General features: G+C 68.7%; 48 protein-coding genes and 1 pseudogene (2 of these 49 cut by a window edge). 30 read left to right on the top strand and 19 right to left on the bottom strand.

Annotation, left to right across the window (positions count from 1 at the left end):
• Together VRZ77_RS01760 and VRZ77_RS01755 are read left to right on the top strand one after the other, a co-directional pair.
• Positions 1-135: the 3' end of an ABC transporter permease gene (locus tag VRZ77_RS01760; RefSeq protein WP_414590993.1), read on the top strand. The gene continues 1,491 nt to the left of window position 1, outside the view; only the last 135 of its 1,626 coding nucleotides appear in the window; the start codon falls outside the window, past its left edge; its stop codon occupies positions 133-135.
• Positions 132-1,172, top strand: coding sequence for an ABC transporter ATP-binding protein (locus VRZ77_RS01755; RefSeq protein ID WP_414590992.1), 1,041 nt, complete (start codon positions 132-134; stop codon positions 1,170-1,172). The genes VRZ77_RS01760 and VRZ77_RS01755 overlap by 4 nt, the downstream gene beginning before the upstream one ends.
• Before the next feature lie 48 nt (positions 1,173-1,220).
• Here VRZ77_RS01755 and VRZ77_RS01750 read toward each other — a convergent pair whose 3' ends face one another.
• Entirely contained in the window at positions 1,221-2,027 is an 807-nt protein-coding gene (locus VRZ77_RS01750; RefSeq protein ID WP_414590991.1) for a hypothetical protein, read from the bottom strand.
• 28 nt (positions 2,028-2,055) lie between these two features.
• Complete coding sequence (locus tag VRZ77_RS01745) at positions 2,056-2,835, bottom strand: DeoR/GlpR family DNA-binding transcription regulator (RefSeq protein ID WP_414590990.1); 780 nt, start codon at positions 2,833-2,835, stop codon at positions 2,056-2,058.
• Positions 2,836-3,283: 448 nt separating this feature from the next.
• On the opposite strand from VRZ77_RS01745, the gene VRZ77_RS01740 reads away from it, so the two are divergent.
• The 15 genes and pseudogenes from VRZ77_RS01740 (at position 3,284) to VRZ77_RS01670 (ending at position 22,366) form a co-directional block, all read left to right on the top strand.
• The gene (locus VRZ77_RS01740; protein ID WP_414591102.1) at positions 3,284-3,829 is read left to right on the top strand and encodes a TRAP transporter small permease subunit; all 546 of its coding nucleotides are present in this window, start codon (positions 3,284-3,286) and stop codon (positions 3,827-3,829) included.
• Positions 3,826-5,163, top strand: coding sequence for a TRAP transporter large permease (locus tag VRZ77_RS01735; protein WP_414590989.1), 1,338 nt, complete (start codon positions 3,826-3,828; stop codon positions 5,161-5,163). The genes VRZ77_RS01740 and VRZ77_RS01735 overlap by 4 nt, the downstream gene beginning before the upstream one ends.
• 49 nt (positions 5,164-5,212) lie before the next feature.
• Positions 5,213-6,322, top strand: coding sequence for a C4-dicarboxylate ABC transporter (locus VRZ77_RS01730; RefSeq protein ID WP_414590988.1), 1,110 nt, complete (start codon positions 5,213-5,215; stop codon positions 6,320-6,322).
• 139 nt (positions 6,323-6,461) lie between these two features.
• Complete coding sequence (locus tag VRZ77_RS01725; RefSeq protein WP_414590987.1) at positions 6,462-7,880, top strand: NAD(P)/FAD-dependent oxidoreductase; 1,419 nt, start codon at positions 6,462-6,464, stop codon at positions 7,878-7,880.
• Positions 7,877-9,103, top strand: a complete 1,227-nt coding sequence (locus tag VRZ77_RS01720; protein ID WP_414590986.1) for an NAD(P)/FAD-dependent oxidoreductase — start codon at positions 7,877-7,879, stop codon at positions 9,101-9,103. The genes VRZ77_RS01725 and VRZ77_RS01720 overlap by 4 nt, the downstream gene beginning before the upstream one ends.
• Positions 9,103-10,497 (top strand): FGGY family carbohydrate kinase, encoded by a 1,395-nt coding sequence (locus tag VRZ77_RS01715; protein ID WP_414591101.1) that lies wholly within the window; start codon positions 9,103-9,105, stop codon positions 10,495-10,497. Before VRZ77_RS01720 ends, VRZ77_RS01715 begins: the two co-directional genes overlap by 1 nt.
• 284 nt (positions 10,498-10,781) lie before the next feature.
• A pseudogene (locus VRZ77_RS01710) lies at positions 10,782-10,985 on the top strand (chemotaxis protein CheW); the annotation flags it as partial.
• A 98-nt stretch (positions 10,986-11,083) separates the two neighbouring features.
• A complete protein-coding gene (locus VRZ77_RS01705; protein ID WP_414590985.1) occupies positions 11,084-11,275 on the top strand; it encodes a hypothetical protein in 192 nt (63 codons plus the stop codon).
• Entirely contained in the window at positions 11,275-12,723 is a 1,449-nt protein-coding gene (locus tag VRZ77_RS01700; protein ID WP_414590984.1) for a CheR family methyltransferase, read from the top strand. Before VRZ77_RS01705 ends, VRZ77_RS01700 begins: the two co-directional genes overlap by 1 nt.
• Positions 12,716-13,330 carry a chemotaxis protein CheW gene (locus VRZ77_RS01695; protein WP_414590983.1) on the top strand — a complete coding sequence of 205 codons (615 nt, stop codon included), beginning with the start codon at positions 12,716-12,718 and terminating at the stop codon, positions 13,328-13,330. Before VRZ77_RS01700 ends, VRZ77_RS01695 begins: the two co-directional genes overlap by 8 nt.
• A gap of 32 nt (positions 13,331-13,362) precedes the next feature.
• Complete coding sequence (locus VRZ77_RS01690; protein WP_414590982.1) at positions 13,363-15,456, top strand: methyl-accepting chemotaxis protein; 2,094 nt, start codon at positions 13,363-13,365, stop codon at positions 15,454-15,456.
• A gap of 14 nt (positions 15,457-15,470) precedes the next feature.
• A complete protein-coding gene (locus VRZ77_RS01685; RefSeq protein WP_414590981.1) occupies positions 15,471-17,558 on the top strand; it encodes a response regulator in 2,088 nt (695 codons plus the stop codon).
• Positions 17,555-18,631, top strand: a complete 1,077-nt coding sequence (gene cheB / locus VRZ77_RS01680) for a chemotaxis-specific protein-glutamate methyltransferase CheB (protein WP_414590980.1) — start codon at positions 17,555-17,557, stop codon at positions 18,629-18,631. The genes VRZ77_RS01685 and cheB overlap by 4 nt, the downstream gene beginning before the upstream one ends.
• Complete coding sequence (locus tag VRZ77_RS01675) at positions 18,628-21,177, top strand: response regulator (RefSeq protein ID WP_414590979.1); 2,550 nt, start codon at positions 18,628-18,630, stop codon at positions 21,175-21,177. The genes cheB and VRZ77_RS01675 overlap by 4 nt, the downstream gene beginning before the upstream one ends.
• On the top strand, positions 21,170-22,366 hold the full coding sequence (locus VRZ77_RS01670) for an EAL domain-containing protein (RefSeq protein WP_414590978.1): 1,197 nt from the start codon (positions 21,170-21,172) through the stop codon (positions 22,364-22,366). Before VRZ77_RS01675 ends, VRZ77_RS01670 begins: the two co-directional genes overlap by 8 nt.
• Positions 22,367-22,391: 25 nt before the next feature.
• Here the strand turns inward: VRZ77_RS01670 and VRZ77_RS01665 are convergent, their stop codons facing one another.
• On the bottom strand, positions 22,392-22,871 hold the full coding sequence (locus VRZ77_RS01665) for a DUF1348 family protein (protein ID WP_414590977.1): 480 nt from the start codon (positions 22,869-22,871) through the stop codon (positions 22,392-22,394).
• A 234-nt stretch (positions 22,872-23,105) separates the two neighbouring features.
• Here VRZ77_RS01665 and VRZ77_RS01660 point away from each other — a divergent pair, with 234 nt between their 5' ends.
• Positions 23,106-23,975 carry an oxidoreductase gene (locus VRZ77_RS01660; protein ID WP_414590976.1) on the top strand — a complete coding sequence of 290 codons (870 nt, stop codon included), beginning with the start codon at positions 23,106-23,108 and terminating at the stop codon, positions 23,973-23,975.
• 21 nt (positions 23,976-23,996) lie between these two features.
• Here VRZ77_RS01660 and VRZ77_RS01655 read toward each other — a convergent pair whose 3' ends face one another.
• Positions 23,997-24,929 (bottom strand): LysR family transcriptional regulator, encoded by a 933-nt coding sequence (locus VRZ77_RS01655; protein ID WP_414590975.1) that lies wholly within the window; start codon positions 24,927-24,929, stop codon positions 23,997-23,999.
• Positions 24,930-25,205: 276 nt separating this feature from the next.
• On the opposite strand from VRZ77_RS01655, the gene VRZ77_RS01650 reads away from it, so the two are divergent.
• Positions 25,206-26,270 (top strand): NAD(P)-dependent alcohol dehydrogenase, encoded by a 1,065-nt coding sequence (locus tag VRZ77_RS01650; protein ID WP_414590974.1) that lies wholly within the window; start codon positions 25,206-25,208, stop codon positions 26,268-26,270.
• Positions 26,271-26,461: 191 nt separating this feature from the next.
• The gene (locus VRZ77_RS01645; RefSeq protein WP_414590973.1) at positions 26,462-28,327 is read left to right on the top strand and encodes a monovalent cation:proton antiporter-2 (CPA2) family protein; all 1,866 of its coding nucleotides are present in this window, start codon (positions 26,462-26,464) and stop codon (positions 28,325-28,327) included.
• Between the two features lie 19 nt (positions 28,328-28,346).
• Here VRZ77_RS01645 and VRZ77_RS01640 read toward each other — a convergent pair whose 3' ends face one another.
• Positions 28,347-29,231 (bottom strand): NAD(P)-dependent oxidoreductase, encoded by an 885-nt coding sequence (locus VRZ77_RS01640; protein WP_414590972.1) that lies wholly within the window; start codon positions 29,229-29,231, stop codon positions 28,347-28,349.
• Positions 29,232-29,532: 301 nt separating this feature from the next.
• Here VRZ77_RS01640 and VRZ77_RS01635 point away from each other — a divergent pair, with 301 nt between their 5' ends.
• From VRZ77_RS01635 to VRZ77_RS01595, 9 genes are all read left to right on the top strand, one after another.
• Entirely contained in the window at positions 29,533-30,375 is an 843-nt protein-coding gene (locus VRZ77_RS01635; RefSeq protein WP_414590971.1) for an SDR family NAD(P)-dependent oxidoreductase, read from the top strand.
• Positions 30,376-30,511: 136 nt separating this feature from the next.
• On the top strand, positions 30,512-31,201 hold the full coding sequence (locus tag VRZ77_RS01630; protein ID WP_414590970.1) for a GntR family transcriptional regulator: 690 nt from the start codon (positions 30,512-30,514) through the stop codon (positions 31,199-31,201).
• 45 nt (positions 31,202-31,246) lie between these two features.
• The gene (locus tag VRZ77_RS01625) at positions 31,247-32,221 is read left to right on the top strand and encodes a TRAP transporter substrate-binding protein (protein WP_414590969.1); all 975 of its coding nucleotides are present in this window, start codon (positions 31,247-31,249) and stop codon (positions 32,219-32,221) included.
• Between the two features lie 61 nt (positions 32,222-32,282).
• On the top strand, positions 32,283-32,783 hold the full coding sequence (locus VRZ77_RS01620; RefSeq protein WP_414590968.1) for a TRAP transporter small permease: 501 nt from the start codon (positions 32,283-32,285) through the stop codon (positions 32,781-32,783).
• Positions 32,783-34,060 carry a TRAP transporter large permease gene (locus tag VRZ77_RS01615; protein WP_414590967.1) on the top strand — a complete coding sequence of 426 codons (1,278 nt, stop codon included), beginning with the start codon at positions 32,783-32,785 and terminating at the stop codon, positions 34,058-34,060. Before VRZ77_RS01620 ends, VRZ77_RS01615 begins: the two co-directional genes overlap by 1 nt.
• Positions 34,061-34,070: 10 nt before the next feature.
• The gene (locus VRZ77_RS01610) at positions 34,071-35,141 is read left to right on the top strand and encodes an L-idonate 5-dehydrogenase (RefSeq protein ID WP_414590966.1); all 1,071 of its coding nucleotides are present in this window, start codon (positions 34,071-34,073) and stop codon (positions 35,139-35,141) included.
• A 38-nt stretch (positions 35,142-35,179) separates the two neighbouring features.
• On the top strand, positions 35,180-36,397 hold the full coding sequence (gene uxuA, locus VRZ77_RS01605; RefSeq protein WP_414590965.1) for a mannonate dehydratase: 1,218 nt from the start codon (positions 35,180-35,182) through the stop codon (positions 36,395-36,397).
• Positions 36,394-37,863, top strand: a complete 1,470-nt coding sequence (locus VRZ77_RS01600) for a mannitol dehydrogenase family protein (RefSeq protein ID WP_414590964.1) — start codon at positions 36,394-36,396, stop codon at positions 37,861-37,863. The genes uxuA and VRZ77_RS01600 overlap by 4 nt, the downstream gene beginning before the upstream one ends.
• A gap of 4 nt (positions 37,864-37,867) precedes the next feature.
• Positions 37,868-38,746, top strand: coding sequence for a sugar kinase (locus tag VRZ77_RS01595; RefSeq protein ID WP_414590963.1), 879 nt, complete (start codon positions 37,868-37,870; stop codon positions 38,744-38,746).
• Here the strand turns inward: VRZ77_RS01595 and VRZ77_RS01590 are convergent.
• The 6 genes from VRZ77_RS01590 to VRZ77_RS01565 form a co-directional block, all read right to left on the bottom strand.
• Complete coding sequence (locus tag VRZ77_RS01590; RefSeq protein ID WP_414590962.1) at positions 38,743-41,388, bottom strand: DNA-binding protein; 2,646 nt, start codon at positions 41,386-41,388, stop codon at positions 38,743-38,745. The two genes, VRZ77_RS01595 and VRZ77_RS01590, sit on opposite strands and share 4 nt — an antisense overlap.
• A complete protein-coding gene (locus VRZ77_RS01585) occupies positions 41,385-42,509 on the bottom strand; it encodes a metallophosphoesterase family protein (RefSeq protein ID WP_414590961.1) in 1,125 nt (374 codons plus the stop codon). Before VRZ77_RS01585 ends, VRZ77_RS01590 begins: the two co-directional genes overlap by 4 nt.
• Before the next feature lie 133 nt (positions 42,510-42,642).
• Positions 42,643-44,850, bottom strand: a complete 2,208-nt coding sequence (locus tag VRZ77_RS01580; protein ID WP_414590960.1) for a molybdopterin cofactor-binding domain-containing protein — start codon at positions 44,848-44,850, stop codon at positions 42,643-42,645.
• A 5-nt stretch (positions 44,851-44,855) separates the two neighbouring features.
• Positions 44,856-45,314, bottom strand: a complete 459-nt coding sequence (locus tag VRZ77_RS01575; protein WP_414590959.1) for a (2Fe-2S)-binding protein — start codon at positions 45,312-45,314, stop codon at positions 44,856-44,858.
• A 288-nt stretch (positions 45,315-45,602) separates the two neighbouring features.
• Positions 45,603-46,643 carry a 4-hydroxythreonine-4-phosphate dehydrogenase PdxA gene (locus VRZ77_RS01570; RefSeq protein ID WP_414590958.1) on the bottom strand — a complete coding sequence of 347 codons (1,041 nt, stop codon included), beginning with the start codon at positions 46,641-46,643 and terminating at the stop codon, positions 45,603-45,605.
• Positions 46,640-48,061, bottom strand: coding sequence for an NAD(P)H-dependent oxidoreductase (locus VRZ77_RS01565; RefSeq protein WP_414590957.1), 1,422 nt, complete (start codon positions 48,059-48,061; stop codon positions 46,640-46,642). Before VRZ77_RS01565 ends, VRZ77_RS01570 begins: the two co-directional genes overlap by 4 nt.
• 186 nt (positions 48,062-48,247) lie before the next feature.
• Here VRZ77_RS01565 and VRZ77_RS01560 point away from each other — a divergent pair, with 186 nt between their 5' ends.
• A complete protein-coding gene (locus tag VRZ77_RS01560; protein WP_414590956.1) occupies positions 48,248-48,961 on the top strand; it encodes a GntR family transcriptional regulator in 714 nt (237 codons plus the stop codon).
• A gap of 29 nt (positions 48,962-48,990) precedes the next feature.
• Here the strand turns inward: VRZ77_RS01560 and VRZ77_RS01555 are convergent, their stop codons facing one another.
• The 8 genes from VRZ77_RS01555 to VRZ77_RS01520 form a co-directional block, all read right to left on the bottom strand.
• Positions 48,991-49,773, bottom strand: coding sequence for an enoyl-CoA hydratase (locus VRZ77_RS01555; RefSeq protein WP_414591100.1), 783 nt, complete (start codon positions 49,771-49,773; stop codon positions 48,991-48,993).
• Entirely contained in the window at positions 49,773-50,960 is a 1,188-nt protein-coding gene (locus VRZ77_RS01550; RefSeq protein ID WP_414590955.1) for a CaiB/BaiF CoA transferase family protein, read from the bottom strand. Before VRZ77_RS01550 ends, VRZ77_RS01555 begins: the two co-directional genes overlap by 1 nt.
• A gap of 227 nt (positions 50,961-51,187) precedes the next feature.
• Positions 51,188-51,973, bottom strand: coding sequence for a GntR family transcriptional regulator (locus tag VRZ77_RS01545; RefSeq protein ID WP_414590954.1), 786 nt, complete (start codon positions 51,971-51,973; stop codon positions 51,188-51,190).
• A 103-nt stretch (positions 51,974-52,076) separates the two neighbouring features.
• A complete protein-coding gene (locus VRZ77_RS01540; RefSeq protein WP_414590953.1) occupies positions 52,077-53,591 on the bottom strand; it encodes an NAD-dependent succinate-semialdehyde dehydrogenase in 1,515 nt (504 codons plus the stop codon).
• Positions 53,592-53,611: 20 nt separating this feature from the next.
• Positions 53,612-54,835 (bottom strand): iron-containing alcohol dehydrogenase, encoded by a 1,224-nt coding sequence (locus VRZ77_RS01535; RefSeq protein ID WP_414590952.1) that lies wholly within the window; start codon positions 54,833-54,835, stop codon positions 53,612-53,614.
• A gap of 76 nt (positions 54,836-54,911) precedes the next feature.
• A complete protein-coding gene (locus VRZ77_RS01530) occupies positions 54,912-56,456 on the bottom strand; it encodes a tripartite tricarboxylate transporter permease (protein WP_414590951.1) in 1,545 nt (514 codons plus the stop codon).
• A gap of 32 nt (positions 56,457-56,488) precedes the next feature.
• A complete protein-coding gene (locus VRZ77_RS01525; RefSeq protein WP_414591099.1) occupies positions 56,489-56,992 on the bottom strand; it encodes a tripartite tricarboxylate transporter TctB family protein in 504 nt (167 codons plus the stop codon).
• Positions 56,993-57,063: 71 nt separating this feature from the next.
• On the bottom strand, positions 57,064-57,671 hold the 3' portion of the coding sequence (locus VRZ77_RS01520; protein WP_414590950.1) for a Bug family tripartite tricarboxylate transporter substrate binding protein. Its footprint extends 415 nt past the window's final position; 608 of the gene's 1,023 nt are visible here — the last part of the coding sequence; the start codon falls outside the window, past its right edge; it ends in the stop codon at positions 57,064-57,066.

The raw sequence follows: 57,671 nt of genomic DNA, 5'->3' as shown, positions 1-57,671 counted from the left end.
GCCATGGCGTTCTGGTCGCTGAGCGGCGAGATCGACTATGCCGGCGCCGCGCCCTATGCGCTGTTCATGGTGGTGCTGTCGCTGCCGGTGACGTGGCTGCTCTATGTCCAGTCGCGGCGGAGTGCCGGCCGATGAGCTTCCTGCAACTGCGTGCGGTCCACAAACGCTATGGCGCGGTGGCGGCGCTCGCCGGCATCGACCTCGCCGTCGGCGCCGGCAGCCGCACCGCCATCGTCGGCCCGTCGGGCTCGGGGAAGACCACGCTGCTGCGCCTCATTGCCGGCTTCGAGGCCCCGGACGAGGGGCAGGTGCTGCTCGACGGCGAGGTGCTGGCCGACCGCGACAGCTCGGTGCCGGCCTATCGTCGCGGCATCGGCGTGGTCTCGCAGGATGGCGCGCTATTCCCGCATCTGAGCGTCGCCGACAATATCGGTTTCGCGCTGGCGAAGGGCGACCCGGCGCGGGCCGAAACCATCGCCCGGCTGGCCGACATGGTGGAGCTGAGCGCCGCCATGCTGGCGCGCAGGCCGGACGAGCTTTCGGGCGGGCAGCAGCAGCGCGTGGCCCTTGCCCGCGCGCTCGCCATCCAGCCGCGCATGGTGCTGCTCGACGAGCCGTTTTCGGCGCTCGACACCGGGCTGCGCGTCAGCACCCGCAAGGCGGTGGCAAGGCTGCTCGGCGTGGCGGGCATCACCGCGATCCTGGTGACCCACGACCAGGAGGAGGCGCTGTCCTTCGCCGATCAGGTGGTGGTGATGGACAAGGGGCAATTGCTGCAGGCGGGATCGCCGCGCGAGCTCTATTCCCGGCCGGCAAGCCCTGTTGTCGCCGGCTTTCTTGGCGAGGCCATCTTCCTGCCGGCCGAGGTCGGCGACGGCTGGGCGCACTGCGCCCTCGGCCGGGTTCCCGTGAAGGATCGCGGGTTTCGCGGCGCCGCGCAGGTGATGCTGCGGCCCGAGCAGGTGTCGCTGGCGCGCGCGGACATGCACGACGCGGCGGCGCGCGGCGAGGTGATCGAGATCGAGTTCGCCGGCTCCTGCTTTGCTGTTTGCCTCAGGCTGCTGCCGGGCGAGGACGACATCCGCCTGCGCCTTCCGCTCGCCGACCCGCCGCAGCCCGGTGAGGTGCTGCGCATCGACATTAACGGCCCGGTGCATTTTTTCGCCCGCTGAGCGTGTACACGGCCGGCGCGGCGCTCGACGTCCCCGAAGCGATGCCCGCTACTCCAGCGTGCCGGTGATCGCCAGCACCGAGGCCAGCGCCTCGTCCGCCTTCAGCAATTGCCGGCGGATGCGGGCATGGTCGCGCTCGGCGTGCTTCTGCGCGAGGCGGATCGCCGCCCGCGCGAGCTTCACCGAGCGCAGCCGCTTCGACAGCCGCACCAGCAGATGCACACCCGCCGCCGGGCAGCTCGTCAGCAGACCGTCCTCCAGCGAGAGAACGGCGATCACCACGCCGGGATCGCCCTGCCTCGCGGTGCGCCCGGCGAGCTGGCGGTCGACCCGCGCGGAATCGTGGCGCTCGGTCATCACCACCAGCAGCCCGCCGCGCGTCTCGACGCCCGGCCCGAGCGAAATATCTGTGCCGCGGCCCGCCATGTTGGTGGCGATGGTGACATGGCCGGCGAGGCCGGCCTTTTCCACGATCGCCGCCTCCGACGCCTCGTCGATGGCATTGAGCACCTGGTGACGGATGCCGGCCCGCGTCAGGTAGCCGCTCGCCTCCAGTGAGGCGGAGACCGAGCGGGTGCCGATCAGGATAGGTACGCCCTGCGACTGGAAGCGCTGCGCGATGCGCGTCACCATGGCCCAGCGCTCCGGCGCGGTGGCGACGATCACGTCGGGAATGATGCGCCGGCGTGGCGGGCGGTGGGTCGGAATCCGCGCCACGCGCAGCCGGTAGACCTCCCACAATTCGCCCGCCACCTCCTCCACCGTCCCGGACATGCCGCACAGATGCCGGTAGCGCCGGAACACGCGCTGGTAGGTCATGCGCGCCAGCGTGCGGCGGCGCGGCGAGAGCGGCACCTCTTCCTTGATCTCGACGAGCTGACCTTCAGCCCTGCCCGGCGATCACAAGGTCGATGCCTGCCGTCGCGATCGCGCGGGCCATCTTCTCCCCGGGGGCCAAGTCGGTGACCAGCGTGTGGATGCGCGACAGCGGCGCGACCTCGAACACCGCGCGGCGGTCGAACTTGGAATGGTCGGCCAGCACGGTGACGAAATCGGCGCGCTCGATCATCGCCTTGGCGACCTCGGCCTCCTGAAGGTCGAAATCCATCACGCAGGCCTGGTCGATCGCGCCGACGGTCAGCACCGCGTGGCGCACACGGAACTTGGCGATCTGCTCCAGCGACAGCGGGCCGAGGCTCTCGCCGGCATCCACCCCATAGGCGCCGCCTATCAGGAACACCTTGTGGGTGTGGTCGCCCGCCAGCGTCGCGGCGATGCGCGGGGAGTTGGTGACGATCACCAGCGAATGGCGCGAGGTCAGCGCCTCGGCGAAGGCGATGGTGGTGCTGCCCGTGTCGATGAACAGCGAATCCTCGGGCTGAAACCGCCGGCTGGCCGCGACCGCGATGGCGCGCTTGGCCGCCGCGTTCTGCGCCATGCGCTGGGCGAACGGCCATTCGGTCTCCAGCGCCGCGCCCGGCTGGGCGAGCGCGCGGGCGCCGCCGTGACGGCGCTTGATCCGTCCGGCGGCGTCGAGGCGGGCAAGATCGCGCCGCACGGTCTCGCGCGACACGCCGAGCCGCTCGGCAATGGCTTCCACGCTCATTTCGCCCGATCGGGTGAGCAGGGCGACGATCTCGTCATGTCGCGAGCTGGGGGCCACGCGTCGTCCTCGCTGGACCGGGAGCCCGAGGCCCGACCGGTCCGGTTAAGTCAGCGGTCTCACGCCGTCACTCGCGCGGCGGAAGCCGACGGCGCCCGTTCGCCTACTCCTTTCGGCGCAGACGGCCAAGCCCGGCGGCCGGCCGGCATGCCATTTGCACGATCGGACAAGGATCAAGGCATGACAACGGCACTTCTGCCACGAATTGCCCGTTCGGGCAAGAATATGCGGGAGATTGAGCCCGTTTTCTATTTCAAACGGTCACTGGACCGTTGAAATGGTCAAATTTGTCAAAAAACGGACTTCTCTTTCGATCGAGCTTCGGTAAAGTGCGTGCTGTGCGAACAAATTCGGCAGGCTCAATTGCCATGCAGGCGCGGCAGGATAGCACCAGGGATGGGCGGTCGCGCATGCGGCGGGCGGCAGGACAGGGAGCAAGGGCTTGAACGTGGATGGAACGGCCGAACCCAGTCGATCGGGCGCCTGGCGCTGGATCGCCGGCTATGTACGTATCATCGACCGGATCTCGGACTATGTCGGCTACCTCGCCGCCTCGCTCATCTTCATGATGGGCGGCGTGCTGATGTTCGATGCCGTCACCCGCAACCTGCTCAAGATGCCGGTGCACTGGGCGGTGGAACTGACCCAGTTCACCCTCGCCGCCTATTATTTCATGGGCGGGCCCTTCACCCTGCGCAACAACGAGCATGTGCGCATGGACCTCTGGTATTCGACGCTGTCGGTCCGGGGTAAGGCGAAGATCGACCTCGCGACGGTCTGGTGCCTGATTTTCTACCTGGTGGTCATGCTGATCGGCTCGATCTCCAGCCTGCAATACGCCATCGCCACCAATGAGAAGCGTTTCTCGATCTGGAATCCGTCGGTGATTCCGATCAAGGCGCTGTTGATGGTCTGCCTTGTTCTGATGCTGCTTCAGGCCTTCTCGCTCGTCTTCAAGCACATCGCCACGCTGCGTGGGGAGACGCTGGCATGAGCTATGAAATGATCGCGCTGCTGATGTTCGCCTCCATGGTGGTGGCGCTCATCAGCGGGCAGCTTGTGTTCGCCGCCATCGGCTTCGTCGCCTCTGCCGCCGCGCTGCTGCTCTATGGCCCGGGCGCCATGGACCTGCCGTTCAACCAGGTGTTCAAGCTCTTCAACTGGTACGCCATGCTGACGCTGCCCATGTTCATCTACATGGGCTACATCCTGGCGGAATCCGGGATCGCGGAGGATTTGTACCGCGCACTGCATGTCTGGTTCGGGCGGTTCACCGGCGGCCTCGCCATCGGCACCATCTTCCTGATGGTCATCATCTCGGCGATGAACGGCCTTTCGGTCGCCGGCATGGCGATCGGCGCCACCATCGCGCTGCCGGAGATGATCCGCCGCGGCTATGACAAGGTGCTGATCTCCGGCGTGGTGCAGGGCGGCTCCTCGCTCGGCATCCTGATTCCGCCGTCTGTCGTGCTGGTGCTCTACGGCATGATCGCGCGCCAGCCGGTCTCCAAGCTGTGGTTCGCCGGCGTGTTTCCCGGCCTGCTGATGGCCGTGCTGTTCATTCTCTACATCTACATCCGGGTGAAGCTGAATCCGAAGCTCGCGCCCGCGCTGACGGATGAAGAACTGAACATGCCGCTGCGCGAGAAGCTGGCGCTGGCGCGTGCGGGCATCATCCCCTTCGCCATCTTCTTCTTTATGACCGGCCTGTTCGTGTTCGGCGTCACCAGCCTCGTGGAAAGCTCGGCGGTCGGTGCCACGACGGCGACGCTCGCGGCCATCGCCAAGGGGCGGTTCAGCTGGCCGGTGGTGCGCGATTCCTCGATCAAGACGCTGAACGTGTCCTGCATGTTCATGTGGCTGATCCTCGCCGCGCTGGCCTTCGGAACCGTGTTCGACGGCCTCGGTGCGGTGAAGGCGATCGAGTTCCTGTTCGTGAAGCAGTGGGACCTCAGTCCCTGGACCATCATCATCATGATGCAGCTCAGCTTCCTGGTGATGGGGATGTTCCTCGACGACACCGCGATGCTGGTCATCGTCGCGCCGCTCTACATCCCGCTGGTCAAGGCGCTCGATCTCGGCTTCGACAACCAGCTCATATGGTATGGAATCCTGTACACGATTACCTGCCAGATCGCCTACATCACCCCACCCTTCGGCTACAACCTCTTCCTGATGCGCTCGCTGGCGCCGAAGGAAATCACGCTGGTCGACATCTACAAGTCGATCTGGCCCTTCGCCGCGATCATGGCATTCACCATCATCATCCTGATGGTTTTCCCGCAGATCGCGCTCTGGCTGCCGGCCCACATGAACGTCAAGGGCTGAAGGCGCACCCGCTTTCCCGACCTTTCCATAAAAACCAGAGGAGAGACCAATGACCGATACCAAGAAGCCGGTTCCGAAAAAGGTGGATCCCGCCGCCGACAAGATCCTCGCCACTCGCCGTAACTTCCTGAGCAAGGCGGGCCTCGGCGCGGGCGCGGCGCTGGCGAGCACCACGCTCGCTGCCCCGGCGGTGATCGCGCAGGCCGGCCCGATCAAGTGGCGGCTCCAGACCTATTCCGGCGCCCCGCTCGGCGCCCATGTCATCAAGCCGCAGATCGACGCCTTCAACGCCGCCGCCAATGGCGAGATGGTGATCGAGCTCTATTACGCCGACCAGCTCGTCCCGACCTCCGACCTGTTCCGCGCGCTCCAGTCCGGCACGCTCGACGCGGTGCAGTCGGACGAGGCGACCATGGCCTCCCCGGTCGACATCGCGGTGTTCGGCGGCTACTTCCCGTTCGCGACCCGCTACAGCCTCGATGTGCCGGCGCTGTTCCGCTATTACGGCCTCAAGGAAATCTGGGAAGAAGCCTATAAGGACGTGCCGAACGTCACCTGGCTCTCCACCGGCGCCTGGGACCCGCTGCACATCTTCACCGTCAACAAGCCGATCAAGAGCCTTGCCGACATGAACGGCCTGCGCGTGTTCGGCGTGCCGACCGCCGGCAAGTTCCTCTCGAAGTACGGCCTCGTGCCGGTGACGATCCCGTGGGACAACGTGGAAGTGGCACTGCAGACCGGCGAACTCGACGGCGTCGCCTGGTGCGGCTTCACCGAGGCCTATGAGGTCGGCTGGGCGGATGTGTGCAACTACGCGCTCTCCAACTCGGTCACCGGCGCGTGGTTCGGCAGCTACTTCGCCAATTCGCCGAGCTGGGCCAAGGTGCCGCCGCACCTCAAGGAACTGTTCCTGATGAGCATCGACCAGTCGCATTATTACCGCGACGTCTGGTACTGGGGCGGCGAGGCCAAGCTGCGCGTCGAAGGCCAGAAGATGGAGCTGACCCAGCTTCCCCCCGAGGAGTGGACGAAGGTGGTCGCCGATTCCAAGGGCTTCTGGGATGAGGTCGCCGCCTCCAGCCCGCGCGCCGGCCGCGTGGTCGAAGCCTTCAAGAAATACGACGAGACCATGCAGAAGGCCGGCTACCCCTATCGCTGAGCCCTGCCCTCCGGCATCCGGCCTCGCCACTTCACGGCGGCGGGGCCATTCCTGAAGGTCCGGCCGCGCGCCGGGCCCGAGCCCTGTGCCGTGGCCGGTACGCCGGCCGCGTGAGACGACCAATGGAAAGGAGCGATCGATGCTCCACGCACCTGCCCCCGATAGCCGAGACCTGTTCGACGTCGCCGTGATCGGCGCGGGCGTGGTCGGCTGCGCGGTCGCGCGCCGCTTCGCGCTGGCCGGGGCGAAGGTCGCGGTGATCGAGAAGGGCAGCGACCTGCTGTCCGGCGCTTCCAAGGCCAACAGCGCCATCCTCCATACCGGCTTCGATGCACCGCCCGGCAGCCTGGAGCTGGAGCTGATCAAGGCCGGCCGTGCCGAATATCTCGACATCCATGCCGGCCTCGGCCTGTCGCTGGTGGAAACCGGCGCGCTGGTCTGTGCATGGAACGATCTGGAAGCGGGCAAGCTTGAGGACATCGCCGCGCAGGGCCGCGCGAACGGCATCGCCGAACTGCGGCTCGTCTCCGGCGCGGAAGCCCGCCGCTCCATGCCGGGCCTGTCCGGCCAGCTCGTCGCCGCCATCGAGGTGATGGGCGAGCACATCATCGACCCGTGGTCGGCCCCCCTCGCCTATCTCACCCAGGCGGTGGCGCTCGGCGCGGTCTTCGCGCGCGACACCGAGGTGCTGGCAGGCCGCTTCGATGGCGACTGGACGCTGGCCACCACGAGAGGCGACATTCGCGCCCGCGCCGTGGTCAACGCCGCCGGGCTCTATGGGGATCTCGTCGATGAGCGGCTCGGCTTCGCGCCGGAATTCACGATCCGCCCGCGCAAGGGCCAGTTCGTGGTGCTCGACAAGGCGGCCTGTCCCCACGTCCCGCGCATCGTGCTGCCGGTACCGACCGAGATCACCAAGGGCGTGGTGGTCTGCCCCACCGCCTTCGGCAACGTGCTGGTCGGCCCCACAGCCGAGGAACAGGACGACCGGGTGCGGGCGACGGTGGAGACCGACACGCTGAAGGCGCTGCTCGCGCGCGGCGCCGAGATCGTGCCGGCGCTGGCCGGCATTCCGGTCACCGCGGTCTATGCCGGGCTGCGGCCGGCGAGCGACAGCAAGGCCTACCGCATCTTTGCGCGACCCGAGATGCGCGCCATCACGCTCGGCGGCATCCGCTCCACCGGGCTTTCCGCCGCGCTCGGGCTCGCCCAGCACGCGCTCAAGCTCCATGCCGGCTTCGGCCTGCCCGCCACCCCGGCGCCCGAGGCTCCGCGCCTCGCCATGCCGAACCTCACCGAGACCCGCGAGCGCGACTGGCAGCGCCCGGACCATGGCGAGATCGTCTGCCATTGCGAACTGGTGACCCGCCGCGAGATCGAGGCCGCGCTTGAGAGCCCCATTCCGCCCGGCGATTTCGGCGGGTTGAAGCGGCGCACCCGCGCCGGCATGGGCCGCTGCCAGGGCTTCTACTGCAACGCCCGCCTCGCCGACATGACGCGCGGGCGGCTCAGCGAGCCGCTCGCCGTCAACGGGATCGAGGAGCCCGAGGACGCATGAGCACGCGCGCGGACGTGATCATCATCGGCGGCGGGCCGTCCGGGGTTGCGGCGGCGGTGGAGTTGCGCAGGCAGGGCGTCGCCCGCGTCGTGCTGCTGGAGCGCGAACCGCATCTGGGCGGAGCGACCCGCCATTGCAGCCACTCGCCCTTCGGCATGCGCGAATTCGGCCGGGTCTATCTCGGCGCCGCCTATGGAAGGCGGCTCGCACGCGAGGCCGAGGCGGCTGGGGTCGAGCTGAGATTAGGCCATTCGGTCACGCAGATCGGGGCGGATGGCGAGATCGCGGTAACCTCCGCGCATGGCATCGAGATGCTGAGCGCCCGGCGCGTGCTCATCGCCACCGGCGCGCGCGAGATGCCGCGCTCGGCCCGGCTGATTTCCGGCGACCGCCCGCTGGGCGTCGTCACCACCGGCACGCTGCAATCCTATGTCGCCTTCCACGGCCTGATGCCGTTCCAACGGCCGCTGATCGTCGGTTCGGAGCTGGTGAGCCTGTCGGCCGTCTTCACCTGCCTGACCCATGGCGCCCGGCCGGTCGCGATGATCGAGAGCGCGCCCGCCCCGCTCGCCCGCGCCCCGTTCAGCTGGTTCCCGGCCCTCGTCGGCGTGCCGTTCCATCGCGGGGCGGAGATCGTGGATATTCGCGGCGTCCGGCGCGTCGAGGAGGTCAGCTTCCGCCGCGCCGATAGCGGGGTCGAGACCGTGGCCTGCGACGGGGTGCTGCTCACCGGGCGCTTCGTGCCGGAATCCGCGCTGTGCCGACAGTCCGAAGTGGGTGTCGATGCCGGCAGCGGCGGCCCGGCCATCGATCAGGACGGGCGCTGCGCCAACCCGTTGTTCTTCGCCAGCGGCAATGTGCTGCGCGCGGTGGAGACCGGCGGCTGGGCGTTCCGCGAGGGGCGTGCGGTCGGCCGCACCATCGCGCGGGACCTCGCCCGCGACACGCCGGCGCGCGCGGCGGTGCCGGTCGGCTTCGATCCGCCGGTCAAGCTCGCCGTGCCGAGCCTGCTGCGCCGGCCGTTGGATGGCCCGCCGGCCTTCCCTGATTTTCAGCTGCGCTTCACCCGGCACGCGACGGGCCGGCTAACGCTGGAACTCGACGGCCGCGCGGTCTGGGAAAAGCGTGGGGACTGGCGGCCGGAGCGGCGTATCCTGGTGCCGATCCCGTCCGCCGCCTTTGACGCGGAACAGATCCATTTCCGCTTCCGCGAGGGCGAATGATGCGCGTCGCCGCCATCGATCAGGGCACGACCTCGACCCGCTGCCTCGTCGTCGAGAGCGGCGGCGAGGCGCGCGTCGTCGCCAGCCGGCGCCATGAGCAGCATCACCCCGCACCGGGGCGGGTGGAGCACGCCCCGGAGGAGCTTCTCGCCAATATCCGCGCCGTGCTGGCCGAGGCTGGCCCGGTCGACGCCATCGCCATCGCCAATCAGGGCGAGAGTTGCCTCGCCTGGGACGCGGAGACTGGGGAAGCGCTGTCGCCGGTCATCGTGTGGCAGGATGCGCGCACTGCCGGCTCGCTCGCCGCGCTCGGGCCGGCGGCGGAAGCGCGCTCGAAGGCGATCTGCGGCCTGCCGCTGGACCCGTATTTCTCCGCCAGCAAGCTGGCCTGGACGCTGCGCAACCTGCCGCTAGCGGCGCAGACGCTGAGGGCCGGGCGGCTGCGGCTCGGCACCACCGACGCCTTCTTCCTCGACCGGCTCACCGGCGAATTCCGCACCGATATCGCCACCGCCTCGCGCACCGGGCTGCTCGACCTCGCCACCGGCCGCTGGAGCGCGGAGCTGTGCGCGCTGCACGGCGTGCCGCTGGAGTGCCTGCCGGAAATCGCGGCGGTGGACGCCGGCTTCGGCTTCATCGACGGCATCCCGGTCAAGGCCTCGATCGTCGACCAGCAGGCCGCGCTCTACGGCCATGGCTGCCGCAAGCCCGGCGACACCAAGATCACCTTCGGCACCGGTGCCTTCCTGCTGGCGGTGGCCAATGAGGCGGCCGGCGGCGGCTCCGGCCTGCTGCCGACCATCGGCTGGCGGCGCGAGGGCGAGGCGCCGGCCTTCGCGGTCGAAGGCGGGGTCTATGATGCCGGCGCCGCGCTGGAATGGCTGCGCCGGCTCGGCCTGTTCGCCACCGATGACGAACTCGACGGCTTCGAGGGCCCCTCGGCGCTCAGGCGCGGCCTCGTCTTCGTGCCGGCGCTGTCCGGCCTTGCCGCGCCCTATTGGGACCGGCAGGCGGCGCCGCTGTTCATCGGCATGGACGCCGCGACCGGCCGCGCCGACATGGTGCGTGCCGCGCTGGAGGGCATCGCCCTGCTTACGGTGCGCCTCATCGACGACGCGGCCGCGATCGTCGGCCCGATCGAGGAGATCGCCATCGATGGCGGGCTGTCGCAGAGCCGCTATTTCGCGCAGTTCCTCGCCAATGCCAGCGGTCGCGTGGTGAAGGTGCCGACCCTGCACGAGATGACCGCGCTTGGCCTCGCCGAGTTCTGCGGCGCCGAGGTCGAGGCGATCCGTGCCGCCGCGACCCGCTTCACGCCGGACGGCTCGGTCAGCGCGGCCGATCAGGCACGTTTCTCAGCCGCCGTCGAGAAAAGCCGGGGCTGGCGCGGCTAGCCCCGCTCACAGGCCACACGGCCAACGCGCCGGAACGTCACCTCGCATTACCTGCGGTGCCGATCGCCCGCCAACGCATCAATAACCTTAGGGAGGGTGACAGCTTGTCGCACCCCGGGATTGATCCTATCATGACAGGCGATCGAAATTTCCTTTTGATGGCATCCCCTTGGGCCAAAAACGTTTGACATTGTGAGTAAACCGGTACGATATTCGTACCATTCGGTTCGCCGCTCGGGCTCGGGGAATGTATCGTTCACCCGAAGCCGTATAACGGTCGTCAGATGATACAATCGGCACGACATCAACATATGGTCGTTGCCCGTTGCTTCGGCTGGCGGCTCTGCTTTCCTCTCTTTGTTCTGAGGAAAGTCGTGGCAACACCTTGGATAACGCCTTTGCCTGCTGCACCCGCGCCCGTCGTGGGGCTCATCAATCTTCACGGAGCGCCGCTGGTCGTGCTCGACTTGGCCCGGCGAGAGACCGCCCCCCATCGGCAGCCCGGGGTCGAACCCGGGTCGCCGTCATCGAAACTACCCGGCGCCCGCTCGGGCTGCTGTGCGATACAATCGAAGGGGTCGTCGATATGTCCGGCACGACGTGGCAATCCCTGCGTGAACTGGTGCCGGGCCTCGATTACCTCGCCACCGGACAGCCCGGCGAAAGTGACCTTCTGGTCATGCGCGATCCCGACCTCTGGCTCTCCGCCGCGCAGGATATCGACCTTCAAGCGGCACTGGAGCGCCACGCCTCCGGCGCGCCAGCGCCGGCGTCCTGATGAGCGCGATTCAGCCATTCCGCTTCCTGCATCCTCCGGTCCCCCGGGGGGACGATCTCGACTGGACGCTGCCTTTCCGCGCGCTCATTTCCCGGCGGCTCGGCCTTGCCCTTCCGGCACGCTACGAACGCGCCTTGGTCCGCGCTCTCGACAGCGCCGGCGCGGTCAGTGGCCTGTGCGATCCCGAGGCACTGCTGCTCCGTCTCACGGAGGAGCCCTGGACGTCTCCCCTCTGGCAGGCAGCGATCGGCGCGATCACCATCCGGGAGACCTCGTTCTTCCGCCAGACCGGCTGGTGGCACTGCCTCGCACGCTCGGCGCTGACGCCGCTGATCGAGGCGCGGCGGAACGACGGCACCCGCACCCTGCGCTGCCTCAGCATCGGCTGCTCCTCGGGCGACGAGCCCTATTCGCTCGCCATCACGCTGGACCGCCTGCTGCGCGACGAGCCGGGCTGGAGCGTCGAAATCGTGGGGCTCGACCTGTCGGAGGCGGCGCTGGCGGAGGCGGCGGCCGGCATTTTCGACCAGCGCGCGGTGCGTGAGGTCAGCGCGCTCGACCGCGAGCGCTGGTTCCGCCCGCTCCCGGACGGGCGCTTCGAACTGGCGGAACCGCTGCGGCGGCGCGTCAGCTTCCGGCTGTTCAACCTTGCTGAAGCCGCGCAGGAGCCTCAGCGCGTCGCGGTCGGCCCGGCGGATCTGGTGATCTGCCGCAACCTGATCATTCATATGGAAGCCGAGCGCCAGCCCGGCATCGCGCGCTATTTGGCGGCGCAGCTGCGGCGCGGCGGCTTCCTCGCGGTCGCCCCGGTCGAGGCGACGCCTGCGTGGTTCGCCCCGCTGCATTTCCACGCCGCGCAGCAGGCCATCCTGTTCGAGAAGCCGCGCGACACCCGCCGCGCCGCGGCGCGCGAGACGGCGCCGGAGCGGGTGCGTCGGGCAGCCGGCCCGCCGGCCCCGAGCCCGGCCGAGCCGTCCGTCGCGTCACCGCCCCCGATGCGCCCGGCCGTGATGTCCGCACCGCGCGCCCGACGCCGCGAGACCGACCCGCTCGGCCACGCCCGCCGCCTCGCCGATAGCGGCCTGTTCCTCGAAGCGCGCCGGCTGTGCGAGCAGATTCTCGACGGCCGCGAGGAATCCCATTTGCTGATGGCGCTGGTGTGCCAGTCGCTCGGCGACCTGCCCTGCGCGCAGGAGGCGGCGCAGCGCGCGCTCGCCGCCGCGCCCCGCTCGCCGGCCGCCCATTACGTCATGGCCATCATCTACCTGCGCGCCGGCCGGGCGCAGGAAGCGCGCCGCTCGCTACGCGACGCCGTGCGGCTGCTGGAAGGCGAAGACGCGGCTGCCGACGGGCGTCTCGGCATCGAGGCGAGCGACATCCGGCTCGCGGCCCGACGGCTCGGCCTCGATGCCGCGCCGTCTGCGCACCATGGAGTGCCCCATGGCTGACCCGGACAACAATGGCGCGCCCCGTGCCGGCGGCGCGCTGGACTGGACCGAGCTGCTGGCCCGGTTCGAGCGCCTCTCGCAGGAGCGGGACGAGAAAGCGGCCCTCGCCTTGCTCGACCGCCGCACCCGCGAGCTGGCTGAGCCGGAAGCCGGCGAAGCCGCCGCCGCACAGGTGGAGATGATCGCCTTCGGGCGCGGGGATTGGCGCTATGCCGTGCCGGTCGAGCACGCGCAGGCCGTAGCCCCGCTGCGCCATGTGCTCACCCTGCCCGGCGTCGACGAGCTGCATGTCGGCGTCATGGCTCATGACGGGCTGCTCTACGCCATCGTCGACCCGGCGGCGCTGTGCGAGCACGGCGTGGCGGCGGGCTCGGCACCGGCCTTCGCCATTCTGCTGCGCCACGCCACCCAGTCGATCGGCCTTGCCGCCGATGCCGTGTTCGGGGTGATGCGCGTCGACGCTGCCCTGCTGAACCGCACCGCGCCGCACTATGCCCTCGTCGCCGCCATCCTTCCTGGCGGCGAACATGTCCTGTCTCCCGACGACATCGGACGCAATGTCCGCCTCGTCGTCGACCACCGCCAGCACGATGGCACGCTCAACTAGCCCCCGGGTTCCGCTCTGAGTTGGAAACGACCATGCGTATCAATCGCCTTGTCATTGTCGGCGGAATTCTCGCGGCTCTGGTGCCCACGATCCTGCTGGGCCTCGGCTTCACGCTGAAGATGCGGAGTTGGCTGATCGACACCACCATCCGCCAACAGGAAGCGTTTGTCGCCGAAGCCTCGATCTATATCGACCGCGTGCTGACCGACCACGCCAATGCGCTCGACTTCGCCGCCTCGCAGATTGCCGGCGGCACCGCCGGGCTCGCCGACTCCTCTCCAATGCTCAGGGCGCTGAAGACCAGTTTCCCGTTGTTCGACCGCGTCCTTCTCGCCAACCTGGAGGGCATCGTGGAGGCGGCCGAGCCCAACCAGGCTGAGAACGGTCAGAGCCCGCTCGGCATCAATATCAGCGACCGCGGCTATTTCCGCGAGGCGCTGCGCGCCAGCAAGGCCGTGATCGATCCGGCGGTGTTCATCGGCCGCACCTCCGGCCTGCCATTGATGGCGATCGCGGCGCCGGTGAAGGCGGCCGACGGCCGTGTGACCGGCGTGGTGTTCGCCACCATCCAGCTCGGGGCGGTGACGGAACTCACGAGCCGTCTCAATCTCGGGCGAACCGGTCACGCCGTCATTGCCGCCCGCGACGGCAAGACGGTGGCCCACCCGCAGGAGGACTTCGTCCACAAGCAGTTCAGCTTCGTTGGCCTGCCGATCTGGCAGCATCTGGCGCGGGGGCCGTCCGGGACGATCGAGAATTACGCCGACGAAGCCGGGGCGGCACGCTTCGCCGCTTTCTCGACCATCCCGGCCACCGGCTGGCGGATATGGATGAGCCAGACCCACGGCGAGATCAATGAGGTCTTCACCCAACGGCTGCTCGAAGCCGCGATCTGGCCGCTGGTCTCCCTCCTCGGCGGCGCGATCCTCGCCTTCCTGCTGGCGCGCGTCATCGCGGCCCCGATCACCCGCCTGCAGGAGACCGCCGACGCGATCGCCGGTGGCGACCTCGACCGCCGCGCGCCCGAGGCGGGGCCGGCCGAGGTCGCCCGGCTCGCCGGCGCGGTCAACGCCATGGCGCAGGCGCTCCAGCACCGCATCGAGCGCGAGCGCGCCGCCCGGGCGTCGATCGAGGCCACCGTCAACGAATATGGACGCTATGCCGAGCGCGTGGCCGGCGGCGATTTCACCGAGCGGCTGGAAGTCGGCAATGCCGGCGATCTCGAACGGCTCGGCCATGCCCTTAACTCGATGTCGGGCTCGCTGGCCCTGCTGATCGGCGAAATCCGTCAGGCCACGAACCAGCTTGGCTCGGCCTCGGCCGAAATCCTCGCGGCAACCACCCAGCAGGCGGCCGCCACCGCCGAGGAAGCCGCCGCCGTCCAGCAGATGGCGTCCTCGGTCCATGAGCTGCGGCAGGCGGGCGACGCCATGGCGAACCGCACCCAGACCCTGCTCGAAGTCGCCCAGAAGACCGAGACCGTGGCGGAGACCGGCCTGCAATCGGTCGAGGACACGGTGCGCATGGTGGAGGATGGTCGCCAGCGGCTGGAAACGCTTGCCGAGCGCGTCATCGGCTTCAGCGAGCGCACCCACGAGATTGCCGAGCTCAACGCCACAGTGGGGGAGCTGGCCGAGAAATCGAACCTGCTGGCGGTCAATGCCAGCATCGAGGCCGCCAAGGCCGGCGAGGCCGGGCGTGGTTTCGCCGTGGTGGCGAGCGAGGTGAAGGAACTCGCTGACCAGTCCAAGACCGCCTCCGCGCAGGTGCGCCGCATCATCTCGGAAATCCAGCGCTCCGCCCAGGCCGCCGTCATCGCCGCCGAGCAATATGCCCGCTCGGCCGACGCCAGCGTCGCGACCTCGCGCCAGTCCGGCGCCGCGATCTCCATGCTCTCCAGCCGGGTGACCGAAGCCTCGCAGACCGCCCGCCAGAACCTGATGGCGGCCGAACAGCAGCAGGCGAGCATCGAGCAGATCGCGCTGGCGGTCGACAACATCGAATCCTCCTCGGCCCAGACCGTGGCCGCGACCGGACAGGTGGAGCAATCCGCGCGGAGCCTCCACGATCTGGCCCGCTCGCTTGACGCGATCGTCGGCCGCATATCGCTCCGCCAGGGTTCATAGGAGCGGCTGCCACCATGCCCTCATCCTCCAAGGACGCGCTGCGGGCCAGGCTGCTGGCCATCTTCCGCGAGGAGGCCGCGGACCATCTGCGCGTCATCGGCGCGGAAATGGCGACGCTGGAGCGCGGCGCGCTGGAGCCGGTGGACCTGCGGGCGGTGCTCGACCGCCTGTTCCGCGTCGCCCATACGCTGAAGGGCGCCGCCCGCTCGCTGTCGGTCCGCACGGTCGAGCAGCTGTGCCACGAGATGGAGGATGTCTGCAGCGCCGGACGCGGCCGCGAGAGCCTTGAGCCCGGCGAGTTGGTCGCCCTGCGCGATCTCGCCCGCGAGCTTGCCGAGGCGACCGAGCGGGCGATCGCGGCTCCGGCCGCCATGGCGCCGGCGCCGGAACCTTCAGCTCCGCCACCCGAAGCCGCCGCGCCGAGCTTCGTGCGTCTGGAATCCGGCCAGCTCCGGCGGCTGGGGGTGAAGGCCGAGGAACTCACCGCCCCGCGCCTCGCCGCGCGGGCGCGGCTCGACCAGGCGCGCGAGATCATCGCCGGGCTCGGCGCGCTCAGGGTCGAGAACCGGATCGCCGAAGGCTCCCCCCTCGCGCGCGGGCTGCGCGATATCGAGCAGTCGGTGCGCCGGCTGCTGTCCGGCCTTGCCGAGGACAGCCGCCTGCTGAACGCCACCACCGAAGACCTCGCCCACGAGCTGCGCCAGACCCGCATGATGCGGGTGGGCGAGATGCTCGCCGTGTTTCCCGACATGATCGCCGATCTGGCCGCCGAGGTCGGCAAATCGATCCGCTGGCGCAGCACCGGCACCGACCTGCTGATCGACCGCGACATCGCCGAGATGATGAAGGACCCGCTGATCCAGATGGTGCGCAATGCCATCGATCACGGCATCGAGCCGGCCGAGGAGCGCAGGCGCGCCGGCAAGCCGCCGCAGGGCACGATTTCGCTGACGGTCGAACCAGCCGAGGGCGGGCGGGTCGCCATAGAGCTGCGCGACGACGGCGGCGGCGTCGATGTGCCGGCGCTGCGGGAGGCGGCGGTGCGCAACCGCATCGCGTCCCGCGAGCAGGTGGCCAGCCTGACAGACATGGCCGTCATCGAGATGGCGTTCGAACCCAGCGTGTCGACCCGCAGCGTCATCAGCGCCGTTTCCGGCCGCGGCCTCGGCCTCGCCATCGTGCGCGAGCGCATGGACCGGATTGGCGGCGCAGTGTTCATCTCGTCCGAACAGGGACAAGGCACCACCCTGCATATGGAGGTGCCGGCCGCGCTGGCCAATTTCCACGGCATCGGCGCCTGGGCCGGGGGCCGGCTGGTGATCTGGCCGCGCACCGCCGTGGAGCGGACTATCGCCCTGTCCGAGGCGGCGTGCGAGACCGCGCTCGCCAACGGCATGCTGGCCTTCGACGACACGATCCTGCCCATCGCCGAACTCGGCCAGATTCTCGGCCGCGGCACGGCGCCGCCGGCCGCGCGCGACAACGCGATCCGCACCGTGCTGGTGATCCGCCACGGCCAGCGCCGCGGCGCCGTGGTGGTCGAAGAGGCCACTGGCCAGTGCGAGGTCATCGTCAAGGAGCTGCGCCCGCCGCTGCTGCGCGTGCGCTACGCGCTCGCCGCCGGGCTGCTCGGCAACGGCCAGCTCGGTCTCATCCTGCGCACCGCCGACATACTCGACGCGCTCCATGCCCGCAGCCATCGCTCCAGCACGCCGGCGAAGCCACCGGTCCGCCGGCGGGCGCCGAGGCTGCTGGTCGTGGACGATTCAATCACCACGCGCGCGATGGAGGTCGGCCTTCTGGAGGCCGCCGGCTATGAGGTGACCGCCGCCTCCGACGGGCTCCAGGCCTGGTCGGCCTTGCAGGCCGGCGACTTCGACGCCGTCATCTCCGATGTCGACATGCCGAACATGGACGGTTTCGAGCTCACCGCGAAGGTGCGGTCCGATCCCAGGTTTGTACAATTACCGATTGTTCTGGTGACCGCCCTCGAAGATCGTGAGGACCACGAGCGCGGACTGAGGCTGGGCGCCAACGCCTATATGATGAAGTCCGCCTTCGATCAGTCCATGCTCATCGACCTCGTGAGGCGGGTGCTATGAACGGGGCGCGCGAAATACGGGTTCTGCTGGTCGAGGATTCGCGCTCCCAGCGGGAAACGCTGGCCTGGGTGATCGGCACGTCGCGCCGGCTCAAACTGGTGGGCGAGGCCGAGAATGGCGCGCGCGCCGTCGAGATGACCGCGAGCCTCGCGCCGGACATCATCCTGATGGACTGCCACATGCCGGTCATGGACGGCATCGCCGCGACGCGCGAGATCATGACGCGCCACCCCACGCCGATCATCATGACCAGCGCCACCAGCGACACCGGCGACATTCATCCCGGACTGGAGGCGCTCAGGCTCGGTGCGCTCGCCATCGTGCCGAAGCCGCTCGACCCGACCGACGCCAGTTTCGACCGCACCGCGGCCGAGCTGTGCCTCACGCTGGAAATGCTGGCCGACGTCAAGGTGCGCCGCGCGCCGCCCATCGTACCGGAGCCCCCTGCCCTCGCCCCGGCGCGCGAGGCCCCGATGCCCGGCCGGCCGCGCAAGGACATCCGCATCATCGCCATCGGCGCCTCGACCGGCGGACCGCCGGTGGTGATGCAGATCCTGCGCCTGTGTGCCGCCGATCTGGTGGTGCCGGTCATCGTGGCACAGCACATGTGCGCGGGCTTCATCTCCGGCTTCGCCAGCTGGCTCGACCGCGGCGCCGGCATCCCGGTGGAAGTGGCGCGGGACGGCGGTACCGCGATGCCCGGCCGCGTCTATGTCGCCCCGGAAGGCGGCCATCTCGCGATCGACAGCACCGGACGCTTCCGCGTCGAGGACGGAGCGCCGGAGAACGGCTTCCGACCCTCGATCTCCCATCTCTTCCGCTCGGTGGCCGATTCCTATGGCCCCCATGCGCTCGGCGTACTGCTGACCGGCATGGGCCAGGACGGCGCCGACGGGCTGTTATCCATCGTGCATCGTGGAGGCACCAGCGTCGTGCAGGACAGGGAAAGCTCCGTGGTTTTCGGCATGCCGAACGCGGCGATCCAGAGAGGGGCCGCCCAGCGCATCCTGCCTCCGAAGGGCATCGCCCGGTTCATTGTCGGACAGATGGCGACGAGGGGCCTCCACACATGAACCAGCCATTGTCGTTCGACCACCAGGTTCCGAGCATTCTGATCGCCGAGGACAGCCCGACCCAGGCCGAGCAGATCGTCCAGTTCCTGACGCAGCAGGGCTTCGCCGTGCACGCCGCGCGCAATGGCGAGGAGGCCTACAATCTCGCCGCCACGCTGATCCCCGACATCATCATCAGCGACATCGTGATGCCCGGCATCGACGGCTACGAATTGTGCCGGCGCATCAAGAACACGACGGGGCTGGAGAACACGCCGGTCATTCTCGTCACCGCGCTGTCCCAGCCGCAGGACGTGCTCGCCGGGCTGGAGGCCGGGGCCGACAATTTCATCATCAAGCCCTATGACGAACAGGTCCTCACCGCCCGCATCACCTATCTCCTGCGCAACCGCGGCCTGCGCCACGCCGAGCGCTCGCAGGAACAGCTGGAGGTCGAGTTCGGCGGCGAGCGCCACCAGATCACCGCGCGCAAGCAGCAGATCCTCGATTTGCTGATCTCGACCTATGCCCAGGCGGTCCACCTGTTCAGCGCACTGGATCAGGGGCGGCAGGAGCTCTCGCAATCCTATGAGGCGCTCCAGGCGCTCTACGAGATGAGCGACGGGCTCAACCGCTGCCGCACCCCGGCCGATGTCGCGACCACCGCCGTGACGTGCGGCCTCGCCATGCCGGGGGTGCGCAATGCCTGGTTCTATCTCAATACCGGGAACGCCCTGCATCTGGCGGCCGAGCGCCATGGGGCGCGCGCGGCGCAGGCCGATCCGTTCCCGCCCTCGCTGGTGCGCGACCCCCACGCCCTCGCGCCGGTGGACGAGGCCGGCCTCGTTGTGCTGCGGCCCGGCATCAGCACCCAGCGCCAATATGCCAGCCTCAAGCTCCAGGTCGGCTCGCAGATTCTTGGCTATCTGAACCTTCAGGGCTCCGAGCCGACCGTCTCCGGCGAGGTGGCGCCGCACACGCTCGGCTCGATCGCCAGCCAGCTGTCGATCGCGCTGGAACGCGCGGTGCTGCATACCGAGCTCGAAGCGCAGGTGCGCAAGCGCACGCAGCTTCTGATCGAGGAAATCGAGGAGCGGCGGCAGGCGACCGAGACCATCACCGCCATCTTCAACGCCTCACCGGTGGCGCTGATGTCGCTGGATTCGCAGCTCTGCGTCTCGGCCTGGAACCGCACCGCCTCGGAGATATTCCGGCTCCCGGCCGACGCCGTGCTGGGCCGAAGCTGGTCATCGCTGTTCACCACCGCGCCGGCCGGGCTGGCCAACGCCATTTCGATCATCCAGACCGGCCGGGGAACAACGCCGGTGGAGATCGACGCCCTTCTCCACGACAGGACTCCGCGCAGCCTGCACATCGCCGGCGAGCCGCTGATCGATGTCGGCGGCGTGTTTCGCGGCGCGGTGCTGGCCATCGACGACATCACCGACATCAAGCAGGTCAAGGAGCAGTTGCATCAGGCGCAGAAGATGGAGGCGGTCGGCAATCTCACCGGCGGCATCGCCCACGACTTCAACAACCTGCTGACCACCATCATCGGCAATCTCGACCTGACCATGCTGAAGGCGACGCCCGAGCAGCGCCCCGCCCTCGACACGGCGCTGCGGGCCAGCCTGCGCGGCTCGGACCTCACCAAGAAGCTGCTCGCCTTCGCCCGCAAGCAGGCGCTGGATCCGCAGGTCGTCGACCCCGCGGACATCATCGACGAGGTGCGCCTGCTGCTGGACGGGCGGATGGAATCCCGTGTGTCGATGACACTGTCGATCGCCCCGGACGTGCCCCCGATCTATGCCGACCCGACCGAGCTTGAGACCGCGCTCATCAACCTCGCCATCAACGCCCGCGACGCGATGCCCGAGGGCGGAACGCTGGACATCCATGCCCGGTACCTGCCGGCGGGCGAGCGGCCGGCCTGCGTGGAGTTCGTGGTGCACGATTCCGGTGTCGGCATCCCTTCCGAGAAGCTGGACCGCATCTTCGAGCCATTCTTCACCACCAAGGCGCCCGGCAAGGGCACGGGTCTCGGCCTTGCCATGGTGTACGGCTTCGCCAGCCAGTCGGGCGGCTATCTCACGGTGCGCAGCGATGTCGGCGCCGGCACCACCTTCCGGCTCGGCCTGCCCGCGGTTGGCAGCGCTCCGGCCGCGCCGGTCGACCGCGCCCCGAACCCCGAGCCGCTGCGCGTCCTGCTGGTGGAGCGAGACCCGGAAATCTGCCGCGCGGTGGAGGAGGAGCTGAGCCGCGACGGCCACAGCGTCATCGTCGCGCCGGCGCCCGAGCAGGCGGAGCTGTTCGTGGCCGATAGCGGCCAGGTCGATCTGCTGATGGCCGATGTCACCCCCGAAGGACCCGCCGATGTGGACTTCGTCCTCGCCATGCTGGGCGGCGGCGCGTGCCAGCGGGCCCTGCTCCTGTCGACCGACCTTCCGGTACGAGGCACGCAAGGGCATGATCCGAACCGCTACGCCGTTCTGGTCAAGCCGTTCCGTGCCGAGGACCTGAAAGGCGCGATTGCAACGTTGTTCGGATTGGGAACACGCCATGGCTGAGCACAAGATATTCGTTCTGGACGACGAGCCGGACATCGGCCGTTATGTCGCTCAGGTCGCCGAACTCAGCGGCGTCGACAGCACTTATTTCTCCGAACCCGGCGAGTTCCTCTCGGCGGTCGAGAGCTCCCCGGAGGCCTGCGTCGCCATCGACCTGCAAATGCCGTCGATGGACGGCATCGAGGTGCTGCGCCAGCTTTCGGTGCTCCAGTTCCGGCGGCCGATCATCATCATGAGCGGCATGGACCGGAAGGTGCTGGAAGCCGCCCGCCATTTCGCCAAGGTCAACAAGCTTCCGGTCAGCGACATCGTGAGCAAGCCGGCGCGGGTCGAGGAACTGCGCCAGATCTTCCAGAAGCTCCAAGGCAGCACCTACCTCCTGCCGACCAAGAGCGAGCTCGCCGAGGCGATGAAGCGCAGGGAGTTCCAGCTCTACCTCCAGCCCAAGGTGCGGATCGTCGAGGGCCTGCGCAGCGGCGCCGACTACATTCCCATCGGCTTCGAGGGCCTGATGCGCTGGGACAGCCCGACGCGCGGGCTGGTGCCGCCCGACGTGTTCATTCCGCTGATCACCGCCGGACACCTGAACGGCGAGTTCGCCGACTACCTGTTCGACTGCGCGATGGTGACGCTGGAAGGCTGGCGGCAGGCCGGCATCGACGCCTCGCTGGCGATCAACATGTCGGCCTCCGACGTGGAGGACCTCGGCCTCGCCGACCGCCTGTGGAAGCGCTGCTTCGGCATGGGCATCGACTACGGCAAGGTGATCATCGAGGTCACCGAAAGCGCGGCGATGCGCCACCCGGAACAGGCGCTCGACGTGCTGACGCGGCTGCGGCTGCGCGGCTTCTCGCTCTCGCTCGACGATTTCGGCACCGGCTATTCCTCGCTGGTGCAGCTCCAGCGCCTGCCCTTCGGCGAGCTGAAGATCGACCGCTCGCTGATCTCCGACTGCATCGCCTCCGAACACACCCGGATCATCGTGAAGGCGATCATCGATCTCGGCCACAATCTCGGGCTCACCGTGGTGGCCGAGGGGGTCGAGGACCAGGCGACGCTAACCCTGCTGCACGAGCTGAACTGCGACCTCGCGCAGGGCTATTTCTTCGCCCGCCCGCTGCCGGCCGAGCAGGCCAATGCGTGGTGGCTGAAGCATCTGGAGGCCGGCGTGATGCCGGCCCGACCCTAGCCTCCGGCCGCCGCAGCGAGCGCTCTCAGAAGCCGAAATCGCTGAGGCCGGGATGGTCGTCCGGGCGCCGGCCGAGCGGCCAGTGGAACCGGCGCTCGCTCTCGGCGATGGGGTGCTCGTTGATCGAGGCGAGCCGGTGGCGCATCAGGCCGGCCTCGTCGAACTCCCAGTTCTCATTGCCATAGGCACGGAACCAGTTGCCGCTGTCGTCGTGGTATTCATAGGCGAAGCGCACCGCGATGCGATTGCCGGTGAAGGCCCACAGTTCCTTGATCAGCCGGTAGTCCAGCTCACGCGCCCATTTGCGGGTGAGAAAGCCGACGATCGCCTCGCGACCAGTGACGAGTTCCGCGCGATTGCGCCACACGCTGTCGGGCGTGTAGGCCAGCGAGACCTTGGCGGGATCGCGGCTGTTCCAGCCGTCTTCGGCAAGGCGAACCTTCTGCCGGGCGGTCTCTTCGGTGAAGGGCGGCAGCGGCGGGCGGGTTGCGGCAGGCGCGGACATGAAATCTCTCCTCGACGGACATAAGGCGGCAGAAAGCCGCCGCCACCGGACGCGGCGGCGGGCATCGCGATCATAGGCACGCCGCCCGCCATGCGTCTTTTCCATCCGCACACCCTGCCGGGCGCCGCAATCTGAAGCAGCGCTTACAATGGCATCCAGCAAGCGCGGGCTAATCGCGGCGGCGGCCGGCGCCTAGATGGGAACGCAGGCGAACGCCCTTCAGGAGAACGCGCTATGTCCCAGCCCACATCCCACCCCAAGCTCTTCTTCATCACCGGCGTCAGCACCGGCTTCGGCCGCGCCTTCGCGCAGGGCGCGCTGGACGCCGGCCATCGCGTGGTCGGCACGCTGCGCAAGCCGGCGGATGTCGCGCCGTTCGAGGCGCTCGCGCCCGGCCGCGCCACCGGCATCATCCTCGACGTCACCGACACGCCCGCCATCGCCCCGGCGGTCGCGCGCATCGAGGCCGAGATCGGGCCGATCGACGTGCTGGTCAACAATGCCGGCTACGGCCATGAGGGCGTGGTCGAGGAAACCAGCCTCGACGAACTGCGCCGGCAGTTCGAGGTGAACGTCTACGGCCCGGTCGCGGTCATTCAGGCGGTGCTGCCCCATATGCGCGCCCGCCGCGCCGGCCACATCGTCAACGTCACCTCGATGGGCGGCATCATCACCCTGCCGGGGCTCGGCATCTATCACGGCAGCAAGTTCGCGCTCGAAGGCATCTCCGAGGCGCTCGGCAAGGAGGTGAAGGACCTCGGCATCCACGTCACCGCCATCGAGCCGGGCTCGTTCCGCACCGACTGGGCCGGCCGCTCCATGGTCCGCGTCGAGCGCGCGATCGCCGATTACGATCCGGTGTTCGAGCCGTGGCGCCAGCGCCGGCAGGGCTATAACGGCAAGCAGCCGGGCAATCCGGCCAAGGCGGCGCAGGTGCTGCTCCAACTCGTCGAGGCGAAGAACCCGCCCGCCCATCTGCTGCTTGGCAGCGATGCGGTGAAGCTGGTCGGCGAGAAGCTCGCCGCGCTGCAGAACGAACTGGCCGAGTGGCGGGACGTATCGCTCTCCACCGATTTCGACCCGGCCGACGACGCGGCGGCGTGAACGGGTGTCCCCTCGCGCGGGCTACCGGACCACCCGGTCGACCCGCGTGAGGGGCACGGCGGGCCGGTGCGTGCGCAGGAAATCGATCAGCGCCCGAAGCTTGAGCGGCACGCGGCGCCGGTCGGGGTAATACAGGGTGAACCCGTTCATCGGCGGGCTCCACTCCTCCAGCAGGCGCACCAGCCGGCCGTCCTCGACGAAGCGTTCGATATAGCCGCTGATCATGTAGGCGATGCCGAGGCCATCCAGCGCCGCCTGCATCTGCGCCACGGAATCGTTGACGATGAGCCGGCCGCGCACGGCGAGCTCCAGGCTTTCCCCGCCACGCTCGAACGCCCAGCGTTCGACCTGCCCGTTGGTCAGATGGCGGAAGCCGATGCACTGGTGCCCGAGCAGGTCGCTCGGGTGCTCCGGCACGCCGTGCCGCGCGAGATAGCCGGGCGCGGCGACCACATGAGCGGCGATGGGCGGGCCGATCTTCACCGCCACCATGTCCTTTTCCACCAGATCGCCGTAGCGGATGCCGGCGTCGAAGCCGGCGGCCACGATGTCGACCAGCCGGTTGTCGATCGCGATCTCGACGTCGACGCCCGGATAGGCTTCGAGGAAATCGCGCAGCACCGGCTCCAGCGCGATCATGAAGCCGGCCCGCGGAACGTTCAGCCGCAGCAGCCCGGCCGGCACGCCGTCGGCGTCGCCGATCTCCTGCGCGGCGGAGAGCAATTCGCGCAGCGAGGGCGCCACCCGGGCCAGATAAAGCGTGCCGACCTCGGTGAGGCTGACGCTGCGCGTGGTGCGGTTGAACAGCACGACGCCGAGCCGGGCTTCCAGATTGCGGATCGACTGGCTGACCGCCGAGGGCGACACGCCAAGCCGCACCGCCGCCGAGGAGAAGCTCTGATGCTCCGCCACGGCGAGGAACGTCACCAGACCGTCAAGCGGATCATGTGCCATTAGAACCCTTGGGGACGTGGGAGGATTGGCAATTATGTCGATAAGCGCGGCAATCGCCTTTTGATTTGCCGGAAATTCCGCAAAATCCATTATCACAACGCCGCGAGCGAGGGATACCACCGGGCAGCGGATCGCCGATCATGACGTCCGGTTTCTAAGCCTGTCGTGCAAGCTGGCGATTAACGCCGTGGCCGCCACAGGCTAAAACAAGGCTCCCGTCTCCGGGCCGCTCCTTTCATCCGATACGGATCGCACACCCTTTCGAGGAAGAACGCCATGCTTGCCAAGGCCTTTGCCGCCCAGTCGGCCACCACGCCGCTCGGCCCGTTTTCCATCGACCGCGCCGCCCCCGGCGCGAAGGATGTCGCCATCGACATCCTGTATTGCGGGGTCTGCCATTCCGACCTTCACGCCGCCCGCAGCGAATGGCCGGGCATGACCTATCCGCTGGTGCCGGGCCATGAGATCGTCGGCCGCGTCCGCGCGGTGGGCGGCGAGGTCTCGCGATTCTCCGTCGGCGATCTCGTCGGCGTCGGCTGCATGGTGGGAAGCTGCCGCCACTGCATCGCCTGCGATGACGGGCTGGAGCAATATTGCGAAGGCCCGCACGGCTTCACCCAGACTTATGGCGGCGCAGTGCGCGGCGGCCTGCCGAACACCTTCGGCGGCTATTCCGAGGCCATCACGGTGGACGAGCATTTCGTGCTGAAGGTCCGCCATGGCGAGAAGGATCTCGCCGCCGTGGCGCCGCTGCTGTGCGCGGGCATCACCACCTGGTCGCCGCTGCGCCACTGGAAGGTGGGCCCCGGCAAGAAGGTCGGCATCGTCGGCATTGGCGGGTTGGGTCATATGGGCGTGAAGCTCGCCCATGCCCTTGGCGCACAGGTCGTGGCCTTCACCACCTCGCCCTCCAAGCATGCCGAGGCACTGCGGCTCGGCGCCGACCTCGCGGTGACCTCGACCAATCCGGACGAGATGGCGGCCCATGCGGGCTCGTTCGACTTCATCCTCAACACGGTGGCGGCCTCGCATAACCTCGACGCCTTCACCACGCTGCTGAAGCGCGACGGCACGCTCACGCTGGTCGGCGTGCCCGAGCATCCCCACCCCTCGCCCTCGGTGTTCCCGCTGGTGTTCGGCCGGCGCGCCATTGCCGGCTCGCTCATCGGTGGCATCGCCGAGACGCAGGAAATGCTCGATTTCTGCGCCGAGCACGGCATCACCGCCGACATCGAGATGATCGCGATGCAGGACATCGAGGCCGCCTTCGGGCGCATGGTGAAGAGCGACGTGAAGTACCGCTTCGTCATCGACATGGAGACGCTGCGCAAGGCGGCCTGAGCCGGCCGCATAGCCCCTCGCCGCGGCGGCGGTCCCGCCGCGGGGGACGGAGCGCCCAGAGGAAACCATCGCCCGATTGACCGCGCGGCGATTTCCCCGCAGCCTGCCGGCCGCTCACTCGCGCGCGACAGAACCGGCGGCGCCCGTCCCCGCCGGCCCGCTGCGCGCCACCCGGACCGGAGAAGACCTGCATGGCCGTTGACGCCGCCACCGACGCCGCCGCCCATGCCGTCGCCCATACCGCCGAGGCTGCCGCCCATGGCGGCTTCGACATCTTCCCGATCGTCGCCCTGCTCGGCGCGGCGATCATTGCCGTGCCGCTGTTCAAGCGCCTCGGCCTCGGCTCGGTGCTCGGCTATCTGGCCGCCGGCCTCGCCATCGGCCCCTACGGGCTCGGCCTGTTCTCCGATCCGCAGTCGATCCTGCATGTCGCCGAGCTCGGCGTGGTGATGTTCCTGTTCGTGATCGGGCTGGAAATGCAGCCCTCGCGGCTGTGGTCGATGCGCGGGGAAATCTTCGGGCTCGGCCTCGTCCAGGTGGCGCTGTGCATCGGCCTGCTCACCTGCGTCGGCCTCGCGCTGGGCTACCCGGTGCCGGTGAGCTTCGTCGCGGGCACCGGCTTCGTGCTCACCTCCACCGCGATCGTGATGCAGATGCTGGAGGAACGCCGCGCGCTCGCCACCCCGCCGGGCCGGCGCATCGTCGCCATCCTGCTGCTGGAGGACCTCGCCATCGTGCCGCTGCTGGCGCTCGTGGTGTTTCTCGCGCCGGGCGGCGGCGAGGTGACGCTCGGCGAACGCCTGACCTCGGTCGCCATCGGCCTCGCCTCGATCGCGGCGCTGATCCTCGCCGGGCGCTACCTGCTCGACCCGATGTTCCGCATCCTCGGCAAGTCCAAGGCGCGCGAGGTGATGACGGCGGCGGCGCTGTTCGTGGTGCTCGGCGCCGCGCTCGCCATGCAGCTCGGCGGGCTCTCCATGGCCATGGGCGCCTTCCTCGCCGGCGTGCTGCTCTCGGAAAGCTCGTTCCGCCACCAGCTCGAAGCCGATATCGAGCCGTTCCGCGGCATCCTGCTCGGCCTGTTCTTCCTCGGCGTCGGCATGGCGCTGGACCTTGGCGTGATCGTCGGCAACTGGCAGCTGATCGCCCTCGCCGTCGTCTCCTACATGGTGCTGAAGTTCATCGGCATCTACGTCGTCGCCCGCCTGTTCCACGCCGGCCACCGCGAGGCGATCGAGCGGGCGGTGCTGATGGCGCAGGGCGGCGAGTTCGCCTTCGTGCTCTACGCCGCCGCCACCTCGGTCGGCATCATCGACGCCGAGGCCAACGCCACGCTGGCGGCCACCATCATCGTCTCGATGGCGCTGACGCCGCTGATGATCATCGCCCATGACCGGCTGATGCCGCCGGCCGCGCCCTCGCTGGATGGCGTGGAGGCCGCCGAAGGCCTGTCGGCCAGCGTGCTGGTCATCGGCTCGGGCCGCTTCGGCCAGATCGTCAGCCAGCCACTGATCGCGCAGGGCTGCTCGATCTCGCTGATCGAGACCGACCCCGATCTCATCCGCGTTTCCCGCGATTTCGGCTTCAAGGTGCATTATGGCGACGGCACCCGGCTCGACATCCTTCATGCCGCCGGTGCCCATGAGGCCCGCATGATCGTCGTCGCCGTCGACGACAAGCAGGCGGCGCTCAAGATCACCGAGCTGGTGAAGGCCGAGTTCCCGCTGGTGCCGGTGCTGGTGCGCGCCTTCGACCGCGAGCACGCGCTTGAGATCGTGCATGCCGGCGCGGATTTCCAGATCCGCGAAACCTTCGAATCCGCCCTCAAAATGGGGGAGAAAGCGCTGGAGTTGATGGATGTCGAGGAGGAGGAGCGCGCGGAGGTGATCGCCGACATCCGCCGCCGCGACGCGGAACGCTTCGCGCTGGAGCTGACCGGCGGCCTCTACGACGCCTCGGCGCGCAAGCTGATCCACGGCAATGCGCCGCTGATCCCGCCCAAGCCGGCCAAGGCACAGCTCGGGGTTCAGGCCAGCCCGGCCGCCGACCCGGCGTGACGCTAGGCGGGCAGGCGCCTCACCCCACGCCGTTCGCCCGCGCCACGAAGTCCGGCAGCAGGCACACATAGTCCTCATCCCCGTCGCCGCCGGTCGCCACCGCCTGGGCATAGGCGTTCTTCACCATGCTGGCGATCGGGGTGGCGCACCGCGCCGCATTGCCCATGGCCTCGACGTAGCGCAGGTCCTTATAGGCGTTGGAGAGCGTGAACTTGTGCGAGTTGCGGTTGCCTTCCAGCACATAGCCCATGAAGGTCTGGTAGAAGCCGCAATCCATGCGCCCGCCGCGGATCACCTCGTCGACCTGCGCCACCGTGAGGCCGGACTTGCGCGCGATCGCCAGCGCCTCGGAATAGAGCGCGCCATAGCCGAGCGCGAGGAAGTTGTTGATCAGCTTGATGCGGTGGCCGTCTCCCACCCCGCCGACATGGACGATCCGCGCCGTCCACGGCTCGAAGACCGGCTTCAGCCGCGCGAACACCGCCTCGCTCGCCCCCACCATGGCGTGAAGCTCACCGGCCTCGGCCTGCGCCGGCGTGCCGCCGAGCGGGGAATCGCAATAATCGACGCCGCGCGCCGCGAGCCGTTCCGCGAGTTGCACGGTCACCACCGGATCGGAGGTCGAGCAGTCGACGATTACCGTCCCCGGCCGGAGAGCGGCCTCCATCTCGCCGATCACCGCCTCGACGGCGACCGCATCGGTGAGGCACAGGAACACAACGGACGAGGCCGCCGCCAGCGACGCCGCCGAGTCGGCCTCGCGCGCGCCCCGGCTCACCAGATCCTCCACCGGCGCGCGGTTGCGCCGCCCGACGACCGTCATCGGGTAGCCCGCCTTCAGAAGGTTGGCGGCAATGCCATGCCCCATCAGCCCAACGCCGACAAATCCGATATTTTCCGTCACGTCCCTACCTCGTCTCTCATCGCTTCTGCGGCTGCAATACGTATCCGGCACCGGGAATCCGGGGACCTCGGCTGCCTGATCCTCGCCGGCTGAAATTGTGTAAACGCGCCTTGTTAAACGTTTTCTCACCGCAACGCCACAAGCCGCTGACGACGTCAGGTAAGTCCGGTTCATCATCCGTGCGGACATGGCTTCGTTGCACCTAACGTCACGGCCCGGCTTTAGTCCGGCGACACTAGCGTTTGCGTCGGCGCGACATCACATCGAACCATCCATCGCCGATGAAGAGTGAGGAACCCCGATGACCCATCCCGCCATCGTCAAGGACCGCGTCGCCGTCGTCACCGGCGGCGCCAGCGGCATCGGCCTCGCCGCCGCGCGCCGTTTTGGAGCGGCCGGCATGAAGGTGCTGGTGGTCGACCGCCCCGGCGCCGCGCTGGATGAGGCGGTCGCGCGGCTGGTGGCGGAAGGCATCGCGGCCACCGCTGCGCCGGCCGATCTCCGCGACCGCGCCCAGCTCGCCGCCGTGAAGGCGCAGGCGGACCGGCTCGGCCCCGTGGGCGTGCTGATGCTCAATGCCGGCCGCGAGGGCGGGGGCGGCCTTCTCGCCGGCGAGGAGGTGTGGCGCGCCACGCTGGAGACCAATCTCTGGGGCGTGCTGCACGGCCTGCAACTGTTCCTGCCGGACTTGCTCGCCTCCGGCCTGCCTGGCGCGGTGGTGGTCACCGGCTCCAAGCAGGGCATCACCCTGCCGCCCGGAGACACCGCCTACAACGTCTCGAAAGCCGCGCTGAAGGCGCTCACCGAGTCGCTCTCGCATGATCTCGTGAAGGCGACCGGCGGCCGCGTCACCGCCCATCTGCTGATTCCCGGCTTCACCTATACCGGCTTCACCCGCGCCAAGGGCGTGGAGGAGAAGCCGGCCGGCGCGTGGACGCCCGATCAGGTCGTTGAGCGGCTGGACGAGGAAATGGCGCGCGGCACGTTCTACATCCTGTGCCCCGACAATGAGGTCGACCGCGCCACCGACCTCAAACGCATGCGCTGGGCCGCTGCCGACATCGTGGAGAATCGTCCGGCGCTGTCGCGCTGGCATCCCGACTACGCCGACGCCTTCGCCACCTACATGCGCGACGGCGGCTAGGCGCGGGCACCGGGCCGACGCTCCGAACGGCGCGCCGGCCCGGCCATCGGCGACGCCCCCCAAGAGCGCTTTCCCGCGCCCTCTTGACTTGTATGGTAGTATGCAAGAGGGTGCGCGCCGGGAAGGAAACAACATCATGCAGCTCGCCAGGCTGGATGCCGCCACATTGCAGACGATGCGCGTCAGCGTCGTCGATCAGCTTTATTCCGCCTTGCGCGCGGCGATCATCGACAATGATCTGAGCCCCGGCTCGCGGATTTCCGAAGCCGAGATCGCCCAGCATTACGGCGTGAGCCGCCAGCCGGTCCGCGAGGCCTTCATCAAGCTCGCCAATGAGGGCCTGCTCGAAGTGCGCCCGCAGCGCGGCACCTTCGTCGCCAAGATTTCCCTTTCCGCCGTCATGGATGCCCGCTTCGTGCGCGAGGCGGTCGAGGCCGATATCGTGAAGCTGCTGGCGCAGGACGCCGCGCCCGCGCTCATCGCGGATCTGCGCGGCCAGCTCACGCGCCAGCGCGGGATCATCGGCGGCTCGGCCCGCGACTTCATGGAAGCGGACGAGGCGTTCCATCACACCCTCGCCGCTGGCGCCGGCAAGGCCAATGCCTGGCGCGTCATCGTCGAGATGAAGGCGCAGATGGACCGCGTGCGCTTCCTGTCCAGCATGCACTTCTCGGTCGCGCGCCTTGTCGACCAGCACACCGAACTCGTCGAGGCCATTGCCGCCGGCGATGCCGGGCGCGCCGAGCAGACCATCCGCGCGCATCTCAAGGGCATCCTGAAGGACCTCCCGGTCATCGAGCAGGAACACCCCGAGTTTTTTCGCTAGCCCTCCGGGTCGTCCCGGAAACGTCAGAACAACGAGGAGGAGACAATGATTGTGAACAAGCTGACACGCCTTGCGGCGACCTGCGCCGCCATCGCGCTTCTCGCCGGCCCCGCCATGGCCGACGTGACCCTGAAGCTCGGCCACCTCGCGAATGAGGACAACATCTGGCACAAGGCCGCGGTGAAGTTCGGCGAGGAAGTCGCCGCGCTCTCCGACGGCCGGGTCAAAGTCCAGATCTATCCCAACGAGTCGCTCGGTAAGGAAATCGACCTCATCAACGGCATGCAGCTCGGCACCGCCGACATGACCATCACCGGTGAGAGCCTGCAGAACTGGGCGCCCAAGGCCGCGCTGCTGGCGCTGCCCTACGGCTACCGCTCGCTGGAGCACATGGACCAGGTCGCGTCCGGCGAGATCGGCAAGCAGATCGAGGCAGAGATCATCGAGAAGGCCAGCGTGCGCCCGCTGACCTATTTCGCGCGCGGCCCGCGCAACCTCTCCGCCAACAAGGAGATCAAGACCCCGGCCGAGCTGAACGGCTTCAAGCTGCGCGTGCCGAACGTGCCGGTCTTCGTCGCCGCCTGGCAGGCCATGGGTGCCAACCCGACCCCGATGGCGTTCTCCGAGGTCTTCACCTCGCTGCAGAACGGCACCATCAACGGTCAGGAAAACCCGCTGGCGCTGTTCAAGTCCGGCGGCTTCTACGAGGTGCAGAAGGTCATCAACAAGACCGAGCATGTCCGGTCCTGGATCTACCTCGTGATTTCCGAGCGCACCTGGAACAAGCTGTCCGACGCCGACAAGGCCGCCGTGACCGAAGCCGCCAAGCGCACCCAGGCCTATGAGCGCCAGCTCTTCCTGGCCGACGAGGCCGCGCTGGTCGCGGATCTCGAATCAAAGGGCGTCAAGTTCGTCGATGTCGATCAGGCCGCCTTCGCCGCCAAGGCCAAGGATGCGGTTCTCAAGTCGGTGCCCGCCGATATCCGCCCGCTGGCCGAACAGATCTTCAGCTCCAACTGACCCGCATCGAACCTGCCGGCCTGCGTGACGCGGCCGGCGGGTTCCTCGCGCGGAGGTACCCATGTCTCAGCTTTTCAAGGGCATCGAGGGGCTTTGCCGCCTCATGATACTGGCCGTTTTCCTGCTGCTGGCCGGCTCGGTTCTGCTTCAGGTCTTCGCGCGAACCTTCCTCCCCTCGGCCCCGGTCTGGACCGAGGAACTGACGCGCTTCTGCCTCATCTATATCGGCGCGCTCGGCGCCGGCATGGCGCTGCGCAGCGGCGATCTGGTGAATGTCGACCTGCTGTGCGAAAGCCTTCCCGGTCGCCTGCCCTGGCTGCTGCGCCTGCTGTGCGCGCTGATCACGGCCGGCTTCGCCATCACGCTGCTGGCCGCCAGCTGGGACTTCACCGCCATTGGCGTTCGCCAGACCGCCCCCTCGCTGGGCTGGCGCATGGATTTCCTCCACGCCTCGATGCTGGTGCTGTTCGTCACCCTCGCGCTGTGGGCGCTGCTGCGCGTCTTCGAAATGATCACCGGCCGCCATAGCGGCCACCCGATTCCGACGTCAGGGGACGAGTGATGGGCCTCACGCTGCTTCTTTGCACATTTGTCGTCGGGCTGGCGATCGGCCTGCCGGTGGCGGTCACGCTCGGCCTGTCCTCGATGGTCTATCTGCTGTTCGCCGATATCCCGCTCGTGGTGATCCCGCAGAAGATGTACGCCGGCATGGACAGCTTCGTGCTGCTCTGCATTCCCGGCTTCATCCTCGCCGGCAATCTGATGAATTCCGGCGGCATCACGGAGCGCATCATCCGGTTCGCCAATGCGCTGGTCGGCTGGATGCGCGGCGGCCTCGCCCAGGCCAACATCGCCGCCTCGATGCTGTTCGGCGGCATTTCCGGCACGGCGGTGGCCGATGTCGCCTCGGTCGGCGGCATGATGATCCCCGGCATGAAGAAGGTCGGCTACCCCGCCGCGTTCTCGGCGGCGGTGACGGCAGCTTCGTCCACGGTCGGCCCCATGATCCCGCCAAGCGTGCCCATGATTATCGTCGGCTCGCTCTCGGGGCTGTCGGTCGGCAAGCTTTTCCTCGCCGGCGCGGTCCCGGGAGTCCTGATGGGCTTCGCCATGATGGTGACCACCTATTTTCTCGCGAAGAAGCACGACTTCCCCCGCGAGCCGTGGAAGGGCCTGCGCGAGCTGTTCTTCTCCTTCGCCGGCGCGATCTGGGCGATCGCGATGACCGCGCTCATCGTCGGCGGCCTGCTGATCGGCGTCACCACGCCGACCGAGACCGCGGTGGTGGCCTGCCTGTATGCGGCAATTGTCGGCCTGTTCGTCTACCGCGAACTGCCGGTCTCGAAGATTCCCAAGATCATCATCGACAGCGCCATTAGCTCGGCCGGCATCCTGGTTCTGGTCGGCACGGCGAACGTGTTCGGCTGGATCCTGGTCGCCGAGCGCATCCCGCAGATGCTGGCCGACACGGTGCTGTCGATCACCGACAACAAGTTCCTGGTCATCCTGCTCATCAACATCCTGCTGCTGTTCGTGGGCATGTTCATGGAGACCATCGCGGCCCTCATCATCCTGTTCGTGCCGCTGATGACACTGGCGGGTGCGGTCGGCATCGAACCGCTGCATTTCGCGTGCTTCGCGGTGCTGAACCTGATGATCGGTCTGACCACCCCGCCGGTCGGCGTGTGCCTGTTCGTCGCCTCGAACATTGCCCGGATGCCGCTCTCCCCGGTCATCCGCGCCATCGTGCCCTACATCATCACCAACATCATCGTGCTGCTGATGGTCAGCTATTTCGCCCCGCTGGCGACCTGGCTGCCGAACCTGATGCTGCCCTGAGGAACGATCGATGAGCGAGACTCAAGACATTCGCGTCGTCCTGCTCAACGGACAGGACGATCTGAAGATCGAAACCCGCGCCCTCGCCGAGCCGGGCGCCGGCGAGGTTCGCGTCGCCATTCTCGCGGGCGGCATCTGCGGCTCGGACCTGCATTACTGGCTGGAAGGCGGGATCGGCACCATCCGCGTGCGCGAGCCCATCATTCTCGGCCATGAAGCCGCCGGGCGTATCGCGGCGATCGGTCCCTCGGTGGAGGGGCTGAAAATCGGCCAGCTCGTTGCGGTGAACCCGTCCCATCCGTGCGGGGAATGCGAATTCTGCCGCAACGGCCTGCCGCGCCACTGCACCCATATGCGGTTCAAGGGCTCGGCCATGTACCTGCCCCATGAACAGGGCATGTTCCGCGATCAGCTGGTGATCGGCGCCGGCCAGTGCTTCCCGATGCCCGAGGAAATCTCCCCGGGCGCCGCGGCCTGCAGCGAGCCGCTGGCGGTATGCCTGCACGCCGCCAATCGCGGCGAGGCGGTCTCCGGCAGCCTGAAGGGCAAGACCGTGCTGGTCACCGGCGCCGGTCCCATCGGCGCGCTGTGTGTCGCGGTCGCGCGCCAGCGCGGTGCCGCCGAGATCATCGTCACCGACATCCAGGACGCGACGCTCGATGTCGCCCTGCGCATGGGCGCCGATCATGCCGTCAACACCGCCCGCACGCCCGAGGGACTCGCGCGCTGGCAGGAGGGCAAGGGCAAGGTTGATCTCGTGTTCGAGTGCTCCGCCGCCGCCGCCGCGATCCGCGATGCGGTGAGCGTGCTGCGCCCGCTCGGCACGCTGGTGCAGGTCGGCGTCGCCGGACCGACGCCGATGCCGTTGAACGTCATGGTCGGCAAGGAGATCGTGTTCGTCGGCTCCCAGCGCTTCGACGTTGAATTCGCCGAGGCCGCCCGGTTGATCGGCACCGGCGCGATCGACCCGCGCCCCATGATCACCGGCACCTATCCCATCACTGAAGCGCTCGCCGCCTTCCGCGCCGCTTCGGACCGCTCCAGCTCCGTCAAGGTACAGCTCTCCTTCGCGGCGAGCTGAGCGGTGCAACGACCTGACGAATTCGGAAAGACCGTTTCATGAAACAAACCTGGCGCTGGTTCGGCCCTAAGGATCTGGTATCGATCGACGACATGCTGCAGGCGGATGTGGAGGGCGTGGTCTCCGCGCTCCACCACGTCCCGACCGGCGCGGTCTGGTCGCCCGAGGACATCGCCCGCCGTCAGGCCGTGATCGGCACCATGACGGACGGCGCGCCCTCCGGCCTGAAATGGGACGTGGTGGAGAGCCTCCCGGTCTCCGAGGACATCAAGCGCCAGTCCGGCCCGTGGCGCGAGCACATTGCCAACTGGAAGACCTCGATGCGCCACCTGCGCGCCGCTGGCATCGAGGTGATCTGCTACAATTTCATGCCGATCCTCGACTGGACGCGCACCGACCTTTCCTATCGCCTGCCGAACGGCGCGACCTGCATGCGTTTCGACGCCATCGACTTCGCCGCCTTCGACCTGTTCCTGCTGGAGCGGGCCGGCGCGAAGGAGAGCTACGCGCCCGACATCATGGAAAAAGCCCGCGAGCGCTTCGCCGGCATGTCGGATGCCCGCAAGGCCGAGTTGTCCGGCAATGTCGTGTTCGGCCTGCCCGGCGCAGCCGAAGCCATGTCGATGGACGATGTGAAGACCCACCTCGCCCATTACGACAAGATTTCGCCCGAGCGGTTGCGCCAGCACCTCGTCGATTTCCTCGCCGAGGTCAGCCCGCTGGCGGAAGAAATCGGCATGCGGCTGTGCTGCCATCCCGACGACCCACCGTTCCCGCTGCTCGGCCTGCCGCGCATCATGTCGACCGAGGCCGATTACCGCGCGGTGATCGAGGCCGTCGACATCCCGGCGAACGGCATAACGCTGTGCACCGGCTCGCTGGGCGCGCGCGCCGACAACGACCTTCCGGGCATGATGGACCGGCTCGGCGGGCGGGTGCATTTCCTGCATCTGCGCAATGTCGCGCTGGAGGAGCGCCATCTCGGCGGCTCGTTCCACGAGGCGGCCCATCTTCAGGGCAATACCGACATGGTGGCCATGATCGCCTCGATCCTCGCCGAGGAGGCGCGCCGCAAGGCCGCCGGCCGGCCGGACTGGAACATCCCGTTCCGCCCCGACCACGGCCAGAACATCCTCGACGACCTCAATCGTGGCGGCCAGCCGGGCTATCCGGCCATCGGACGGCTCAAGGGGCTGGCCGAGCTGCGCGGAATCATGACCGCGCTCGCCCATCCGCGCGCCGGCGCCGCGCAATGAACCGACTGGCCGCGACGTCCTTCGCCGCCGGTGAGGCGCAGTGGCCGCGCTACCGGCCGGAAGAGCACCGGGCCGGGATCGTGCATCTCGGCCTCGGCAATTTCGCCAAGGCGCATCTGCTGGCCTATACCGACGAGGTGCTGTCGGCGAAGGGCGGCGACTGGCGGGTGATCGGCGTCTCGCTGCGCGGCACCGCCGTCGCCGAGGCACTGAACCCGCAGGATGGGCGCTACACGCTGATCACGCGCGGCGCTGAGACCAGCGCTCGCATCATCGGCGCGCTGAAATATGTCGTCGCCGGCGCGCGCACCGCGAGTTGCGCGCTGTCCGCCATGACCCGCCCGGCCTGCCGGATCGTCTCGATCACCGTGACCGAGAAGGGCTATGGCATCACCAGCGATGGCCATCTCGACCGCGCGCATCCCGCCATTGCCGCGGATCTTTCCCACCCCGACGCCCCGCTCGGCGTGATCGGGCTGATCGTCGAGGCCCTGCGCCAGCGGCGGGCGGCGGGCATCGCGCCCTTCACCGTGCTGAGCTGCGACAACCTCTCCCATAACGGCGCCAAGCTGCGCCGCGCGGTGCTGGACTTCGCGACGCAGATCCATGACGCCGACTTTGCCGGCTGGATCGAGGCGCAGGTGCGCTTTCCCTCCACCATGGTCGACCGCATCACCCCGGCATCGACGGCAGAAACCTTCGCCACCGCGAAGGAGCTGACCGGCCATGAGGATCTTGCGGCCGTCGAGACCGAGCCGTTCCGCCAGTGGGTCATCGAGGACGATTTCGGGGCCGGACGCCCGGAATGGGAGCTGGCCGGCGCCGTGTTCGTGAGCGATGTCGGCCCCTATGAGCAGATGAAGCTGCGCATGCTCAACGGAGCCCATTCGATGCTGGCCTATAGCGGCCAGCTCTCGGGCAAGACCTATGTCCGCGACGTGATGGCAGACCCGGCCCATGCCGCGCTGGTACGCCGCCATCTCGCGGCGGCGGCCGCGACCGTGCGCGGACTCGCTCTGGATCTCGGCGCATATGCGGAAGCGCTGGCGGAGCGCTTCTCCAATCCCGCAATTGCTCATGCCACCGCACAGATCGCCATGGACGGCACGCAGAAGCTGCCGCCGCGCATCACCGCCACCGCACTGGATGCGCTGGAGACCGGCACGCCGACGCGCGCCTTCGCCTTCGCGCTGGCGAGCTGGGTGGCCTATGTCGCCCGCCGAAGCGCCGACGGCGCGCCGATTCTGACCGATGATCCGCGCGCGCAGGCCCTGCTGGCCGCGGCCAGCGGCGCGCGCAATGCCGCGGCATTGCTCCCCGCCCTCGCCGCCGCCTGCCCCGACATCCTGCCCGAGCGTCTGATGGCGGGCGATTTCGGCCGCACGCTGTCGGAACTGACCAACGCCATGCTGCGCGAGGGCATGCCGGCCGTGATCGCGCGCGAAGCCGCATCTGGCGAGGTGTGAGGCGATGCATTTCCTGTCGATTGGCGAGGCCATGCTGGAGCTGTCCGAGCAGGCCCCGCTCTGGGCGATGAATGTCGCCGGAGACACGCTCAACACGGCCTGGCACCTGAAGCGCCTCGCTGGCGACGCCGCTGACATCGCCTATTTCACCGCGCTCGGCACCGATCCTTTTTCGGCGCGGATCGAGGATTTCATCGCGCAGGCCGGGCTGGTCACGCGGTTCATCCGCCATGAGCCCACACGCGGCCCCGGGCTCTATGCCATCTCGCTGCGCCATGGCGAGCGCAGCTTCACCTATTGGCGCGATCGCTCCGCCGCGAAGCTGCTGGCGGATGAAGCGGCGGCGCTCGACGCCGCGCTCGGCTGGGCCGACATCGCCTATGTCAGCGGCATCACGCTCGCCATCCTCGCTCCCGAGGCGCGCGAACGGCTGATCGCGGCGCTGCAATCGGCCCGCGCGCGGGGCGTCAAGGTGGCGTTCGATCCCAACATCCGGCCCCGCCTCTGGGAGGACGCCGACACGATGCGCGCCGTGATCATGCGCGCGGCCGGCGTCGCGGACATCGTGCTGCCGAGCTTCGAGGACGAGGCGCAGCATTTCGGCGATGCGAGCCTTGAAGCCTGCGCGGTGCGCTACGGCGCGCAGGCGGGGCGCGAGGTGGTGGTGAAGAATGGCGGCCGCGACGTGTTGCTGGCGGTTGAGGGCAGGCTGATCCCCCATGCGCTGGTCCCGGTCGAGCCGGTCGACACCACGGGCGCGGGCGATGCCTTCAATGCCGGCTGGCTCGCCGCAAGGCTGCAAGGCCTGTCGCCCGAGGCGAGCGTCGAGCGCGCGCATGCGCTGGCGGTGCACGTCATCTCGCGCAAGGGCGCGCTGGTCTAAAGCCCCGCCGGCTGCCACGGCTCCATGCGCAGCACCTGCCCGCCAAGCTTGGAGAAGGCGCGCTGGCGGCAGGAGAACACGATGATCTGCTGGTCCAGCGACTGGCGGTGCAGCGCCTCGAACATGCGCTCGATGCGGTCGTCGTCGGAATAGACCAGCGCGTCGTCGAGGATCACCGGCGCCGGCCGCCCGCCCTGCGCCAGCAGCCGGGCGAAGGCGAGACGGGTGAGCACGGAAAGCTGCTCGCGCATGCCCCCGCTCAGCCGGTCGATCTCCTCGTCCTGCCCGTTGCGGCGGATGGTGTGCGGCAGCAGGGTCTTCTCGTCGAACACGATGGAGACATCGTCGAACAGCATGCCGAGCAGCGGGCGCAACTCGCCGATCACCGGCTGGAGATAGAGGTCGCGCGCGGCCGCGCGGGCTTCCGAAAGCGTGCTCGCGAGCTTGTTCAGCAGCGCCACTTCGGCCTCGAAGGCCGCGACCCGCTTTGACGCCGCCTCCAGCGCCTCGGCGGCCTCGCGCCAGGCTTCCTCCACCGCGTCGTCGGAGCGGGTGCGGATCTCGGCATACAGGCCGGCGAGTTCGAGCTGGAGCCGCTCCTGCTGCTGGCGCGCCGCCTCCTCGGCGGAGGTGGCGCGGCGCAGCACCGCCTCAGCAGACTGAAGATCCGGCGCGCCGGCGAGAAGCTGCGCCGCCGCCGCGTCCCGCTCTCGCAGCGTTGTCGCAAGGGCCTCATGGCTCGCGGCCAGCCGCGCCTCCTGCGCCGGCCGCGTCTCGTCCGGCCCCAAGCCAGCGTCCAGCCGCTCGCATTCGGCCTTCAGGGTAAGATAGGCGGTCTCGGCGGCGGTGACCGCTTCGCCGGCATGGCGATGCAGCGGCTCGACCTCGGCCGCGGCGTTGCGCGCGGCCTGAACGCTGCGGTCCGCCGCCTCACGGGCCTGCCGGGCCTGCTCCGGGTCGCCGGCAAGATCAACCGCCTCCTCGGCCGATTTGGGGGCGAGTGCGGCGCGGCGCGCCACGTCCTCGCGCAGTCCTGCAAGCCCCTCGGGCGCGAGATGGCGCAGGTCCAGCCGTAACAGCTCCAGTGCGGCGGAGGCGTCGCGCGCTCGCGCCTCGCGACGCCGGGCCTCGGACAGGTCCGCGACGCCGAGCGCGGCGAGCCGGTCGCGCAGCCGCGCCTGCGCCGCCTCCAGCCGGCCGTCGCCGGCCTCGGGCCGGTTGGCGCGCAGCGTCAGCGTGCCGAGCCCGGCAATGGTGAGGCGCGCGCGGTCGGAAACCGGGCGCGGCTCGCCCGGCGGCAGCAGCGCGCCGTCGATCAGCACCGGGGTCGCGACGCCCGGCTCATAATCCAGCAGCACCGAGGGCAGGCCGGCCTCGCGCGCGGCCCGCAGCGCCACGATGTCGTTTTCAAGCGTCTGGAGGGCCTCGACCGCCCCGGCCGGCACCGCGATCAGCGCCAGCGCCGCTTCGGCCGCCTCCACCTCGCCCCGCTTGGCTTCGGCGCGGGCGAGACGCTCGCGCAGCGCCTCGATCTCCTGCGCCGCCCGGCGGGCCAGCAGCGCGGCGTCGAGCCGGGCCACCCGCGCGCGGGCGGCGGCCTCCTCGGCTTCCGCCACGCGGGTCTGCGCCATCGCCTCGTCGATCGCCCGCGCCGCCTCGGCGCGCCGGGCCAGTGCAAGCGTCCGCCGCTCCTGCGCGCTCCGCAGCTCGGTGCGCGCCACAGCGCTGCGATGGAGCGCCTCGCGAAAGGCGGCGAGCTCGCGCGCGGCGGCCTCCGCCTGATTGCGCGCCAGCCCGGCCTGCGCCTGCGCCGCCTTCAGCCGCTCGGCATGGCTTTTGGCGTGATCGAGCGCGGCGCGGGCCTTCACGACCGCCTCGCGGCGCGCGGCCTGCTCGTCGGGATCGCTCAATTCGGTCAGTTCGCGCTGCAGCCGCGCGCGCCGGTCGAGCGCCTCCCGCAGGATCGCGACCTCGCCGGCGAGCCGCTTCTCGGCTTCCGCCAAGGCATTACGGCGTTCAAGCGCTTCCGCATAAGGGCCGTTCGCCTTCGGCCGCCCGCCCGCAGTGACCAGAACCGACAATTCGTCCTGGCAGGCCGCCATGATGTCGGACATGCGCCGCCCGCCGGTCACCGCCTCGACCTCGCCCTGCACCGAGGAGAGGAGGCTCTCGCGCACCTGCCGCTCCTCGTCCTCCTCCTTGCGCGCGCGGTCGCCGAGGCCGGTGATGCCCTGCCTCACCCACAGCAGGCCGGCGGGCCCGGCGGTGCCGCCGCGGATCAGCCCGGCGATGAAGCGCTCGGCCTCGTCGGCCTGCGCGATCAGCCGGCCGTCATCGAGGCGCTCGACCGTGGCGCGGCGCCCGCCGAGGAACTGTTTGGTGAGCCGGAAGCGTCCCTCCGGCACCACGATGTCGGCCTCGACCATCGGGTTGCCGCCGCTATAGGGCTGGAGCCGCTTGACCTCGCTTCGCGCGGAGGTGTGCGGCTGGAAGAACAGCGCGTGCAGCGCCTCGAAGCTGGTCGACTTGCCATATTCATTGGCCGCGCACAGCACGTTCACGCCGTCGCCGATGTTCTCGATGGCGACGCCCCGGCGCGCGAAGCGCTTCACATTGTACAGCCGCAGCGCCGCGATCTTCATGAGGCGATCTTCTGGCAATAGGAGAACAGCCGCACCAGCGCGGCGCGGGCCACCTCGCGCTCGGCAGCGGAGGCGGCGGCATCGAGGCTCGCGGCGTGCAGCCGCTCCGCCGCCTCGCGCAGCGCGCCGGCGCGGTCGATCAGGTCGAGGTCGCCGGCCTCGCAATCCGTCGCGAGCGCGGCAACATCGAGTTCCAGCAGCGCGAATTCGGGCGCGGCGTGCTCGACCGCGCCCGCCAGCGCGGTGCGGGCCGCGAGACTGGCGCGGCCGGTTGCGGCGATGCGCAGAAGCTGCTGCCGGCGCTCCGCCCCCGGCGGCAGCAATTCGGCGAGGCGCGCGGGGCCGTCATCCTGCGGCAGCAGATGCAGCGGCACGGTGCGCCACAGGAAGCTGCCGGTGATGAGCGGCGTTACCTGCGGCGGTGCGCCGGGGCCGGGCAGGTTCACCAGCAGCGCCTGCCCCGGCCGATCATGCTTGAAACGGTCCGGTTCGGGCGTGCCGCTGTAATGGGTGCGCGCGTCGATCGCCATCGCGCCATGCCAGTCGCCGAGCGCGAGATAGTCGAGCCCCGCGCGGGCAGCCCGGTCCGGCGCGATGATGCCGGAGGCGCCGCCCTCTTCCGCAAAGTCATGGATCGCGGCATGGGCGAGGCCGAGGCGCAGCGTGCCTTCGGGCGTCGCCGCGCCGTCCATCCATTGGGTGAGGTCGCGGCCGGGGCGACGGGTGGTACACGGGGCCGGCAGCAGCGCGACGCCCGGCGCCAGCTCGCACACCGCCGCTTCGGTCACCAGCCGGACATTGGCCGGCCGGCCGTCGGCGAGCGCGCTCCAGAGCTGCGACGCCTGCAGCGAATCGTGATTGCCCGGCAGCAGCACCCAGTCGAGCGGCGCGTGATGCGCCATCTCCGCCAGCGCCTGCCGCCGGGTCTCCGGGCTCGGGGTCTCGGTGTCGAAACTGTCGCCCGCCAGCAGGATCGCAGAGGCGCCCTGCGCACGGGCATGGTCCGCCAGACGGCGCAGCACGGTGTGGCGCGCCTCCTTCAGCCGGCCGCGCAACTCCTCCGGCATGTTGCCGTAGCGCTTGCCCAGATGAAGGTCGCCGGAATGGATGAAGCGGAACATGCCCCTTCATAGCGCAGGACGTGGCGCGATGTCCCCGCCCGACCTGTGGAAGCCGCGCTGAGGAAACAGGTTTTCGTCGCAGCACAAAAAAGGCCGGCTCGCGCCGGCCTTTTCCGTCGGTAAGCGGTAGGACTTACGCCTTGAAGTCCTCAAGCTTGAACGGCAGCGAGCGCAGCCGCTGGCCGGTGGCATCGAAGATGGCGTTGGACAGCGCCGGCGCGACGCCCGGCACGCCCGGCTCGCCAATGCCCGTGGGCGCGTTGGCGGAAGGCAGGATATGGACCTCCACCTTCGGCATCTCGGACATGCGCAGCGGGATGTAGCCGTCGAAATTCGACTGCTCCACCACGCCCTTGTCGAGGGTGATCTCGTCATGCAGCGCCGCGCCGAGCCCGAAACCGACGCCGCCCTCGATCTGCGCGGCGATGACGTCCGGGTTGATGGCGATGCCGCAGTCCACGGCGCAGATCACCTTGTCGACCTTGATCTGGCCGTTCACCACCGAGATGTCGATCACACTACCGACCACGGTGTGGAAGCTCTCGTGCAGCGCGAGGCCGCGCCCCTTGCCCGGCCCGGCCTTCGGGCCCCAGTTTGCCTTTTCCGCCAGCAGCTTGAGCACGCCGGCATGGCGCGGCTTGTCCTTGAGCAGCTCCATGCGGAACTCCACCGGATCGCGGCCGGCGGCATGCGCCAGTTCGTCGATCATCACCTCCACCACATGCGCGGTGTGGGTGTGGCCGACCGAGCGCCACCACAGCGTCGGCACCTTCGAGGGGACCGTGTGCAGGTCCACCGCGAAATTGCCAATGTCGTAATTGGTGTCGGAAGCGCCCTCGACCGAGGTGCCGTCGACGCCATCCTTGACGATGAACGCCTCGAACGGGGTGCCGACGATGAAGGACTGGCCGACGATCTGCTGCTCCCAGCCGGCGATCTTGCCGTCGGCGGTCATCCCGGCGCGGACCTTGTGGTAGAACATCGGGCGATAGTACCCGCCCTTGATGTCGTCCTCGCGGGTCCACACCAGATGCACGGGTGCGCGGCCGTCGATCGCCTTCAGGATCGTCGCCGCCTCGGCCACATAATCGGCCGGCGGGTTGGCGCGGCGCCCGAAGGAGCCGCCCGCCCACTGGGTCTCGATCTTCACCTGCTCGGGCTTGATCCCCATGATGCCGGCGGTCACCGCCTGCTCGATGGTCTGGAACTGCGAGCCGGTCCAGATCGTCACGCCGTCGCCGGTCTTCTCAATCACGCAGTTCAACGGCTCCATCGGCGCGTGGGCGAGGTAGGGGAAGGCGAACTCCGCCTCGATCACCTTGGCCGCGCCCGCGAGCCCCTTGGCCGCATCGCCGCGCCGCGCCGCGGTCTTGCCGGGCGTGGTGGCGAGCTTCTTGTAGGCGTCCAGCAACTCGGGCGTGGAGCGCATCTCGGCATTGGCCTCGTCCCAGACGATATCGGCCAGCGCCTCGCGGCCCTGGATCGCCGCCCAGGTGTTGTTGGCCAGCACCGCGATGCCGTTCGGCACCGCCACCACGTCGACCACGCCCGGCACCTTTTTCGCCGCCGTGGCGTCGAAGCTCTTGAGCGTGGCGCCGAAGCGGTCCGGACGGCGCAGCACCGCGGTGAGCATGCCGGGGCGACGGATGTCGAGCGCGTAGATCGCCTTGCCGTCGGTCTTGTCGGCCGAATCGAGGCGCGGCAGGCGCGTGCCGATCAGCTTGAAGTCCTTCGGCTCCTTGAGCTTCACCTCGGTGGGCACCGGCAGCTTGGCGGCGGCCTCGGCAAACTCGCCGAAGCTGCCGGAATGGCTGCCGCTCGTCAGCCGGCCCTTGTCGATGGTGATGCTGGAGGCCGGCACGCCCCACTTCTGCGCGGCGGCGGCGACCAGCATTTGCCGGGCGGCGGCGCCGGCCTTGCGCAACTGCTCCCAGCTATTGGCGACCGAGGTCGAGCCGCCCGTGCCCTGGATCGGGCCGAAGGCGAGATTGTTGTAGAGCTGCGCATCCGCCGGCGCGAAGGCGGCGCGCACCTGGCCCCAGTCGGCATCGAGCTCTTCGGCGACGATTGTGGCGAGACCCGTGGTGACGCCCTGCCCCATGTCGAGATGCTTGATCAGCACGGTGACGGTGCTGTCGGGAGCGATCCGCACGAAGGCGTTGGGCATGGGGCCGTCTGTCATCGCGGCGGCGAACGCCTTGCCCGGTTCCAGATGGAGGCCGATCACCAGCGCCCCGCCCACGGCGGCGACGCCCTTCAGGAAGCCGCGGCGCGAGGGCACGGCCGGCTCGCCGAAGCTCGCCAACATCGTGCGGTATTGGTCCGGTTTGATGAGGTGCATGGCGATCACGCGAGGTTGGCGGCGGCGTCGTGGATCGCCGCCCGGATGCGTTGATAGGTGGCGCAGCGGCAGACATTGCCGTCCATGGCGGCGTCGATGTCGTCATCGGTCGGCTTGCGATTGTCGCTGAGCAGGCCGACGGCGGACATGATCTGCCCGGACTGGCAGTAGCCGCACTGCACCACGTCGAGCTTGCGCCAGGCCGCAACGACGGCCTGCCCGACCTCGCCGCTGCCGGCGATGCCCTCGATGGTGGTGACGCTCTTGCCCTCGACATCGGACAGGGCGGTCTGGCACGAACGAACGGGTGCTCCGTCGACATGGACCGTGCAGGCGCCGCACAGCGCGGCGCCGCAGCCGAACTTGGTGCCGGTAAGACCGACCACGTCGCGCAGCGCCCAGAGCAGAGGCATGTCGCCGTCCGCCTCGATGCTGTGCTCGGCTCCGTTGAGTATGAATTTCATGGATGAGCCCTCTTCATCACGGGATGAGGGGCGCAACGGGAAAAACCGTCTCCCGCTTCCCGGCGGCGAGACGGCAGTCGAATGCGCTCCGCGACGGAGGCTAGGCTATCCTGATGGCCATCATCTAATCACCAGTCCGTGACCGGCGCGGGACGGCGGCGACGCGCCCCGCGCGAGCCGTACCTTCAGGAAAAAGTCGGCAGGCGGGCCACGGTGGCGCAGCGCCATGAGCCGCAGGCGAGAGAGGAGCGGCGCGACCGTGCCCTCTCTCGCCGTCTCTTCACGCCGTCACGCCGCGAGCGCCGCGCCCCGGCGCGCCCGCGCCATCCGGCAGGCGACGTCGAAAGCGGCCTGAATCGCGCCCCAGCCGGCCTCGCCCTTGCCGTGAATGTCGAAGGCGGTGCCATGGGCCGGGGTCGCGATCGGGATGGGCATGCCGCCATGGACCGTGACGCCGCGCGAGAAGCCCATGAGCTTCATCGCGATCTGCCCCTGGTCGTGATACATGGTGACGATTGCGTCGAGTTCGTCCCGCTTGAGGAAAATCGTGTCGGACGGGAACAGGCCGACCACCGGCAGCCCCTGCCGGCGCGCGGCCTCGATGGCCGGGCCGATCACGTCGATCTCCTCGCGGCCGAAACTGCCATTATCGCCGGCATGCGGGTTCAGCCCGCACAGCGCGATGCGCGGCGAGGCCACGCCGACGCGGGTCAGCGTCGAATGAATGAGCTGGATCGCGCCGACGATGCGCTCCTCGGTCAGCAGTCCGGCCACATCCTTCAGCGGCACATGGCTGGTCACGCGGCTGGTCCACAGCCCGTCGAGCGCGTTCAGCTCGCCATAGGGGCCGTTGGGCTGCAGCATCTCGGCGAACCAGTGCGTCTCGTCCGGGTGCCCCATCCCGCCCAGATGCAGCGAATGCTTGTTCAGCGGCGCGAAGCATACCGCGTCGGTGACGCCGGCCACGGTGAATTCGATGGCGCGGCGCAGCGTGTCCATCGCGTAGCGCCCGCCATTGGCGGTCGACACCGCGCGCTCAAACGGCAATTCCGCCCAGCCGCGATAGTCGACCAGCACCGGCACGCCGGGCGTGAAGACCGGCGCCTGCGGGTCGTCCGCGAGCTTGTAGTCGAAACGCTCGCCGCAGATCCGCATGCCTTCTTCCAGCTCGCCGCGATCGGCGACGATGAGGATGTCGGCGGCATGACGGTTCGCCTCATGGGCGAGCAGTCGGGCGACGATTTCCGAGCCGATGCCGGCAGGATCGCCGGCGGCGATGGCGATGCGGGGGATCATGGAGGTTTCCTCGTTATGGGTCAGCACAGTCATGCGTCTTCCGTCACCGTGGCGGGCACGGCGGCGCGGCCGAAAAACGCTGCGTCCTGGGAGCGGCGCAGCGCGAGCAGTTCGGAATCCGGCGTCAGGTCGAGATCGGCCATGACGATGAGGGCGCCCTGCGCGACCGGCCGCACCAGCCGGCGATTGGCCGCGAGATAGAACGGCGCCGGCGCCTCCGGCTCCAGCGGCGCGGCGGGCACCAATTCGCCCACCGTTCCCTCGATGGTGTGATGATGTCCGCCCATGGCGAGCACGCCGCCAGCCGGGAGGTCTTGCGTCGCGCGGGCGACGAGATCGAGATGCGGCCGGGGCTCCAGCCCTCCGCTGGACGCGCCGAGCAGCGCCGCCTCCAGAATGGAGGTCGCGGCCTCAAGGCCGAGCAGGTGGCGCGGCAGATAAAGCATGGCGGTGGCGCCCGAACGGCTCACCACATGGCCCTTTTCCGCCAGCATGTCCCAGCTCTCGCGGTCGGTGCAGCGCACGATCACGAACACCCCGCCCGCGAAGCTCGGCTCGCCGGGAAGCCGCAGGCAGTGGAACACGTCGAGCCGGCCGGTCCCCGCCAGCAACCCGCCCTCCGCGGCGCCGGCGAGCAGGGTCGGCACCTCGGTGATGCGGGCGATCGGGGCGTGCAGGTCCGGCCGGTCGGGGACGAACCCGGTGGCGTTGCCGACCACCAGCAACTCGCACAGATCCGGCACCGCCCGCTGCGGCAGGCTTGAAGCGATGGCGGCACGCGCCGCCACGGTCTCCGCGACCGGCCGCTCGCCGAGGGCGAGCCAGTCCGCCATGGCGGGCGCGGCGATGGCGCGGCCATTGCTGGAGAGCGTCCCGGTCGCCGGGTCGAACACGAAGTCATATTCGCTCGACTTGCCGGCGGCGACGATGTCGAAGCCGAGCGTTTCCGCCCAGGTGATCAGCCCGATCAGCAGGCTCGGCTGGTCGCCGTCCACGGGCGTCGCCACCCGGCCCTTAGCCGCGGCGAGCCGGGCGAGGCCGGGGCCGACCACGCTGTCGAGTTCCTTGGAAACCACGGCGAGATGCCGTCCGGCCTCCAGCGCCAGGCGGGCATGGCGTGCGCCGGCTTCCGGATGCCCGGTCGCCTCGACCACGACGTCGAGCGGCAGGTTGAGCACGAGGGCGAGGTCGTCCACCGCCACGAAGTCGCCGGCGGCAAAGGCGGTCTCTGCCTGCGCCGCCGTCGTGCAGACATGGATGCGGTGCGGCTCGATGCCGACCGCCGCGAGCGCCTGCGCCGCGATCCCGGCCTCGCGGTCGATGGCGACGCGGCAGCGCATGCGCGGCACCCGCAGACCCTGCGCCAGAAAGCTGCGGCCGAACCCGCCGGTGCCGATGACGCAGGTTTCGACTGGCCCGCGGTCGGCAGCGAAATAGCGGTGGAAGTTCATCGGAAACCTCAAGGTTTGCGGCCGGGCGCGTTTCGCGTCGCAGCGGATTGCCGGCAATCGGGCGGCACTGACCACAACATCGGCCCGCACCGCGCGGCGACAAAGTGCATTTTCCTATATTGAATGCAATAACAATGATCGTCAATCGAAATGGACATTTGATCCGGCTCATGGGAAGTTGTTTGCATGCAATCCCTCTCCGACCCCACCCTCCTCGATCTGCCGCCCGACACGGCGCGAACGCTGCGCGGACGCAGCGCGACCCATGTCGTCGAGCGCATCCGCGACATGATCCTGGCCGGCGAGCTGCCGCCGGGCGGGCGCATCTCCGAGCGCATGCTGACCGAGGGGCTGGGCGTCACGCGCACCCCGCTGCGCGAGGCGTTCAAGATTCTGGAGACCGAGGGGCTGGTGCAGATCGTGCCCAATCGCGGCGCGCTGGTGACGCGGCTCTCGCCGGACGAGGTCGACCTCGCCATGGAACTGCTCGCCGGCCTCGAAAGCGTGGCGGCGGAGCTTGCCTGCGCGCGCGGCACGGTGGAGGAGTTCGCGCGCGTCGAGGCGCTGCACGGGCAGATGGTGGCCTGCCAGCGGGCGGGCGACCTGATGGGCTATTTCCGCATCAACCAGGACATCCACCAGACCATCGTCGACTGCGCGCATAATCCGGCGCTGTCGCGGGTCTACCGGGTGGAAAGCGCGCGCGTCCGGCTGTACCGCTTCGCCGGCAACCGGGTGAGCGAGCGCTGGGCGCGCGCGGTGATGGAACACGAGCAGATCGTCGAGGCGCTCAAGCAGCGGCAGGGCCCGCTGCTGCGCGAATTGCTGCGGGCCCACCATCTCAATGGCTGGCGCGTCACCCGCCGCGTTCTCGACAATGAGGTGCAGCCGGACCGCTGAACGGCCCGGCAGCGCCTATCCGTTCCGCGCTATTTGCCGGACCAGGCCGGCACCGCCTTGGTGCGGGCGAGGAACGCCTCGACGCCGCGGCGGAAATCCTCGCTGCCATACACCTCGGAAACGATCGCCTCGATGTCCGGCAGTTCGTCAAGGGAGAGCTTGCGGATCGTGGCCTTGGTGGCGCGCGTGGTCAACGGCGCGTTCTCAGCCGCGCGGCGGCACAGCGCCTCGATCTCGGCCTCCATCGCCTCGGCGTCGAGGATCTTCAGCAGAAAGCCCTTATCGAGCATCTCCTCGGCCGAGATGATCTCGCCGAGCAGCACCATGCGCTTGGCCAGCGGCACGCCAATGGCGCCACCGATCCGCGCCATGCTGAGCGCCGAGAGGCAATTGCCGAGCGTGCGGCCGATGGGCGAGCCGAAGCGCGCGCCCGGCGTGGCGAGGCGAAAATCGCAGGCTGAGGCGATGTTGAGCCCGCCCCCGACCGCCCAGCCGTCGACCACCGCGATGGTTGTGACCGGTATGGCGTCGACCGCGCCCATGCACTCGTCGATGTTGCGCTCATAGGCTACGCCGTCGGCGCCGCTGGCGAATTTGGTGAACCCGGAAATGTCGGTGCCGGAGACGAACGCCTTGCCGCCCACGCCGCGGAACACCGCGACGCGGATCGAGGGATCGTCCGCGATCGCCCGCGCGGCGTCGCGCAGGTCGAGCCACATCTGGCTGGTCAGGGCGTTGTGCGCCGAGGGGTTATTGAAACGGACGAAGGCGACGTCGCCCGTCTTCTCGAAATCGATGCCGGGAGTGCTCATCACGCGACGCTCTTGGCTTTCGGCTGCGCCAGCAGCCCCTTCTCGACCAGTTCCCGGCGAATATCGTCGCCATGCTCATCGAGCAGCGGCGGCGGGAGGCGGATTTCCTGCGGGGTGGCGCTGAGCTTTACCGGGAAGCCGAGCGCGCGGAACTCGCCCTCGACGGGGTGCGGCACCATCTGCACCATCTCGCGCGCTTCGGCCTGCTCGCTGGCGACCGCCTCGCCATAATCGAGGATCGGCGCCGTCGGCACGCCGGCTGCCATCAGCGCGTCGATCCATTCCTGGCGGGTGCGGGTGAGGAAGGTCGGCGCCAGTTCCTCCATCAGCGCGATGCGGTTCTGCACGCGCGCGGCATTGGTGGAGAAGCGCGCATCCTGCTGCAGCTCCTCGCGGCCGAGCACCTTGAGGAAGGTAAGCCACAGGCCCTGATTGGCGGCGCCGATCACGAACCAGCCATCTGAGGCCTCCACCGCCTGATAGGGCGCGGACATGCGATTGGCCGAGCCGATGGGCGCGGGCGACTTGCCGGTGCCCCACAGTTCGGTCGTCTCCCAGATCGAGAGCGCCAGCGCCGCCTCGAACAGCGAGGCGTCAATGTGCTGGCCCTCGCCGGAGGCCTGGCGGCCGATCACCGCGCTCAGAATGGCGTAGGCGCTGAACAGGCCGGCGCCGAGATCGGCCACCGCAATGGAGTTCTTGGCCGGCTCCATGCCGGGGAATCCGTTGGAGCTGAGCACGCCGGAGACCGCCTGCGCGATCAGGTCAAAGCCCGGCCGCTGCGACCACGGCCCGGTCTGGCCGAAGCCGGAAATGCTGGCATAGACGAGGCGCGGGTTGATCGCCTTCAGCGTGGCGTAGTCCATGCCGAGGCGCGAGGCGACGCCGGGACGGGCGTTCTCGACCAGCACGTCGGCGGTCTTCACCAGCGCGTAGAGCACCTCGCGGTCTTCCGGCGACTTGAGGTCGAGCGTGATGCTGCGCTTGTTGCGGTTCAGCGCCAGGAAGCCGGGGCTGTCCGTGCCTTTGAGCCGGAAGCCCATGGAATGGCGGGTGGAATCGCCCGTGCCCGGCGGCTCGATCTTGATGACGTCAGCGCCCATGTCGGCCAGGAGCATGCAGCAGAACGGCCCCGCCATCACCTGCGAGATGTCGAGCACCCGGATGCCCTCTAGAGGCAGAGCCATCACCAATTCCTCCCATTATGTCATTGCCCGGCAACGCGGCGGAACGCGCATCGCGCCGGGATAAGAGACCTGTTCCATCCCGGCGCACCGCATCGGCGCGGGGATGCACGACTATACGCTCCGGCCCTCATCGGGAGGGCGATGCATCATATATCCTATATGATTTTAATTACGACGCGGACCCCTTGTCAAACCTTGATCGCGTTCGCCGCGTGCTTCGGACGGCTTCAGCGCTTGCGCGCGCGGCGCGAGCGCGGGCGCCCGCCGCCTTCCGGCGACAGGCCGGCACCGGCCAGGCGCTCCTGCTCGTCCAGCGCCAGCGTCATGCGCCCGCGCGAGGCCAGCAGATGGTCGCGCATCGCCTGTTCCGCGCCCGCCGTGTCGCGCGCGAGAAGCGCACTGACGATCGCCTCATGTTCCTGCACCGCCTTGGCGGTGGCGTTGGTCTGGAACAGGAAGCGGAAGATGTGCAGGTGGACGTGCAGCCCCTCCACCGTCTCGGCGATGAAGCGATTGCCGCTCGCCGCTGTCACCAGCTGGTGCAGCCGCGCATCGCCCTCCGCGAACTGGGCATAGGCCAGCTCGTTTCCGGTCTGCTGGCGCGACATCTCCTCGGCGAGCGTTTCCAGCGCGCGCAGCGCCTCGTCATTGGCCTTTTCCGCCGCGAAGGCCGCCGCCGCCGGCTCGATCAGCAGGCGCAGCTCGAACAGGTCGTGCACCTCCTGCCGGGTCAGCAGCTCCGCCGCCCGGAAGCCGACATTGGGGATTTTGTAGGCGAGCTTCTGCGCCTCCAGCAGCGTCAGCGCCTCGCGGATCGGGGTCTGCGAGATTTCGAGCTGCCGCGCCAGCGCTTCGATGCTGATATGCGCGCCAGGCGCGATCTGCATCGTCACCAGCATGGAGAGCAGCTGCTCGTAGGCAAGCTCCACCAGCGACTGCGGATAGGCGGGACGCCGATCGTCAGGCGACGCCAGCCGTGAGAAGGGCAGAGGTTCCTGGATGCTGGCGACCATGTGAATCAAACCTAACCCAACGATGATATAAGATATAGGTTCTCATCGTTCCAACCAAGCGGCGGAGCGGGCGCGCGCGTGACGCCGCCCGCCCGCGCCCTCGTCACCAGTTGACCGCGATGTACTTGGCCTCGGTGAACTCCAGCAACCCGTGATGGGCGCCCTCGCGGCCGAGGCCGCTCTGCTTGACGCCGCCGAACGGCGCGGCGGGATCGGAGACCAGACCGCGATTGAGCGCGACCATGCCGTATTCCAGCCGCTCGGCGAGCTGGAGGCCGAGCTTCATGTTCTCGGTGTAGACATAGGCGGCGAGGCCATATTCGGTGTCGTTGGCCATGCGCACGGCGTCTTCGATGTCCTTGAACGGCACCACCGCCGCCACCGGCCCGAAAATCTCGTCGCGCAGCAGGTCGGCGTTCAGCGGTACCTCGTCGAGCACCGACGGCGGGTAGAAGAAGCCCTCGCCGGCCGGCGTCTTGCCGCCGAGCCGCACGCGGGCGCCCTTGCCCACCGCGTCGTTCACCAGCGTCTCGATCTTCTCGATCGATGCGCCGTTGATCATCGCGCCGCACTGGGTGGTGGTGTCGGTGCCTGCGCCCAGCTTCAGCGCGCTCATCTTCTCGACCAGCTTGTCGACGAAGGCGGGATAAATGCCTTCCTGTACATAAAAGCGGTTAGCCGCCGTGCACGCTTCGCCGGCATTGCGCATCTTGGCGATCATCGCGCCGTCGATGGCGGCGTCGAGATCGGCGTCGTCGAGCACCAGGAACGGCGCGTTGCCGCCCAACTCCATCGAGGAGTTGATGACATTGTAAGACGCCTCGCGCAGCAGGATGCGGCCGACCTCGGTCGAGCCGGTGAAGGACAGCTTGCGCACGCGGCGGTCGCGCAGGATAGCGCGGCACACCGAGGCCGGGTCGGAGGTGTTGATGATGTTCACCGTGCCGGCCGGCACCCCGGCGCGGCGCAGGATCTCGCCCACCGCCAGCGCGGTCAGCGGGGTCTCTTCCGCGGGCTTGAGGATGCAGGTGCAGCCGGCGGCCAGCGCGGGGGCGATCTTGCGGGTCGCCATCGCCGCCGGGAAGTTCCACGGCGTGATCAGCAGCGCGATGCCGATCGGCTGGTACTGCACCATGATGCGGTTGCCGCCGGCCGGGGCGATGCCGATGTCGCCATTGATGCGCACCGCCTCTTCCGCGTACCAGCGGAAGAACTCGGCGGCGTACATGACTTCGGAGCGCGCATCCGGCAGCGCCTTGCCGTTTTCCAGCGAGATCAGCTGCGCCAGCCAGTCGGCGTGCTCGACCATGGCGTGGAAGCAACGCTGCAGGATGACGGCGCGGGCGCGCGGCGGGGTCGCGGCCCAGGAGGCGGCGGCGGCCTGCGCGGCGTCGACCGCGGCCATGCCGTCAGCCACCGTCGCGTCGGCGACCGAGGTGAGCACCGTGCCGGTGGCGGGGTTAAGAACGTCGATGCGCTCCGCCCCGCTGCCGGCGACCCAGGCGTCGCCGATCAGCAGGTCGGTCGGGATCGGGAAGGAATCCTTCGCCCCGTAGCCGGGAACGACATAGGTCGCGCCGGTATCGGCGGGCATCTGGTGCGCGGTGGTGGTCGACATGATCTGTGTCCCGGTAATGGTCAGAGATTAAGCAGCGCGGCGCGCTCGCCGGCATAGGCGGCCTGCGTGATGTGGAGCATCGCGGCGAGGTCGAGCGGGCGCGGATTGTTCTTCACCAGCCGCTCCGCCTTCAGCGCCCCGGCGGCGACGTCGTTCTCATGGCCCGAGGCAAGGCCCAGAGCCTGGAGCGACCGCGGAATGCCGATCGCGGCGAACAGCGTCGCCACTTCATCGATGAACAGCTGGGAACGCTCGTCCACGCTCATCGACGCATCGCCGAGGCCGACCACACCGGCCAGCTCCGCGAAGGCTTCGGGGCTCGCCGAACGGTTGAACTGCATGACGAAGGGCAGCAGCGCGCCCACGCCGTCGCCATGCGAGGTGTGGGTGAGGTTGCCGACCGGATATTGCAGTGCATGGGCGGCCGCCGTGCCCGCCGTGCCGAAGGCGCAGCCGGCGGCCAACGAGGCCAGCATCATGCCCTCGCGGGCCTCGACATCGCTGCCGTCCTTGCAGGCGCGGGCGAGATAGCGGAACACGTTCGACACCGCGAGGCGAGCGAAATGGTCGGAGAGCAGGTTCTTGCCGATGAAGACGTGCTGTTCGGTCAGCATCGCATCGGCCGGACGGGTCTTGCTGGTAAACGCCTCGACGGCATGGGCCAGCGCATCCGCGCCCGAGCAGGCGGTGAGGCCGACCGGGCAGGTCATGGTCAGCTCGGGGTCGCACACCGCCATGTGCGGGATGATGTACGGGCTGGCGATGCCGATCTTGGTGCCGCGCGCGCTGTCGAGAATGACCGCGACCGGGGTGACCTCGGAACCGGTGCCGGAGGTGGTGGGCACCGCGATCAGCGGCAGCACCGGGCCGGGCACGGCGAACTCGCCGTAATAGGCGCTGGGCTCGCCGCCATGGGTGAGCAGCACCGAGACCACCTTGGCCATGTCGATGCAGCTGCCGCCGCCGATGCCGATGATGCTGTCGGGCTTGAAGTCGCCGACGCCGGCCACGCATTCCTTGATCGAGTCGATCGGCAGGTCGGCGATGGTCTGGTCGAACACGCGGGCCTCGACGCCATGGGCCTCAAGGTCCTTGATGACGGCGGCGAAAACGTCGAGCTGCGCCATGCGGGCATCGGTGCACACCAGCGTGCGCGTGCCGAAGCGGGCAGTTGCGGAGCCGATCACGTGACGCTGACCGCTGCCGAAGAGGATGGTGTTGGGTAGGCGCAGAGCTCCGAACATGGCGCAACTCACTGAGAGAGGTTTTAAAATACCGTATCGTGGGTGGCGGCACCGGGGCGCCGCCACCTTGCGCGGGTCAGGTACGCGAGGTCTGGTGGTCGGGCGTCTTGGCGACGTCCGGCCCGTTGCCGTTCCCGGAGACCGCGCTGACTAGCAGCGACACCAGCGGCAGCAGCAGCAGCAGAATGCCGAGCCCCATCATCGTCCCCACCAGCGGCGTCTCGAAAAACACGGTGAGCGAGCCGCCCGAGGACAGCATCGACTGGCGGAACGCATCCTCCGCCTTGTCGCCCAGCACCACGGCGAGGACGAACGGGGCGAGCGGGTAGTCGAGCTTCTTGAAGACGTAGCCGACGACACCGAAGATCAGCGCCAGCCACAGGTCGAACATGTGGTTCGACACGGTATAGGCGCCGATCACGCAGATGATCGCGATCAGCGGCCCGACCACCGTGAACGGCGCGCGCAGGATGAAGGCGAACAGCGGAACGGTGGCGAGCACCAGCACGACGGCGATGACGTTGCCGGCATACATCGAGGCGATGAGGCCCCACACGAAATCCGGGCGGGTCGAGAACAGCATGGGCCCGGGCGACAGGCCCCAGATCATCAGGCCGCCCATCATCACCGCCGCCGTGGCCGAGCCGGGCACGCCGAGCGCGAGCATCGGCAGCAGGGCGCAGGAACCGGCGGAGTGGTCCGCCGTCTCCGGCGAGACGATGCCTTCCGGCTCGCCCTTGCCGAAGAACTTGCCCCGGCGGGAGAAGCGGCGCCCCAGCGCGTAGCTCATGAAGGAGGCCGCGGTCGGCCCGCCGGGAGTGATGCCCATCCAGCAGCCGACCACTGCGCTGCGCAGCAGCGTGGCCCAGTAACGCGGCAGCTCGGCGAGCGTGCGGAGGATGACCGAGAGGTCGAGCTTGGCCTTCACGCCGTCGAACTTGTAGCCCTCGTCCACCGTCACCAGCAGTTCGCCAAGGCCGAACAGGCCGATGACCACGATCAGGAACGAGATGCCGCGCGCGAGGTCGGGGATGCCGAAGGTGAGCCGCCCCTCGCCGGAGATGGTGTCCATGCCCACCGTGCCGGCGGCGAGGCCGAGCATGATGCACACCAGCGTCTTGAACGGCGAGCCGCCGGACATGCCGATGAAGCTGGCGAAGGCGAGGAAGTAGACGCCGAAATATTCAGGCGAGCCGAAGCGCAGCGCGAAATTCGCCACCCAGCCCGACAGTAGCGTGATGACGAGGACGCCAACCAGCGCGCCGAAGCCCGCCGAGGAGAACGCCAGCGTCAACGCCCGCACCGCCTCGCCGCGCTTGGCCATCGGGTAGCCGTCGAAGGTGGTGGCGACCGAGGATGGTTCGCCGGGAATGTTGAACAGGATGGAGGTGGTCGATCCGCCGAACAGCGCGCCCCAATACATCGAGGTCAGCAGGATGATCGCGGAGATCGGGTCCATGGTGAAGGTCAGCGGCAGCAGCAGCGACACGCCGTTCGGCGCGCCGAGGCCCGGCAGCACGCCGACCACAAGACCGAGCAGCACGCCGATCACCATCACCATGATGTGGTGCGTGGTCAGGGCGATGGCGAAGCCATCCATCAATTGTCCGAAATTGCCCATGAGTCGCTTCCTCAGCTCTTTTTTGTCTTATTTCAGTAGATGCCGAAATATTCGAGGATCGGTCCCTTGAGCAGAGGAACCAGGAAGATGGTCTCGAAGATGACGAAGTTGACGATGACCACCGCGGCGGTGATCAACAGGCTCGTGACGGTACGAAATCCGACCGAAACCTTCATGGCGTAGAAGATATAAAGCGCCATGCCGATATAGAGCCCGAGCCAGGCCGAGATGACCGCCATCGCGACGATCGGCAGGAAGAAGGCTGCGAGCTGCCGCAGGCGCGTGCCGTCGATGAACGGCTCACCCTCTGCGCCGGCGAGTTCGCCGGCAGGACCGGCAGCGGCGGTGCGGGCCGAGCTCTTCCACAGCGTGTAAACGATGTTGGCGAGGCTGCCCACGATGATCAGGCAGCCGATGCCAAACGGGAAATAGCCAGGCTGCGGACCGGACTCGGTCCAGCCGATGCCGTTTTCCAGCGAGCCGTAGCAGACGACCGCCCCCACGAGGGCGGTCGCCGTGGCCGTGGCCACTTCCATGGTGTTCCGGGATATTTCCATCCAACTTACTCCACGAGGACGGACACCGCCGAAGCGGCCGAAAGGCGAGATCACTGTCCGGAGGACAGCAGCCAGCCATTGTCCTGGTAGATCTTCTCGTAGTTCTTCACCTGTTCGGCGACGTAGGCCTTGAAGTCGTCGCCGACGAGGACCTTGTTGATCTGGACGTTACGCGCGGAATAGTCCTTGAACTCCGGCGTATCGACCACCTTCTTCAGCAGATCGGTGTAATAGGCCACCGCTTCGGCCGGCGCGTCCGCGCCCATCCACACCGTGCGCGGCTGGAGGAAGTTCTTCACATCGATGCCGGCTTCGACGCAGGTCGGAATGTCCGCCCAGCTCATGCCCTCGGCCACCACGGTCTTGTCGGCGAGGCGCTCGGCGGTGAAGACGCAGAGCGGCTTCTGGTTGCCGGCCTTCCACTGCTCCAGGCTCTCGCTCGGATTGTTGGTGTTGGCCTCGACATGGCCGCCGGCCACCTGGATCGCGGCCTCGCTGCCGCTCTTGTACGGGATGTAGGCGAGGTCGATGCCGGCCGCGCGTTCGATCAGCGTCACCAGCGTCTCGTCGGCGTCCTTGGCCTTGGCGCCGGAGATGCGCACCTTGCCGGGAGCGGCCTTGGCCTTCTCGACGAATTCCTGCGCGGTGTTGATGCCGG

This window comes from Ancylobacter sp. G4_0304 (genome assembly GCF_047501495.1).
Lineage (GTDB): Bacteria > Pseudomonadota > Alphaproteobacteria > Rhizobiales > Xanthobacteraceae > Ancylobacter.
This window is presented reverse-complemented; position numbering and strand designations above follow the sequence as displayed.

Coding starts and splice junctions, on each gene's coding strand:
- VRZ77_RS01545 (WP_414590954.1), bottom strand. CDS start 51,973: ATGGTCGCCAGCATCCAGGAACCTCTGCCCTTCTCACGGCTGGCGTCG.
- VRZ77_RS01565 (WP_414590957.1), bottom strand. CDS start 48,061: ATGAACTTCCACCGCTATTTCGCTGCCGACCGCGGGCCAGTCGAAACC.
- VRZ77_RS01725 (WP_414590987.1), top strand. CDS start 6,462: ATGCTCCACGCACCTGCCCCCGATAGCCGAGACCTGTTCGACGTCGCC.
- VRZ77_RS01730 (WP_414590988.1), top strand. CDS start 5,213: ATGACCGATACCAAGAAGCCGGTTCCGAAAAAGGTGGATCCCGCCGCC.
- VRZ77_RS01660 (WP_414590976.1), top strand. CDS start 23,106: ATGTCCCAGCCCACATCCCACCCCAAGCTCTTCTTCATCACCGGCGTC.
- VRZ77_RS01570 (WP_414590958.1), bottom strand. CDS start 46,643: ATGACTGTGCTGACCCATAACGAGGAAACCTCCATGATCCCCCGCATC.
- VRZ77_RS01620 (WP_414590968.1), top strand. CDS start 32,283: ATGTCTCAGCTTTTCAAGGGCATCGAGGGGCTTTGCCGCCTCATGATA.
- VRZ77_RS01625 (WP_414590969.1), top strand. CDS start 31,247: ATGATTGTGAACAAGCTGACACGCCTTGCGGCGACCTGCGCCGCCATC.
- VRZ77_RS01540 (WP_414590953.1), bottom strand. CDS start 53,591: ATGTCGACCACCACCGCGCACCAGATGCCCGCCGATACCGGCGCGACC.
- VRZ77_RS01560 (WP_414590956.1), top strand. CDS start 48,248: ATGCAATCCCTCTCCGACCCCACCCTCCTCGATCTGCCGCCCGACACG.
- cheB (WP_414590980.1), top strand. CDS start 17,555: ATGAACGGGGCGCGCGAAATACGGGTTCTGCTGGTCGAGGATTCGCGC.
- VRZ77_RS01735 (WP_414590989.1), top strand. CDS start 3,826: ATGAGCTATGAAATGATCGCGCTGCTGATGTTCGCCTCCATGGTGGTG.
- VRZ77_RS01550 (WP_414590955.1), bottom strand. CDS start 50,960: ATGGCTCTGCCTCTAGAGGGCATCCGGGTGCTCGACATCTCGCAGGTG.
- VRZ77_RS01645 (WP_414590973.1), top strand. CDS start 26,462: ATGGCCGTTGACGCCGCCACCGACGCCGCCGCCCATGCCGTCGCCCAT.
- VRZ77_RS01755 (WP_414590992.1), top strand. CDS start 132: ATGAGCTTCCTGCAACTGCGTGCGGTCCACAAACGCTATGGCGCGGTG.
- VRZ77_RS01535 (WP_414590952.1), bottom strand. CDS start 54,835: ATGTTCGGAGCTCTGCGCCTACCCAACACCATCCTCTTCGGCAGCGGT.
- VRZ77_RS01590 (WP_414590962.1), bottom strand. CDS start 41,388: ATGAAGATCGCGGCGCTGCGGCTGTACAATGTGAAGCGCTTCGCGCGC.
- VRZ77_RS01530 (WP_414590951.1), bottom strand. CDS start 56,456: ATGGGCAATTTCGGACAATTGATGGATGGCTTCGCCATCGCCCTGACC.
- VRZ77_RS01610 (WP_414590966.1), top strand. CDS start 34,071: ATGAGCGAGACTCAAGACATTCGCGTCGTCCTGCTCAACGGACAGGAC.
- VRZ77_RS01670 (WP_414590978.1), top strand. CDS start 21,170: ATGGCTGAGCACAAGATATTCGTTCTGGACGACGAGCCGGACATCGGC.
- VRZ77_RS01665 (WP_414590977.1), bottom strand. CDS start 22,871: ATGTCCGCGCCTGCCGCAACCCGCCCGCCGCTGCCGCCCTTCACCGAA.
- VRZ77_RS01630 (WP_414590970.1), top strand. CDS start 30,512: ATGCAGCTCGCCAGGCTGGATGCCGCCACATTGCAGACGATGCGCGTC.
- VRZ77_RS01700 (WP_414590984.1), top strand. CDS start 11,275: ATGAGCGCGATTCAGCCATTCCGCTTCCTGCATCCTCCGGTCCCCCGG.
- VRZ77_RS01675 (WP_414590979.1), top strand. CDS start 18,628: ATGAACCAGCCATTGTCGTTCGACCACCAGGTTCCGAGCATTCTGATC.
- VRZ77_RS01595 (WP_414590963.1), top strand. CDS start 37,868: ATGCATTTCCTGTCGATTGGCGAGGCCATGCTGGAGCTGTCCGAGCAG.
- VRZ77_RS01555 (WP_414591100.1), bottom strand. CDS start 49,773: ATGAGCACTCCCGGCATCGATTTCGAGAAGACGGGCGACGTCGCCTTC.
- VRZ77_RS01685 (WP_414590981.1), top strand. CDS start 15,471: ATGCCCTCATCCTCCAAGGACGCGCTGCGGGCCAGGCTGCTGGCCATC.
- VRZ77_RS01720 (WP_414590986.1), top strand. CDS start 7,877: ATGAGCACGCGCGCGGACGTGATCATCATCGGCGGCGGGCCGTCCGGG.
- VRZ77_RS01580 (WP_414590960.1), bottom strand. CDS start 44,850: ATGCACCTCATCAAACCGGACCAATACCGCACGATGTTGGCGAGCTTC.
- VRZ77_RS01615 (WP_414590967.1), top strand. CDS start 32,783: ATGGGCCTCACGCTGCTTCTTTGCACATTTGTCGTCGGGCTGGCGATC.
- VRZ77_RS01655 (WP_414590975.1), bottom strand. CDS start 24,929: ATGGCACATGATCCGCTTGACGGTCTGGTGACGTTCCTCGCCGTGGCG.
- VRZ77_RS01585 (WP_414590961.1), bottom strand. CDS start 42,509: ATGTTCCGCTTCATCCATTCCGGCGACCTTCATCTGGGCAAGCGCTAC.
- VRZ77_RS01705 (WP_414590985.1), top strand. CDS start 11,084: ATGTCCGGCACGACGTGGCAATCCCTGCGTGAACTGGTGCCGGGCCTC.
- VRZ77_RS01650 (WP_414590974.1), top strand. CDS start 25,206: ATGCTTGCCAAGGCCTTTGCCGCCCAGTCGGCCACCACGCCGCTCGGC.
- VRZ77_RS01695 (WP_414590983.1), top strand. CDS start 12,716: ATGGCTGACCCGGACAACAATGGCGCGCCCCGTGCCGGCGGCGCGCTG.
- VRZ77_RS01525 (WP_414591099.1), bottom strand. CDS start 56,992: ATGGAAGTGGCCACGGCCACGGCGACCGCCCTCGTGGGGGCGGTCGTC.
- uxuA (WP_414590965.1), top strand. CDS start 35,180: ATGAAACAAACCTGGCGCTGGTTCGGCCCTAAGGATCTGGTATCGATC.
- VRZ77_RS01690 (WP_414590982.1), top strand. CDS start 13,363: ATGCGTATCAATCGCCTTGTCATTGTCGGCGGAATTCTCGCGGCTCTG.
- VRZ77_RS01715 (WP_414591101.1), top strand. CDS start 9,103: ATGCGCGTCGCCGCCATCGATCAGGGCACGACCTCGACCCGCTGCCTC.
- VRZ77_RS01635 (WP_414590971.1), top strand. CDS start 29,533: ATGACCCATCCCGCCATCGTCAAGGACCGCGTCGCCGTCGTCACCGGC.
- VRZ77_RS01575 (WP_414590959.1), bottom strand. CDS start 45,314: ATGAAATTCATACTCAACGGAGCCGAGCACAGCATCGAGGCGGACGGC.
- VRZ77_RS01600 (WP_414590964.1), top strand. CDS start 36,394: ATGAACCGACTGGCCGCGACGTCCTTCGCCGCCGGTGAGGCGCAGTGG.